The organism is Streptococcus infantarius subsp. infantarius ATCC BAA-102, assembly GCF_000154985.1.
Taxonomy (GTDB): domain Bacteria; phylum Bacillota; class Bacilli; order Lactobacillales; family Streptococcaceae; genus Streptococcus; species Streptococcus infantarius.
The window spans coordinates 345,190-402,860 of record NZ_DS572694.1 but is presented as its reverse complement, the minus strand read 5'-3'; the positions used below and the strand labels follow the sequence as shown (position 1 = coordinate 402,860).

The 57,671-nt window shown below is 37.6% G+C and carries 57 protein-coding genes, 2 pseudogenes and 1 riboswitch (2 of these 60 only partly in view); of the genes and pseudogenes, 50 read left to right on the top strand and 9 right to left on the bottom strand.

The features are described 5' to 3' along the window. From STRINF_RS09615 to STRINF_RS09565, 11 genes and pseudogenes are all read left to right on the top strand, one after another. Positions 1 to 352, top strand: the 3' end of a protein-coding gene (locus STRINF_RS09615; protein WP_006532941.1) for a GIY-YIG nuclease family protein. The gene continues 512 nt to the left of window position 1, outside the view; 352 of the gene's 864 nt are visible here — the last part of the coding sequence; the start codon falls outside the window, past its left edge; it ends in the stop codon at positions 350 to 352. A 96-nt stretch (positions 353 to 448) separates the two neighbouring features. Next, a complete protein-coding gene (locus STRINF_RS09610) occupies positions 449 to 1,543 on the top strand; it encodes a nucleotidyltransferase (protein ID WP_006532940.1) in 1,095 nt (364 codons plus the stop codon). Positions 1,544 to 1,627: 84 nt separating this feature from the next. Beyond that, the gene (locus STRINF_RS09605) at positions 1,628 to 2,347 is read left to right on the top strand and encodes a MerR family transcriptional regulator (RefSeq protein ID WP_006532939.1); all 720 of its coding nucleotides are present in this window, start codon (positions 1,628 to 1,630) and stop codon (positions 2,345 to 2,347) included. A gap of 266 nt (positions 2,348 to 2,613) precedes the next feature. Beyond that, positions 2,614 to 3,330: a YebC/PmpR family DNA-binding transcriptional regulator gene (locus STRINF_RS09600; RefSeq protein WP_006532938.1), complete on the top strand. Its 717-nt coding sequence runs from the start codon at positions 2,614 to 2,616 to the stop codon at positions 3,328 to 3,330. Between the two features lie 224 nt (positions 3,331 to 3,554). Further along, complete coding sequence (locus STRINF_RS09595) at positions 3,555 to 4,241, top strand: gamma-glutamyl-gamma-aminobutyrate hydrolase family protein (RefSeq protein ID WP_006532937.1); 687 nt, start codon at positions 3,555 to 3,557, stop codon at positions 4,239 to 4,241. 53 nt (positions 4,242 to 4,294) lie between these two features. Continuing rightward, positions 4,295 to 5,065, top strand: a complete 771-nt coding sequence (locus STRINF_RS09590) for an amino acid ABC transporter substrate-binding protein (protein WP_043878460.1) — start codon at positions 4,295 to 4,297, stop codon at positions 5,063 to 5,065. Next, complete coding sequence (locus STRINF_RS09585; protein ID WP_006532935.1) at positions 5,062 to 6,210, top strand: amidohydrolase; 1,149 nt, start codon at positions 5,062 to 5,064, stop codon at positions 6,208 to 6,210. Before STRINF_RS09590 ends, STRINF_RS09585 begins: the two co-directional genes overlap by 4 nt. 104 nt (positions 6,211 to 6,314) lie before the next feature. Continuing rightward, complete coding sequence (locus tag STRINF_RS09580; protein WP_006532934.1) at positions 6,315 to 7,154, top strand: amino acid ABC transporter substrate-binding protein; 840 nt, start codon at positions 6,315 to 6,317, stop codon at positions 7,152 to 7,154. Between the two features lie 107 nt (positions 7,155 to 7,261). Further along, the gene (locus STRINF_RS09575; RefSeq protein WP_006532933.1) at positions 7,262 to 8,143 is read left to right on the top strand and encodes a MetQ/NlpA family ABC transporter substrate-binding protein; all 882 of its coding nucleotides are present in this window, start codon (positions 7,262 to 7,264) and stop codon (positions 8,141 to 8,143) included. Between the two features lie 170 nt (positions 8,144 to 8,313). Continuing rightward, a complete protein-coding gene (locus tag STRINF_RS09570) occupies positions 8,314 to 9,378 on the top strand; it encodes a methionine ABC transporter ATP-binding protein (RefSeq protein WP_006532932.1) in 1,065 nt (354 codons plus the stop codon). After that, positions 9,379 to 10,070, top strand: a pseudogene (locus STRINF_RS09565) (methionine ABC transporter permease). A gap of 52 nt (positions 10,071 to 10,122) precedes the next feature. On the opposite strand, the gene brnQ reads toward STRINF_RS09565, so the two are convergent. Next, positions 10,123 to 11,496, bottom strand: coding sequence for a branched-chain amino acid transport system II carrier protein (gene brnQ / locus STRINF_RS09560; RefSeq protein WP_006532929.1), 1,374 nt, complete (start codon positions 11,494 to 11,496; stop codon positions 10,123 to 10,125). Positions 11,497 to 11,814: 318 nt separating this feature from the next. Between brnQ and sstT the strand changes: the two genes are divergently transcribed. From sstT to STRINF_RS09535, 4 genes are all read left to right on the top strand, one after another. After that, entirely contained in the window at positions 11,815 to 13,035 is a 1,221-nt protein-coding gene (sstT, locus tag STRINF_RS09550) for a serine/threonine transporter SstT (protein ID WP_006532927.1), read from the top strand. 181 nt (positions 13,036 to 13,216) lie between these two features. Continuing rightward, positions 13,217 to 13,765 (top strand): ECF-type riboflavin transporter substrate-binding protein, encoded by a 549-nt coding sequence (locus STRINF_RS09545; protein ID WP_006532926.1) that lies wholly within the window; start codon positions 13,217 to 13,219, stop codon positions 13,763 to 13,765. A 142-nt stretch (positions 13,766 to 13,907) separates the two neighbouring features. Beyond that, the gene (locus tag STRINF_RS09540) at positions 13,908 to 15,587 is read left to right on the top strand and encodes an ABC transporter ATP-binding protein (protein WP_006532925.1); all 1,680 of its coding nucleotides are present in this window, start codon (positions 13,908 to 13,910) and stop codon (positions 15,585 to 15,587) included. Beyond that, complete coding sequence (locus STRINF_RS09535; protein WP_006532924.1) at positions 15,580 to 16,410, top strand: energy-coupling factor transporter transmembrane component T family protein; 831 nt, start codon at positions 15,580 to 15,582, stop codon at positions 16,408 to 16,410. The genes STRINF_RS09540 and STRINF_RS09535 overlap by 8 nt, the downstream gene beginning before the upstream one ends. 43 nt (positions 16,411 to 16,453) lie before the next feature. Here the strand turns inward: STRINF_RS09535 and ktrA are convergent, their stop codons facing one another. From ktrA to rsmG, 3 genes are all read right to left on the bottom strand, one after another. Then, entirely contained in the window at positions 16,454 to 17,125 is a 672-nt protein-coding gene (gene ktrA / locus STRINF_RS09530) for a potassium uptake transporter gating subunit KtrA (protein WP_006532923.1), read from the bottom strand. Positions 17,126 to 17,137: 12 nt separating this feature from the next. Then, on the bottom strand, positions 17,138 to 18,511 hold the full coding sequence (locus tag STRINF_RS09525) for a TrkH family potassium uptake protein (RefSeq protein WP_043878458.1): 1,374 nt from the start codon (positions 18,509 to 18,511) through the stop codon (positions 17,138 to 17,140). 64 nt (positions 18,512 to 18,575) lie between these two features. Continuing rightward, the gene (rsmG, locus tag STRINF_RS09520) at positions 18,576 to 19,289 is read right to left on the bottom strand and encodes a 16S rRNA (guanine(527)-N(7))-methyltransferase RsmG (protein WP_006532921.1); all 714 of its coding nucleotides are present in this window, start codon (positions 19,287 to 19,289) and stop codon (positions 18,576 to 18,578) included. A 289-nt stretch (positions 19,290 to 19,578) separates the two neighbouring features. Here rsmG and STRINF_RS09515 point away from each other — a divergent pair, with 289 nt between their 5' ends. From STRINF_RS09515 to greA, 15 genes are all read left to right on the top strand, one after another. Then, positions 19,579 to 20,130, top strand: coding sequence for a LemA family protein (locus tag STRINF_RS09515; protein ID WP_014335211.1), 552 nt, complete (start codon positions 19,579 to 19,581; stop codon positions 20,128 to 20,130). 112 nt (positions 20,131 to 20,242) lie between these two features. Then, the gene (gene htpX / locus STRINF_RS09510; protein ID WP_006532919.1) at positions 20,243 to 21,142 is read left to right on the top strand and encodes a zinc metalloprotease HtpX; all 900 of its coding nucleotides are present in this window, start codon (positions 20,243 to 20,245) and stop codon (positions 21,140 to 21,142) included. A gap of 141 nt (positions 21,143 to 21,283) precedes the next feature. Beyond that, positions 21,284 to 21,820, top strand: coding sequence for a YceD family protein (locus STRINF_RS09505; RefSeq protein WP_043878457.1), 537 nt, complete (start codon positions 21,284 to 21,286; stop codon positions 21,818 to 21,820). Between the two features lie 240 nt (positions 21,821 to 22,060). Then, entirely contained in the window at positions 22,061 to 22,753 is a 693-nt protein-coding gene (locus tag STRINF_RS09500; protein WP_006532917.1) for a response regulator transcription factor, read from the top strand. Then, entirely contained in the window at positions 22,753 to 24,222 is a 1,470-nt protein-coding gene (locus STRINF_RS09495) for a sensor histidine kinase (protein ID WP_006532916.1), read from the top strand. Before STRINF_RS09500 ends, STRINF_RS09495 begins: the two co-directional genes overlap by 1 nt. A gap of 181 nt (positions 24,223 to 24,403) precedes the next feature. Further along, positions 24,404 to 24,898 carry a transcriptional regulator NrdR gene (nrdR, locus tag STRINF_RS09490; protein WP_006532915.1) on the top strand — a complete coding sequence of 165 codons (495 nt, stop codon included), beginning with the start codon at positions 24,404 to 24,406 and terminating at the stop codon, positions 24,896 to 24,898. Beyond that, positions 24,885 to 26,036 (top strand): DnaD domain protein, encoded by a 1,152-nt coding sequence (locus STRINF_RS09485; RefSeq protein ID WP_006532914.1) that lies wholly within the window; start codon positions 24,885 to 24,887, stop codon positions 26,034 to 26,036. Before nrdR ends, STRINF_RS09485 begins: the two co-directional genes overlap by 14 nt. A gap of 10 nt (positions 26,037 to 26,046) precedes the next feature. Further along, on the top strand, positions 26,047 to 26,949 hold the full coding sequence (gene dnaI, locus STRINF_RS09480; protein WP_006532913.1) for a primosomal protein DnaI: 903 nt from the start codon (positions 26,047 to 26,049) through the stop codon (positions 26,947 to 26,949). A gap of 137 nt (positions 26,950 to 27,086) precedes the next feature. Beyond that, positions 27,087 to 28,400: a ribosome biogenesis GTPase Der gene (der, locus tag STRINF_RS09475; RefSeq protein WP_006532912.1), complete on the top strand. Its 1,314-nt coding sequence runs from the start codon at positions 27,087 to 27,089 to the stop codon at positions 28,398 to 28,400. 145 nt (positions 28,401 to 28,545) lie between these two features. Further along, positions 28,546 to 31,638, top strand: coding sequence for a DEAD/DEAH box helicase (locus STRINF_RS09470; protein WP_043878456.1), 3,093 nt, complete (start codon positions 28,546 to 28,548; stop codon positions 31,636 to 31,638). Positions 31,639 to 31,960: 322 nt separating this feature from the next. Continuing rightward, a complete protein-coding gene (locus tag STRINF_RS09465; RefSeq protein WP_014335205.1) occupies positions 31,961 to 32,485 on the top strand; it encodes a hypothetical protein in 525 nt (174 codons plus the stop codon). A 32-nt stretch (positions 32,486 to 32,517) separates the two neighbouring features. Beyond that, complete coding sequence (gene murC, locus STRINF_RS09460) at positions 32,518 to 33,849, top strand: UDP-N-acetylmuramate--L-alanine ligase (protein ID WP_006532909.1); 1,332 nt, start codon at positions 32,518 to 32,520, stop codon at positions 33,847 to 33,849. 54 nt (positions 33,850 to 33,903) lie between these two features. Next, positions 33,904 to 34,398, top strand: coding sequence for a GNAT family N-acetyltransferase (locus STRINF_RS09455; RefSeq protein WP_006532908.1), 495 nt, complete (start codon positions 33,904 to 33,906; stop codon positions 34,396 to 34,398). 107 nt (positions 34,399 to 34,505) lie between these two features. Next, positions 34,506 to 36,197: an endolytic transglycosylase MltG gene (gene mltG, locus STRINF_RS09450; protein ID WP_006532907.1), complete on the top strand. Its 1,692-nt coding sequence runs from the start codon at positions 34,506 to 34,508 to the stop codon at positions 36,195 to 36,197. Positions 36,198 to 36,280: 83 nt separating this feature from the next. Beyond that, on the top strand, positions 36,281 to 36,763 hold the full coding sequence (greA, locus tag STRINF_RS09445) for a transcription elongation factor GreA (protein WP_006532906.1): 483 nt from the start codon (positions 36,281 to 36,283) through the stop codon (positions 36,761 to 36,763). Positions 36,764 to 36,858: 95 nt separating this feature from the next. Here the strand turns inward: greA and yidC are convergent, their stop codons facing one another. Both yidC and STRINF_RS09435 read right to left on the bottom strand, forming a co-directional pair. Then, positions 36,859 to 37,773 carry a membrane protein insertase YidC gene (gene yidC, locus STRINF_RS09440; RefSeq protein WP_043878455.1) on the bottom strand — a complete coding sequence of 305 codons (915 nt, stop codon included), beginning with the start codon at positions 37,771 to 37,773 and terminating at the stop codon, positions 36,859 to 36,861. 86 nt (positions 37,774 to 37,859) lie between these two features. Further along, a complete protein-coding gene (locus STRINF_RS09435; RefSeq protein ID WP_006532904.1) occupies positions 37,860 to 38,138 on the bottom strand; it encodes an acylphosphatase in 279 nt (92 codons plus the stop codon). Between the two features lie 35 nt (positions 38,139 to 38,173). On the opposite strand from STRINF_RS09435, the pseudogene STRINF_RS09430 reads away from it, so the two are divergent. The 14 genes and pseudogenes from STRINF_RS09430 to yidD all read left to right on the top strand — a co-directional run bounded on the left by STRINF_RS09430 (position 38,174) and on the right by yidD (position 48,087). Continuing rightward, positions 38,174 to 38,915 (top strand): annotated as a pseudogene (locus tag STRINF_RS09430) (TrmH family RNA methyltransferase). Positions 38,916 to 39,039: 124 nt separating this feature from the next. Beyond that, positions 39,040 to 39,513: an HDIG domain-containing metalloprotein gene (locus STRINF_RS09425; RefSeq protein ID WP_014335199.1), complete on the top strand. Its 474-nt coding sequence runs from the start codon at positions 39,040 to 39,042 to the stop codon at positions 39,511 to 39,513. A gap of 31 nt (positions 39,514 to 39,544) precedes the next feature. After that, positions 39,545 to 40,237 carry a Bax inhibitor-1/YccA family protein gene (locus tag STRINF_RS09420; RefSeq protein WP_006532901.1) on the top strand — a complete coding sequence of 231 codons (693 nt, stop codon included), beginning with the start codon at positions 39,545 to 39,547 and terminating at the stop codon, positions 40,235 to 40,237. Between the two features lie 122 nt (positions 40,238 to 40,359). Continuing rightward, positions 40,360 to 41,601, top strand: coding sequence for a diaminopimelate decarboxylase (locus STRINF_RS09415; RefSeq protein WP_006532900.1), 1,242 nt, complete (start codon positions 40,360 to 40,362; stop codon positions 41,599 to 41,601). 138 nt (positions 41,602 to 41,739) lie between these two features. Further along, a complete protein-coding gene (locus STRINF_RS09410) occupies positions 41,740 to 41,982 on the top strand; it encodes a YneF family protein (protein ID WP_006532899.1) in 243 nt (80 codons plus the stop codon). Positions 41,983 to 42,165: 183 nt separating this feature from the next. Next, complete coding sequence (racE, locus tag STRINF_RS09405; protein ID WP_006532898.1) at positions 42,166 to 42,975, top strand: glutamate racemase; 810 nt, start codon at positions 42,166 to 42,168, stop codon at positions 42,973 to 42,975. Between the two features lie 17 nt (positions 42,976 to 42,992). Next, positions 42,993 to 44,021, top strand: a complete 1,029-nt coding sequence (locus STRINF_RS09400) for a nucleoside-triphosphate diphosphatase (RefSeq protein ID WP_006532897.1) — start codon at positions 42,993 to 42,995, stop codon at positions 44,019 to 44,021. Then, positions 44,003 to 44,524 (top strand): metallophosphoesterase, encoded by a 522-nt coding sequence (locus tag STRINF_RS09395; protein WP_006532896.1) that lies wholly within the window; start codon positions 44,003 to 44,005, stop codon positions 44,522 to 44,524. Before STRINF_RS09400 ends, STRINF_RS09395 begins: the two co-directional genes overlap by 19 nt. Beyond that, positions 44,521 to 44,988: a cyclic-di-AMP-binding protein CbpB gene (cbpB, locus tag STRINF_RS09390; RefSeq protein ID WP_006532895.1), complete on the top strand. Its 468-nt coding sequence runs from the start codon at positions 44,521 to 44,523 to the stop codon at positions 44,986 to 44,988. Before STRINF_RS09395 ends, cbpB begins: the two co-directional genes overlap by 4 nt. Then, on the top strand, positions 44,981 to 45,721 hold the full coding sequence (xerD, locus tag STRINF_RS09385; protein ID WP_006532894.1) for a site-specific tyrosine recombinase XerD: 741 nt from the start codon (positions 44,981 to 44,983) through the stop codon (positions 45,719 to 45,721). Before cbpB ends, xerD begins: the two co-directional genes overlap by 8 nt. Beyond that, on the top strand, positions 45,721 to 46,425 hold the full coding sequence (locus STRINF_RS09380) for a segregation/condensation protein A (RefSeq protein WP_006532893.1): 705 nt from the start codon (positions 45,721 to 45,723) through the stop codon (positions 46,423 to 46,425). The genes xerD and STRINF_RS09380 overlap by 1 nt, the downstream gene beginning before the upstream one ends. Positions 46,426 to 46,473: 48 nt before the next feature. Further along, a complete protein-coding gene (gene scpB, locus STRINF_RS09375) occupies positions 46,474 to 47,070 on the top strand; it encodes an SMC-Scp complex subunit ScpB (protein WP_006532892.1) in 597 nt (198 codons plus the stop codon). A gap of 30 nt (positions 47,071 to 47,100) precedes the next feature. Then, entirely contained in the window at positions 47,101 to 47,826 is a 726-nt protein-coding gene (locus tag STRINF_RS09370) for a pseudouridine synthase (RefSeq protein WP_006532891.1), read from the top strand. After that, positions 47,827 to 48,087 (top strand): membrane protein insertion efficiency factor YidD, encoded by a 261-nt coding sequence (gene yidD, locus STRINF_RS10085; protein ID WP_081442297.1) that lies wholly within the window; start codon positions 47,827 to 47,829, stop codon positions 48,085 to 48,087. 20 nt (positions 48,088 to 48,107) lie between these two features. On the opposite strand, the gene STRINF_RS09365 is transcribed toward yidD, so the two are convergent. Both STRINF_RS09365 and trkA read right to left on the bottom strand, forming a co-directional pair. Continuing rightward, entirely contained in the window at positions 48,108 to 49,547 is a 1,440-nt protein-coding gene (locus tag STRINF_RS09365; protein WP_006532889.1) for a TrkH family potassium uptake protein, read from the bottom strand. A 3-nt stretch (positions 49,548 to 49,550) separates the two neighbouring features. Further along, positions 49,551 to 50,900 carry a Trk system potassium transporter TrkA gene (gene trkA / locus STRINF_RS09360; protein WP_006532888.1) on the bottom strand — a complete coding sequence of 450 codons (1,350 nt, stop codon included), beginning with the start codon at positions 50,898 to 50,900 and terminating at the stop codon, positions 49,551 to 49,553. Between the two features lie 203 nt (positions 50,901 to 51,103). On the opposite strand from trkA, the gene STRINF_RS09355 reads away from it, so the two are divergent. From STRINF_RS09355 to mnmM, 6 genes are all read left to right on the top strand, one after another. Beyond that, positions 51,104 to 52,951 carry an APC family permease gene (locus STRINF_RS09355; protein ID WP_006532887.1) on the top strand — a complete coding sequence of 616 codons (1,848 nt, stop codon included), beginning with the start codon at positions 51,104 to 51,106 and terminating at the stop codon, positions 52,949 to 52,951. 282 nt (positions 52,952 to 53,233) lie between these two features. Continuing rightward, complete coding sequence (locus STRINF_RS09350) at positions 53,234 to 53,779, top strand: tRNA (cytidine(34)-2'-O)-methyltransferase (protein WP_006532886.1); 546 nt, start codon at positions 53,234 to 53,236, stop codon at positions 53,777 to 53,779. Between the two features lie 125 nt (positions 53,780 to 53,904). Then, a riboswitch (FMN riboswitch) is annotated at positions 53,905 to 54,061 on the top strand. A gap of 78 nt (positions 54,062 to 54,139) precedes the next feature. After that, positions 54,140 to 54,706 carry an ECF transporter S component gene (locus tag STRINF_RS09345; RefSeq protein WP_006532885.1) on the top strand — a complete coding sequence of 189 codons (567 nt, stop codon included), beginning with the start codon at positions 54,140 to 54,142 and terminating at the stop codon, positions 54,704 to 54,706. Positions 54,707 to 54,880: 174 nt separating this feature from the next. Beyond that, entirely contained in the window at positions 54,881 to 55,537 is a 657-nt protein-coding gene (locus STRINF_RS09340; RefSeq protein ID WP_006532884.1) for a phosphatase PAP2 family protein, read from the top strand. Positions 55,538 to 55,619: 82 nt separating this feature from the next. Beyond that, entirely contained in the window at positions 55,620 to 56,555 is a 936-nt protein-coding gene (gene mnmL, locus STRINF_RS09335; RefSeq protein WP_006532883.1) for a tRNA modification radical SAM protein MnmL/YtqA, read from the top strand. Continuing rightward, positions 56,552 to 57,100, top strand: coding sequence for a tRNA 5-(aminomethyl)-2-thiouridylate-methyltransferase MnmM (mnmM, locus tag STRINF_RS09330; protein ID WP_006532882.1), 549 nt, complete (start codon positions 56,552 to 56,554; stop codon positions 57,098 to 57,100). Before mnmL ends, mnmM begins: the two co-directional genes overlap by 4 nt. Positions 57,101 to 57,139: 39 nt before the next feature. On the opposite strand, the gene STRINF_RS09325 is transcribed toward mnmM, so the two are convergent. Next, positions 57,140 to 57,671 carry the 3' portion of an ABC transporter ATP-binding protein gene (locus STRINF_RS09325; protein ID WP_006532881.1) on the bottom strand. The gene runs 254 nt beyond the window's last position, so only the last 532 of its 786 coding nucleotides appear in the window; its start codon lies off the right edge, out of view; the stop codon is at positions 57,140 to 57,142.

Sequence of the window (57,671 nt, the reverse complement as noted above, 5' to 3'; positions counted from 1 at the left end):
ATATATTTATGTTGTTAAGTATGCAGGAAAAGATGAACGTTTCTTAAAAATGGAAAATCTTTATAAGATTGGTTACGCAAAAGATATTACAAAGAGATTATCGAATACTGAAAATGAATCAACTTATTTATACTCACCTGTAAAATTAGTTACAAGTTATGAAATTCAGAATATAGATGCCAGAAAAGTTGAAACTTACCTGCATCATGCTCTGGCTGATAAGCGTTTAGAGCTTTCTCTTATATCAGCATCAGGAAAAGAAATTACAGTCAATGAATGGTTTGCTGTTAGTTTGGATGAAGTATCAAAATTGGTTCAAGAAATGGTTGTTAAGCTTCAAATGAATAGTTAGTAAATTGATATATTTAAGTATTTTACAAGTGTTTCTCATTATATCTAAGTATGTTATAATAGTAGGACTGTCAGAATCGTAATATAGGAGCACATCATGACTATCACTGGTATCGTTGCTGAGTTTAATCCTTTTCATAATGGGCATGAGTATTTGTTGTCACAGGCTGAAGGGGTCAAGATTGTTGCCATGTCTGGGAATTTTGTCCAACGTGGTGAGCCTGCGGTTGTGGACAAATGGACACGCGCGGAAATGGCTCTGCGAAATGGCGCTGATTTGGTGGTTGAATTGCCATTTTTGGTGGCTGTTCAGTCAGCGGATTACTTTGCACAAGGTGCGGTGGACATTTTAGAGAGCCTTGGTGTGGATAACTTGGTATTTGGGACAGAAGAAAATCTGGATTATCAACACTTTTCACAGATTTATGCGGATAATCAACAGAAAATGGTGGATTACTTGCAAAATTTACCAGATAATTTGTCTTATCCACAGAAAACGCAGAAAATGTGGGAGACATTTGCTGGTGTCAACTTCACAGGCAACACGCCAAATCATATTTTAGGGCTTTCTTATGCCAAAGCTTGCGCAGGAAAATCAATCAAGCTTAGTCCAATCATGCGTCAGGGAGCTGGTTATCACTCGCTTGAGACTGATGTCGCATTTGCTTCCGCGACAAATTTGCGTATCCACAGACAAGACAAAGCTTTTGTGGATAAATTTATGCCGCAAGCTGACCTTTTCCTAAGCGCCCCTCAAGTGACTTGGGAGAATTATTTCCAATTGCTCAAGTACCAAATCGTGACAAACCCTGATTTGACAGGAATTTTCCAGGTTAATGAAGAGTTAGCCAGCCGTATCCGCTCTGCTATTCGGAGCGTAGCGACTGTGGATGAATTGGTGGATAAAGTCGCCACAAAACGCTACACGAAGGCTCGAATTCGTCGCATTTTGACTTACATTTTGGTCGGAGCTGTGGAAAAACCATTGCCAGAAGCGGTTCACGTGCTTGGATTTACCGAAAAGGGGCAAAAGCACCTCAAAACGGTGAAAAAATCTGTGGATATCGTGGCTCGAATCGGTGCAAAACCGTGGGATGTGGTAACGCAACAAGCCGACCAAGTCTATGCGCTAGGAAATCCACAAATTCAAGAGCAAAACTGGGGAAAAGTTCCAGTGATAATAAAGAGGTAAGCGATTACAAGTAAAGGCTTCATTTTTTCTCTTGACCCTAACGTAACGTTATAGCCTATACTTATCACCGAGAGGAGCTAGTACATGAAAACAGTAAAAGAGATGAGTCAGATATCAGGCATTAGCGTGCGCACCTTGCATTATTATGACCAGATTGGTCTTTTAACTCCCTCTTTTATTGGGGAAAATGGCTATCGCTTTTATGATATGGACGCATTTGAACGCTTGCAAGAAATTCTTCTGTTTCGTGAGCTAGAATTTCCTCTTAAAAAAATAAAGGAAATCCTGTCGGACACAAGCTATGACAAAGAAGAAGCTTTATGCGAGCAGATAAAATGGCTCGAATTGAAAAAAGAGCATTTGGAAAAAGTTATTTGTCATGCCAAGTCCTTGCAGGAAAATGGAGGAAACATGATGACATTTACGGCTTACGACAAGTCAGAGTTGGAAGCTTTTCAAAGAGAAGCTAAAGAACGTTGGGGAACAAGGGAAGCTTATCAAGCATTTGAAAAAAATCCACAGACTGATTTTTCGGTCATTACGGAAGAAATGGCAGCGATAATGAGAGACTTTGCAAAGCTAAAAGAGCATTCTCTTTCTGATGGCAAGGTTCAAAAACAAGTTGAAACTTTACAAAGCTATATTAGTGAGCATTTTTACCCATGTGATATGGAGATTTTGTCAGGTCTGGGGCAAATGTATATTGCGGATAATCGTTTCACAGCTTTTATCGATAAAGCGGCAGGTCAAGGGACAGCTAGTTTTGTCAGTTCTGCCATTGCAGAATATGTTAAAAATAGATAATTTTAAAACCAAGCTTTGAGAAAATAAGCCAATTAGAATCGGAAAATAAGCGCTTACATAAATAGACTTAAAACTGGGCTTTTGTTGAGCTCAGTTTTCGCTTTTAATTTTTAGGAATATTTTACACAGCCTTGTCAAAGTGCTATAATAAAAAGGATTACGAATTTAGCTTTGCTAATTCAGTAGTTCAATGATTTGGCTATTTTATTGGTCAAATCACTTAATCATGCTAAAATAAATAAAAATCTTTACAAAGGAGACTACCCATGGGACGTAAGTGGGCCAATATTGTTGCCAAAAAAACTGCCAAAGATGGTGCTAACTCAAAAGTTTACGCTAAATTTGGTGTTGAAATCTATGTTGCTGCTAAAAAAGGTGAACCAGATCCAGAATCAAACTCAGCTTTGAAATTTGTACTTGAACGTGCAAAACAAGCGCAAGTACCAAAACACGTTATCGACCGCGCTATCGATAAAGCAAAAGGTAATACAGACGAAACTTTCGTTGAAGGTCGTTACGAAGGATTTGGACCAAACGGTTCAATGATTATCGTTGATACTTTGACAAGTAACGTTAACCGTACTGCTGCTAACCTGCGTACTGCATTTGGTAAAAACGGTGGTAACATGGGAGCATCTGGTTCAGTTTCTTACATGTTCGACAAAAAAGGGGTTATTGTCTTTGATGGTAACGATGCAGACAGTATTTTTGAACAATTGCTAGAAGCTGAAGTTGATGTTGAAGATGTTGAAGCAGAAGATGGTGTAGTAACTGTCTACACAGCTCCAACTGACCTTCACAAAGGTATCGAAGCTTTGCGTGCTAACGGCATCGAAGAATTCAAAGTTACTGAACTTGAAATGATTCCTCAATCAGAAGTAACTCTTGAAGGTGAAGACCTTGAAATGTTTGAAAAACTTATTGACACTCTTGAAGATGACGAAGACGTTCAAAAAGTTTACCACAACGTATCTGATTTCTAATCTGATAGTATAAAAGAAAGAGACATTCAGTCGAAAGGCTGGGTGTCTTTTTTGGTTATAGCTAAAGCCTATCTCTCTGATAAAAAATAACTATTGGTAATCTTTGGGGATTTGGTTTACAATATTTCTAACTTAGAAAGTGGCTTCTTATAATTGATAGAAAGTGGCTTCTTATAATTGATAGAAAGTGGCTTCTTATAATTGATAGAAAGTGGGGTACTTGTATGGAGAAAGTTGTTGTTGGCATTTCAGGAAATATCAAAGAACTTCCAGCACGCTCTGGTTTGCCATATGATGTGGTATCAAGAAGTTTATCTGACGGGGTCAAGGAAGCTGGGGGACTTCCGATTGTTATTCCTGTTGCTAGTCCAGACTTGGCTAAAGATTACATCGACATGATTGATAAACTAATCCTATCAGGCGGTCAAAACGTAACGCCTGAATTTTATGGTGAAAGAAAATTAATTGACAGTGATAATTATAGCTTGGAACGTGATAAATTTGAGCTGGCTTTGATTAAAGAAGCTTTGAAGCAAAAGAAACCAATTTTTGCAGTTTGCCGTGGTATGCAGCTGCTTAACGTTGCTTTGGGTGGAACCTTGAACCAAAAGGTTGAAAACCACTGGCAAAAAGAGTTTTCAGGGACATCACAAGAAGTAGAAATTTTGCCTAACAGCCGCGTTAGTGAGCTAGTTGCTAATGGTTCTTGGGTCAATTCATTCCACCAACAAAGTGTGAAAGAGTTGGCGCCGAGCTTGGTGGCGACAGCACGTGACCCACGTGACGGCACAATTGAAGCTTATGAAAGTAAGGATGGAGCCCCCATTTTAGGCTTCCAATGGCATCCAGAATTACTGTTAGAAAAAGCAGAAGGTCGGAAGATTTTTGAATATTTAGTACAGCAACTGTAGTTTTAGTAGAGTTTGAGGTATGAAAATAGAAAAAAAGTTTATTAGGATTAACTATTTTATTAAGTGCAGGACTGACAGTTCATGTTGAGGCAGCTGATCAGAAAGCTGTCGTTGCCACAGCAGGGGATATCAAACCTTTTTCTTATCAAAATACTAAAGGTCAACTGACTGGCTATGATATTCAAGTGATTAAATCAGCTAGTAGGTATATTGATGGCTATGATATTAGTTTTAAAAAGACTGCTTGGGATTCCATTTTTGTCGGGCTCGATAGTGAAATTTACCAAGTAGCTGCTAATAATATTTCTTATACCAAAGAACGTGCTAGTAAGTATTTGTACTCTGTTCCAATTGCTAAAAATCCTTTGGTTTTAGTTACTAAAAAAGACTCTAAGATTAAATCTTTAGATGATATTGGTGGTAAAAAGACACAAGATGACACTGGGACATCAACTGCAAAATTTGTTGATGATTGGAATAAGAAACACAGTGATTCGCCATCAACGATTGATTATTCAGGTGAGGACGTTGCAAAACGCTTATTAGACTTGGATAGTGGAGAGTTTGATTATTTAATTTTTGATAAGATATCCGTTAACACGATTATTAAACAAAAAGCTTTGGATTTAAAAGTGATTGATTTACAAACGGATGATAACCCGAATAATTATATTATTTTTTCAAGTGACAGTGGTAAATTACAAGGAGAATTTAATAAGGCGGTTAAAAAGCTTTATGATAATGGCACTTTAGAGAAGTTGAGTAATAAATATTTGGGTGGTAGTTACTTACCAGATAAGCAAGCGATAGAGGAGTCAAAATGACATCAGATTTTTATACTAAATTAGCTGCGGTTCGTCGTAGAATTCATGCACATCCAGAAATTTCGGAGAATGAATTTGAGACGACTGCTTTTTTGAAGGAGTATATTTCAAAGTTGGGCATTCGTATCCTTGAAACAGATTTACCAACGGGTTTTATTGCCGAAATTGGGCATGGTAAGCCCGTTATTGCTTTGCGTGCAGATATTGATGCTCTTCCTATCAAAGAGAAGAATACCTTTGATTATGCCAGCCAGAACAGCGCTATGCACGCTTGTGGGCATGATTTTCACCAGACTAGTCTTTTAGGCGCTGCTGAGATTTTAAAAGCAAAAGAAGAGCAGCTAAAAGGAACTGTGCGCTTGATTTTTCAGCCAGCTGAAGAAGTGTCAGTTGGTGCCTATCAAGTGATTGAAAATGGCGGTCTTAAGGATGTTTCAGCTATTATTGGTTATCATAATTATCCTCATTTGAAACCTGGAGAAATCGGGCTGCGCTCAAAAGCTATCATGGCAGCCGTCGATAAGTTCAAAGTGACCGTTAGTGGGGTGAGTGGGCATGCGGCTCGCCCTGATTTTGGTACAGATACGGTTCTTGCTATCACAACAATTGTTAATAATGCGCAAGCTATTATCAGCCGTACAGTCTCTCCTTTTGAGTCAGCTGTTTTGTCGGTAACACATATTGATGTGGGAAGTACTTGGAATGTTATGCCTGAATCAGGCTATTTTGAAGGAACAATGCGCTCATTTTCACCAGAAACTCGCCAGCACTTGCGTGATGCTTTCACTAGGGTTGTGGAAAATACAGCTGATCAATTTAATGCGTCAGTCGAGATTGAGTGGGGGAGAACCCCAACGGTGACCTTTAACGACGAAATTTTGACACCTCTTATTTTTGAGCATTCAAAACAATTTGCAAAAGTCGTAGAAGTGGAACCACTCACCATAGGGGAAGATTTTGCAGCTTATCAAGAGAAAATTCCAGGTGTTTTTGCCTTGATTGGAAGTAATGGTGATGCTGATGCGGCAGACCTTCATCATGATACATTTACGGTAAAAGATGAGGCTCTTCCAACGGCTGTTCAGTATTTTGTGGAAAATGCTCTTTATTTCTTAGATTATTTTGCAAAGACACAAAAGGCCTAGGGTGATAAGATTTCTTTATCGCGGTGATAGAATTTAAGTATTTGTTAAGAAGCTTATCTGATGTTAAGATGTAAACAACTCTAAAAAAGAAGGTAGGAAACGATATGACATTAGTTAAAAAAATGATAGGAATAACAGGACTAGCACTAGCATCAGCTGCTTTTTTAGCAGCTTGTTCATCGGATCCCTCTTCAAAGGCCTCTTCTGGTAAAGAAGCAGTGACCTTTGCGACAGTAGGGACAACGGCTCCATTTTCATACGAAGAATCTGGGAAATTGACTGGTTATGATATCGAGGTGGCAAAAGCTGTTTTCAAAGATTCTGATCAATATAAAGTGAATTTTAAGAAAACAGAATGGTCATCTATTTTCACAGGACTTGATTCTGGGAAATATCAGCTTGGCGGCAATAATATCAGTTATACCAAAGAACGTTCAGCTAAATACCTATATTCTTATCCTATTGGTTCAACCCCATCGGTTCTAGTGGTGCCAAAAGACTCTGATATCACGTCTTACGACGATATAGCAGGACATTCAACGCAAGTTGTTCAAGGGACAACAACAGCAGCGCAGCTTGAAAAATTCAATACAGAAAATGATAGCAAGCCTGTTGAACTTAACTACACTAATGAAAATATCACTCAAGTTTTGACAAACTTGAATGACGGTAAATTTGATTTCAAGATTTTTGATGCCCCAACGGTAAATACTATCATTAAAAATCAAAAATTAGATAATTTGAAAACCATCGAATTGAAATCTGATGAACAACCATTTATTTATTTCATTTTGGGACAAGATCAAAAAGACTTGCAAACATTCGTTAACAAGCGCTTGAAAACCTTGCAAAAAGATGGCACTTTGTCAGAATTAGCACAAAAATATCTTGGCGGAGATTATACACCAACTGCTAAAGACTTAAAAGTTCCATCGGAAAAATAATTTAGTTATAGTTTAAAATTATAACTAAACCTTGATTTTAACAATTTGAAACCTATAACTAATTAGGTTAGAATGATATCACGAGTTAAAGGAGAGAGGAAATAGATATGAAATTAAAAAAATTACTTGGATTAGCTAGTGTAGCTCTTGCATCAACTGTATTGTTGGCCGCTTGTGGTGGTTCTTCAAAATCTGCTTCAGATGATTCAAAACTTAAAGTTGGTATCATGACTTTGGATGATGCAACTGAACCACTTTGGGATAAAGTCAAAGAATTGGCTAAAGACAAAGGCGTGGAAATCGAATTGGTTGAGTTCACTGATTACAACCAACCAAATGAAGCTCTTCAAAATGGTGAAGTTGATGTCAATGCCTTCCAACACAAATATTTTTTGAACAACTGGAACTCTGAAAACAAAGGAACTTTGGTAGAAGTCGCTGACACACTTCTTAGCCCAATCCGTATCTTCTCAGGTACAGAAAATGGCAAAGCTAAATACACTGATATCAAAGACATTCCTAACAAAGCAACTATCTCAGTTCCAAATGATGCTTCAAACGAAAGCCGTGCCCTTTACCTTCTTCAATCAGCTGGTTTGATTAAATTGGATGTTGATGGCAAAGAATTGGCAACTATCAAAAACATTTCATCAAATCCAAAAGATTTAGATATCAAAGAAGTTGATGCTGCGCAAACGGCTTCAACATTGTCATCAGTTGATGCAGCTATTGTTAATAACTCATATGCTCAAGCAGCAAAAGTTGATTACAAAACAACACTTTACAAAGAAGCAGTTGACAAAAACTCAGATCAATGGGTCAACGTTATTGCAGCTCAAAAAGATTGGAAGAAATCTGACAAAGCTAAAGCTATCAAGACTTTGATTTCAGTTTACCAAACTGACGAAGTTGGTAAAGTCATCCAAGATGCTTCAAATAACGTTGATATCCCAGCATGGAAGGGTGCAAAAGTTTCTTCTAAAGACTGAAGGATTTTATTGAAGATTTAGAACTGGCGTGTGTGAAACACGCCATTCTCTATTTTTAAAAACAACAGAATATGGTAGAATATGATGTTGGAAAGTTTTGAAAATTGTTTTAAAATGATAGAATTGATAAAACAATAAGTGAGTAAATCTTGAGGAGTTGAGTAAGAGTTATGACAAAACCGATTATTAATTTGGAGCATATCGACATTACTTTTCATCAGAAAAGACGTACTGTAGAAGCAGTAAAAGATGTTTCGATTGCTATTAACAAAGGTGATATTTATGGGATTGTTGGTTATTCTGGGGCAGGAAAATCAACATTAGTACGTACGATTAATCTTTTGCAAGCCCCAACAGCAGGGAAAATCACAATTGGTGATGATGTTACTTTTGCCGATGGTAAAGTTCAACTAAAAGGAGCTGCCCTTCGTCAAAAACGTCAAAAAATTGGGATGATTTTCCAACATTTTAATTTAATGGTGCAAAAAACAGCGCGCCAAAATGTGGCTTTTGCGCTTCGCCATTCAAAATTATCAAAAGAAGAAAAAGACAAAAAAGTCACTGATTTGCTTGAATTAGTAGGCTTGTCAGATCGTGCTGAAAATTATCCGTCACAATTATCAGGTGGTCAAAAACAACGTGTGGCAATTGCGCGTGCGTTAGCGAATGACCCAGAAATTTTGATTTCTGATGAATCAACATCTGCACTTGACCCAAAAACAACAAAACAAATTTTGGCACTTTTGCAAGAATTGAACCAAAAACTTGGTTTGACAGTAGTTATGATTACTCACGAAATGCAAATCGTCAAAGATATCTGTCACCGTGTGGCCGTTATGCAAAATGGTCACTTGATTGAAGAAGGATCAGTTCTTGATATCTTCTCAAATCCTAAAGAACCATTGACGCAAGAGTTCATCAAAACAGCAACTGGTATTGAGGATGCCTTGGTTAAAATTGAGAAACAAGCTATTGTACAAAATCTTCCAAAAGATGATTTACTTGTTCAATTGAAATATGCTGGAACATCTACTGATGAACCAATTCTTAACCAAATCTACAAAGAATTTGAAGTAACTGCCAATATTCTTTACGGAAATATTGAAATTCTTGATGATACACCAGTTGGTGAGATGATTGTTGTCTTGTCTGGTGATGCTGATGCTCTTGCAGGTGCACAAGAAGCTATTCTTGCTGCGGGAATTGAATTAACAGTATTGAAACGAGGTGCCTAAATGATTGAATGGATTTCTACAAATATGCCTGATGTTTACCGCATTGGCTGGGAAGGGACAAATTCTTGGTCAGATGCCTTTTCAGCGACTATTTACATGACAGGTTGGTCTTTTGTCATTGGTGGTCTTTTAGGACTTGTTATGGGCTTGTTTTTGGTTCTAACAGGACCAAATGGCGTTTTGAACAATCGTTTTGGTTTTAAGTTTTGGATATTTTCACGTCAATTGTTCGTGCCATTCCATTTATCATCTTGCTTGCGATTTTAAAAGGTTTCACTTATGCTCTTGTTGGAACTAACCTTGGTAAAACAGCGGCTTTGATTCCACTGTCTGCGGCAACATTTGCCTTCTATGCTCGTCAAGTCCAAGTAGTCTTTTCTGAAATGGACAAGGGAGTTATCGAAGCGGCACAAGCTTCAGGTGCGACACTTTGGGATATTATCAAGATTTACCTTAGCGAAGGTTTGCCAGAATTGATTCGTGTGTCAACTGTGACTCTTATCTCACTCATCGGTGAAACAGCAATGGCTGGTGCCATCGGTGCTGGTGGTCTTGGTTATATTGCTATTTACTACGGATACAACCGTTCAGCAACGGATGTCACAATTATCGCGACACTATGTATCTTGGTTCTCGTCTTTATCATCCAATTTGTCGGTGATTTCTTAACCAAGAAACTAAGTCATAAATAATATTGGAAATAGAAAAAAGGAAGTTTCAATTGAAACTTCCTTTTTGGTCTTATTAAGCTTTTTTAGTCTTGTGTAGGATAAATCCAACAATGAACCCAATGATAGCAAAGCTAATCCATTCAAGTGAGAACTGTCCGAGTGGAACAAATCCATTGAAGAAATTCACAAGGCTTTCTGGTAGGCTGAAAAGTCCAGTCATTTTAGCAAGTGTTGAGATGGCATCGTAAAGAGCAGGAGTGGCTGCAAAGCCAATGGTAATTTGGTAAACGATGCGATCTTTCTTGAAGAATTTTGATAGCAAAGCCAAAAAGATAATAACAACTGTTAATGGATATAGCAAATATAGTACTGGAAGTGACCATTTAATTAATTCAGTAAGGCCACCAAAGTAGAAGAATAAGGCAATTAAAGTGAAAAGAGTTGCCCAAGTGACGTGAGAAACTTTTGGTTGCAATTTGTGGAAGTACTCTGCACAGGCAGTAATCAAACCAGTTGCTGTTGTTAAGCAAGCAAGGAAAATAGCTGCAGCAAGAATGATTTGCCCGATGCTTCCAAGATAGAAGTGAGCAGCTTGGCCTAAGATGTTACCTCCATCGATTGCTTCACCTTTAAACATAAAGTGTCCGTTAGAAAAATCAAAGAGATTTTGTGATGAAGCACCAATACGAGCCACAAAGATATAAATAAGAGCAAGTAGTACAGTAGCGATTAGTCCTGATTTGAAAGTAAGTGTAGCAACTTCAGCTTTTCCTTTTGCTCCGTGTGATTTGCTAGCGTCGATAACAATGATGGCAAAGGCTAGTGAAGCAAGGGCATCCATTGTTCCGTAACCCTGGATAAGTCCAGCAACGAATGGAACATCTTTAAAAGCGTTACTGATATCACTGGCAGCGTTATAAGCTGTTCCAATATCACCAGCCGGTTTTACAAATGAAGCTACGACTAAAATTGTGATGGTAATCAAAAGTGCAGGTGTTAGGTATTTCCCGATACGGTCTGCGATTTTATTTGGTTTAATCGCTAAGAAGTAAGAAATACCAAAGAAAACCAAACCGTAGACTACTTTAGCAATCAGATTGTCACCAAAAATAGGTTCAATACCGATTGAAAATGAAGTAGCACCCGTTCTTGGAATGGCAAAGAATGGCCCAATTGATAGATAAAGTGCGATTGAAAATAGTAAAGCATAGTGGCGAGAAACTGGACGTGCAAAATCTTCAATATCACTCGCACCTGAGTAGGCTACTGCGACTACCCCTAAAAGTGGTAGTGTCACACCAGTTAAACAGAAACCAAGAATGGCTAACACAAGGTTACTTCCGGAATATATTCCTAAAAAGGCTGGATAAATCAGATTACCTGCCCCAAAGAATAAAGCAAATAACATGAAACCGATGATAATATAGATATTTTTGACAGGTTTCATTAATGTCCTCCTAATAAACAAATAAGATGATATTTTGCTTAGTTAAACTCTCTCATTAAGCAAAATAATGTGCAGCTTATTATATCGAACTCCAATTCTAACGTCAATAGAAGAAAATTGCTATTTTTTTGCTAAAAAGCTGACATTCGTTGTTATATCAAGGAGGAGCCATGTTAGAAATAATCACAAAATTTTCAAAAAATTGAAAAAATCCGCAATAAAAGTGCTGTCATGGCATAAAAACTGCCATAATTCGTTTGACGAAGTGCTTGTTTTATATTATGATTAAAACCGTTAATATTTTTTTGAGGAGCTACCATGAAACGATTTATTAATGTTTGGAATAGAACTAGTCTCATCAAACGAATCATCATTGGTGTTATTCTTGGATTTATTTTAGGAATGACTCTTCCTAAGGTTTCAGCTATTGGTATCCTAGGTGATTTGTTCGTTGGTGGGCTTAAAGCGGTAGCGCCATTACTTGTCTTTGTTTTGGTTGCTAGCGCATTGTCACAAAATGAAAAGGGACAAAAGACCAATATGTCAACGATTATTGGACTTTATCTTGTTGGGACCTTAGCAGCTGCCCTAGTAGCAGTTGTGGTGAACTACTTTTTCCCAATCACTCTGACCTTGGATACTGCCACGCAACCAAAATTGTCATCTCCTGAAGGAGTTGGGCAGGTTTTCCACAGTCTTCTACTACAAATGGTTGATAACCCAATTAATGCATTGGGAACAGCTAACTATATCGGTGTATTGACTTGGGCTGTTATTTTTGGTCTTGCTTTTAGAAATTCAAATAAAGAAACGAAAGAGCTTTTACAAACTATCGCTGATGTTACGTCACAAGTGGTTCGTTGGATTATTAATTTAGTACCATTTGGTATTTTAGGCCTTGTCTTTAAAACAATTTCAGATAACGGGGTTAAGATTTTAGCAAACTATGGTTTCTTGATTTTAGCTCTTGTGGGAACAATGCTTTTTGTAGCTTTAGTTATTAATCCATTTATTGCTTTTCTCTTCATGCGCAAAAATCCATATCCATTGGTTTTCCGTTGCTTGAAAGATTCTGGATTGACAGCCTTCTTCACACGTAGTTCTGCAGCTAACATTCCCGTTAATATGAAACTTTGTGAAGAGTTAGGCTTGAACAAAGATACTTACAAGGTATCTATCCCACTTGGTGCTACAATCAATATGGGTGGTGCTGCCATCACAATTAATGTTTTGACACTTGCTGCGGTTAATACGCTAGGCATTCACGTCGATTTTCCAACAGCTTTATTGCTTAGTATTTTATCTGCTGTGTCTGCTTGTGGAGCATCAGGAGTTACTGGAGGCTCACTTCTTCTAGTACCAGTTGCATGTAGCTTGTTTGGTATTTCAAACGACCTTGCAATGCAAGTAGTTGGTATCGGATTTATTGTTGGGGTTGTTCAAGACTCATGTGAAACAGCCCTAAACTCTTCAACAGATGTTCTCTTTACAGCAGTTGCTGAAAAATCTGTTTGGGGTAAAAAGAAAAAAGTTAATTAATACTAGATAGCTGGGCGAAAGCTCGGCTATTTTTTATATAAAGCTCTTTTATGACTAGTTCAAACAAATAAGCGTCTTTAAAATGTCCTTTATTTGTGGTAAAATAAAACGGCGTTAAATAAGGTTTCTAAAGCATTATACTTAGAAAAATAGATAAGTTTATTATAAAGGAGAATAAGTCATGAAAAATAATTCAATCAAGACTGTTGTGGCTACAGGGATTGGTGCTGCACTGTTTATTATCATCGGAACATTGGTTAATATTCCAACACCAATTCCAAATACAAATCTTCAATTGCAATACGCAGTGGTTGCTCTATTTGCTGTTGTTTATGGTCCAACTGTTGGATTCTTTTCTGGCTTTATCGGACATGCTTTGAAAGACGCTCTTCAATATGGTTCACCATGGTGGACATGGGTCCTTGTGAGTGGTTTGATTGGTCTAGCTATCGGACTTGTGGCTAAAAAAATCAAGATTGAAAAAGGTCAATTAACTGAAAAAGATTTGGTATGGTTTAACAGTGCACAAATCCTAGCTAATGTTATTGGTTGGGGCATCATTGCACCGTATGGTGACATTTTGATTTATAGTGAACCAGCAAGTAAAGTCTTTACTCAAGGTATTCTATCAGCTGCTATTAATAGCTTGACGATTGCTATTGGCGGGTCATTGCTTTTAGCCGTCTACTCAAAAACACGTACACAATCAGGTAGTCTAACAAAAGATTAATTTTTTTGAAAAGTAGGGCTAGGAGTTCTGTTTTGGCTATCACATAGCATTCTAGTATTATGCGGGCTCGCATGCGAGCCGTTTTTAACGGGGTAGGATGATAAGGTTATCCTACTCTTAATCATTTTTTAGGAGAAAATTCATGGAGCCCCTTATTCAGTTTAAGGATTTCACTTTTAAATATGATGCTCAAGCAGAGCCGACCTTAAAATACCTTAATCTATCTATTGAGAAAGGACAGAAGATCTTGATTGTTGGACCGTCGGGATCAGGAAAATCAACCATTGGACAGTGTTTAAATGGGATTATTCCAAACATTAATCATGGTGAAAAAAGAGGTCAATTGACCATTGCAGGCAAGGATGCTTTTGATTTGTCGATTTATGACAAATCGCATCTTGTGTCTACGGTCTTGCAAGACCCAGATGGCCAGTTTATTGGCCTAACAGTGGCAGAGGATTTAGCATTTGCGCTTGAAAATGACTGTCTTCCGTTGGATCAAATGACTGACAAGATCAATTATTGGGCTAATAAGCTCGATTTAACGGCATTCCTAGATAGCCGTCCACAGGATTTATCGGGTGGTCAGAAGCAGCGCGTGAGCTTAGCAGGTGTTTTGATTGATGAAAGTCCAATTTTACTTTTTGATGAACCACTATCTAATTTAGATCCTAAATCTGGGCAAGAAACGATTGAACTGATTGATCGTATTCACCAAGAAGGGCAAACGACAACGATTATTATTGAACACCGTCTTGAGGATGTGCTTTATCGTCAGGTGGATAAAGTTATTTTGATTAATGATGGTCAGATATTATTTGATGGGCATCCAGATGATCTTCTAAAGACTAACTTGTTGGTTGAAAATGGAATTCGTGAGCCTCTTTATGTGACAGCTTTGAAAGATTTAAATGTCGATGTGACCAAAGCAGAGCATTTGTCAGATTTAAGTCAGTTAGATTTATCGGATATTACCGTGGCTGGTTTAAGTCAATCAGCAAATACAGTGCCAAAAGACCCTATTTTAGAAGTGAAGCAGCTAAAGTTTAGTTATCAGGAAAATCAACCGATTTTAAAAGATATTAGCTTTGCTATTCATAAAGGTGAACGTATTGCCATCGTTGGGAAAAATGGTGCAGGAAAATCAACCTTAGCCAAAGCTCTTTGCCAATTCATCAAACCAACAGCAGGTGATATTTGCTATCAAGGACAATCAATCATGGAAGATTCTATTAAAGAACGCGCTGAGAAAATCGGCTACGTCCTTCAAAATCCAAATCAGATGATTAGTCAAACTATGATTTTTGATGAGGTTGCATTAGGTCTTCGCTTACGTGGGGTGAATGAGCAAGAAGTTGAAAAACGTGTTCTTGAGACCTTAAAAGTTTGTGGTTTGTATGAATTTAGAAAATGGCCGATTTCAGCTTTATCATTTGGACAGAAGAAACGTGTGACCATTGCTTCTGTTTTGGTTATGAATCCAGAGATTATTTTATTGGATGAGCCAACAGCTGGGCAAGATAAACGCCATTACACTGAAATCATGACCTTCCTCAATCAGCTAAACAAAGCTGGACACACTATTATCATGATTACGCATGATATGCAGCTGATGTTAGAGTATTCAGACCGTAGTATTGTGGTGAGCGATGGGAAAATCATTGCAGATTGTTCCCCAGTTGCCCTTTTTTGTCAAGCCGAAGTATTGGAAAAAGCTAATCTGAAAAAAACAAGTCTTTTTGACTTGGCTGAAAAAATCGGTATTAACCCGATTGATTTGACGCGTTATTATATTAAACAGCAAGGAGGATGCAATGGCTAATCATTTTATTGGTTATCAAAGTGGTCAAAGCTTCCTATACCACTTATCTGGAGCTAGTAAATTAATCTTCTTCATCTTGGTATCAGTAGCTTGCATGACAACTTATGACACACGCTTGATTGCACTTGTTGCTGTGACTTCACTTTTGTTATTTAAATTGGCAAATATTCGCTGGAAACAAGTATCATTTGTGATTAAGTTCATTGGCTTCTTTGCGCTTTTGAATGTGATAATGGTCTATTTATTTGAACCAAGTTATGGTGAGAGTATATACGGTGCTAAAACGGTCTTATGGCAAGGTTACGGTCGTTTCTATCTAACTAGTCAGGAATTATTTTATCTCTTTAATTTGGCCTTAAAATACTTCTGTACAGTACCTTTAGCAGTTCTATTTTTGATGACAACGCACCCTAGTCAATTTGCTTCAAGCCTTAATCAAATTGGTGTTCCTTATAAGGTGGCTTATGCCGTTAGTTTAACACTACGCTACATTCCAGATGTTCAGGAAGAATTTTACATGATTCGAATGTCTCAAGAAGCGCGAGGACTTGAATTATCTTCAAAAGAGAAATTGATGAAACGTATTAAAGGAAATTTACAAATTGTGATTCCTTTGATTTTCAGTTCTCTTGAACGTATTGACACGGTTTCAACAGCGATGGAGTTGCGCCGTTTCGGGAAAAATAAAAAGCGTACTTGGTACACTTATACAAATTTCACTTCAGCAGATATTATGACAATTGTTTTAGCTGTTTTGATTGTGGCAGTGACATTGTTACTTTTTAAATGGAATCATGGTAGATTTTACAATCCATGGCAATAAAATAGAAAAGCGTAATGCTCTTTAGAGCATTACGCTTTTCTGTTTATTTTAAGTAACCAAGGTAATCGAATTTTTCAAAGGTATCATCACTGGCGATTGCAATGACTTCTGTATCAGCTTCAAATGCTTTGTTGGGATCGATGTGAGTATCGATAGCTGATGATGTTGTTTGACGAGTGCCAATGATATTGATTTCGTATTTGTTTCGAATATCTAGTTGAATTAGATTTTTACCAACCCAAGAATCTGGAACAGAAAATTCTACCATGGCTAATTTTTCTTCCAAGTGAACAATGTTTTCGATGTGGTGGCGAAGCATATTGGCAGCGACACGTTTACCTGAGTCACGTTCTGGCATGATGACTTTGCTAGCCCCGATACCGTAAAGAACTTCTTCATACGTTTTGGTTTTAGCTTTAGCAATGATATTTTTCACACCAAGTTTCTTACAGTGCATTACCGCTAGAACAGATGATTCGAGGTTATTACCAGTAGCGACCACGACAGTGTCACATTGGTTAATCCCAAGAGCTTTCAAAAAGTCAATGTCAGTAATGTCTCCAACGGCAGCTTTTTTGACCACGTCAGAAACATTTTGAACAAAGCTTGGGTTGACGTCGATTGCGATAACGTCTTGTTCAAATTTACTAAGTTCTTTGGCGACATTTCGTCCGAAAATCCCAAGGCCAAGAACACCAAATATTTTTTTTCGCATAAATTTCCCTTTCTAACCGACGGTAATATTTGTCTGTGCGTATTGAATATCTTTTTCTTTCTTTTGAAGTAGGCTAAGAAGAACGGTAAGCGGACCGACACGTCCGATAAACATCATAGCCATGATAATAAGTCTTCCACCAGTTGATAATTGTGGTGTTAAATCCATGGAAACCCCGACCGTAGCAATGGCAGAGACAGCTTCGAATAGCAGTGCCAAAGGGTCGTGATGTGGTTCTAGTTGAAGAAGAAGCACATAGCCAACAATTAAGACTGAGAAGAAGAAAATCAGAACTGTCAACGTTTGTTTGATGACACGATTTGGAATAATGCGGTGGCGGAAAGTTACTTCTGTTTGACCAGCTAATTCTGATTTAAAGAGTAAGAAAGTAATGGCTACCGTTGTCACTTTCACCCCACCAGCAGTACCGCCTGGAGCACCACCGATAATCATCTGAATTATGTAGAGGATGTTAGTGGCGGGATGAGTGTCCAGATAAGAAATGGTTGCAAAGCCAGCGGTCCTCATTGTGACCGCTTGAAATAAGCTAACCATAAATTGCTGGAGTAGATTGTATTGCCCAATGGTTTTAGGGTTATTAGCCTCGATAAGCCAAGTTAGCACTGTTCCTAGAAGTAAGAGAACAGCTGTAGTGGTAAGCACCAAGCGTGTTTGATTGCTTAGTTGGCGTGTAAAAGTTTTGAAGCGATATGGTCTATCCGCAAAGAAGTGCTTGATAGCTCTTTTGATATCAACCCAAACAGCAAAACCAATCCCCCCAGAAATAATCAAAGCCATAAAGAGTAGATTAAGCAGTGGATTGAGAACAAAAGGTTTTAAACTATCTCCACCAAGGTTATCAAAACCAGCATTACAAAAAGCAGAAACTGCAAGGAAGATAGCATTGAAAATTCCGTGTCCCAGTCCGAATCTCGGAATAAAATCGATGAGAAATAGCGCTGCAATCAAGCTTTCAATAATAAAGGTAATCTTATAAACGTTGAACAAATAACGTTTAAGGTGACCACTATTGTCATAACTAAGGGCGGATTGTAAGATATGTTGTTCAGATAAGTTCATCCTTTTTCTAAGGATATAGGTACTAACGGCAAGCAAGGTTACCAATCCAAGACCACCAATTTGCATCAAAATGACAGCAATGACTTGTCCAAGACCGTTGTAAACATCAGCCACAGGAAAGACCGATAAACCAGTCACACAAACCATCGAAACCACTGTAAATAAGTGGTCAAGATATCCTGTTGCTGGGGCGTTTTGGTAGTGGGTAATAGGAAGTGATAACAAGATGCTTCCTATCAAGATGACAATCAAAAAACTAAAGGTTAACCGTTGAGTGCCAGATAGCCGTTTTAAAAATCTAGTCAATTGAAATATCCCTTTCTATAAAGATAGCAATTAAGTGGCTATTATAGCAAGCCACATCGTCCCATTAAAGAGGTTTTTTATTTGGCATACCCGCTTTTCGTGGGTATTTGTTTGGTGTTTCTTTTTTCTTTTCAAGAATAGTGATTTGACGACTATCACCATTTGGTAATTCATAGTGATAGTTTTCAATAAGTTTTGAAAAGAGGACGGACATAGCATTTTTAGCATCAGCTAATTCTTCTTCGGCAGCAGAAGCTTTAAGTGCAATCAATTGACCGCCGACTTTCAAGAAAGGAATAGTTAATTCTGTTAGAACTTGAAGACGGGCAACAGCGCGTGCTGTTACGATATCATAGCTAGCGCGAAAAGCCTTATCTTGTCCATAATCTTCAGCGCGTCCATGGTAGAAGTGAACACCGTCTAAACCAAGTTCATCAGCCAAACGATTAAGGAAATTGATGCGTTTGTTTAGTGAATCGATGATTGTCACATCAATAGCTGGGCACAAGATTTTGATAGGAATACTTGGAAAACCAGCTCCAGCTCCAATATCCAAGAGGCGAACATCTTGGTTAGTGATTTTGCCTTGCAAAACAGGTGCAATAGAATCGTAAAAGTGTTTAAGATAAACGCCTTCTTTGTCAGTGATGGCTGTCAAATTGATTTTTTGATTCCATTCAACCAAAAGCTCGAAGTAGCGTTCAAATTGTTTCTTTTGAGTATCAGTCAAGTCAAATCCTTGCTGACGAAGTTTGTCATAAAATTCTTCAGGTGTCATATTGTTTGTTTAAAGAAAGTGATTTAAACTCCTTTTCTTTAATTGTCCTTTCCATTTCAATCTATATCACCTTATTTTACCATAAAAAGTTTTGGAGTGATATCTATGACCTGTTTTGGATACGGTCAATTTTAGCAGACTTTAGCTAATTTCTTTTAGATTGTGATGAAAATTGATATAATGGTTTTGAAAAGATTTAAATCGTTTTCGTGGGAAGCTTTTTACCTAGAGCCTTGGGGTTAGAAAGCTTAATTCAGTTAGAATGGGTGTCATACCCGAGGAGGAATTTATGATTTTTATTATTATTGCTATCATTGCCGTCCTAGTACTCTGGGGAGTTACTGCTTATAATGGACTTGTGAAAAGCCGCATGCAAACCAAAGAATCTTGGAGTCAAATCGATGTTCAATTGAAACGTCGTAATGACCTGATTCCAAACTTAATTGAAACAGTTAAAGGTTATGCTGCTTATGAAGAAAAAACATTTGCTAAAATTACAGAATTGCGTAGCCAAGTAGCACAAGCACAAAGCCCTGCAGAAGCAATGCATGCTTCAAACGCTCTTACAAAACAATTGTCAGGCTTGATTGCTGTTGCTGAAAATTATCCTGAACTTAAAGCAAATAATAGCTTTATTAAATTGCAAGACGAATTGACAAATACTGAAAATAAAATTTCTTATTCACGTCAATTGTTCAACACAACTACAGCAAACTACAACGTGAAGTTGGAAACATTCCCAACTAATATTATTGCAGGTCTTTTCGGATTTAAACCAAGCCAATTTTTGGAAACACCTGAAGATGAAAAAGAAACACCAAAAGTATCATTTGATTTTTAATCAATTCAAAAAATAACTTTTAAGACAAGTTATCTTAAACGAAAGGAATATAAAGAGTCTCTTTAGGTGGTTCAATGAGCTTAGAGAGACTCTTTCATTATAAGAGAAAATTATGTTATATGATCAAATTGCCAGCAATAAGCGCAAGACAGTTGTTTTGCTCTTTGTCTTCTTCTTGATTTTAGCAGCTATCGGTGCAGCAGTTGGATACCTTTGGTTAGATAGTTTAAGTTTTGGTGTTGTCATTGCTCTGATTATCGGTGGTATTTATGCAGTGAGCATGATTCTTCAATCCACTAATGTCGTCATGGCAATGAATAATGCGCGTGAAGTGACTGAAGAAGAGGCACCACAACTTTATCATATCGTTGAAGATATGGCTATGGTTGCACAAATTCCAATGCCACGTGTCTTTATTGTTGAGGATGAGTCGCTTAATGCTTTTGCCACAGGGTCAAGCCCTGAAAATGCTGCCGTGGCAGCAACAACAGGTTTGTTAGCTTTGATGGATCGTGAAGAACTTGAAGGAGTTATCGGACACGAAGTTAGCCACATTCGAAATTATGATATTCGTATCTCAACAATTGCTGTCGCTCTTGCTAGTGCTGTGACAATGATTGCAAGCTTTGGAAGTCGTATGATGTGGTTCGGTGGAAGTAATCGCCGCCGCTCTAATGATCGTGACGAAGGAGCTATGGGGATTATTGTGCTCATCTTGTCTTTGATTTCGCTTTTCTTGGCACCACTTGCTGCTACCTTAGTTCAGCTTGCCATCTCACGTCAACGTGAATTTCTTGCCGATGCTAGTTCTGTGGAATTAACACGAAATCCAGAAGGCATGATTAAGGCTCTTCAAAAACTTGAAGACTCATCACCAATGCATCATCCGGTGGACCAGGCTAGTGCTGCCTTGTATATTAATGACCCACTTAAAAAAGGTGAACGATTTAGTTCACTCTTTAACACCCATCCATCTATTGCCGATCGAATCGATCGTCTTCGTCATATGTAAATGGTAAAAGCTCACAAGTTATTGTGAGCTTTTATCCATTATTCATAAGAATTCTAATATAATGAATTTGACATCAATATCATAAAGACAAGAGCTAAAAAAGCTGGTATAATGGTAAGGAAATTTAAAAGAGGTAAAATAATGATGATAGCTATTTCAGAAATAAAGAAAAATACTGAGGGGATTGCTTTTAATGAATCTTTGAATATTAAAGAAAAATTAATGCAACGCTCAAGCGAAGTTTTAGATGTCAAAGCAGTTTCTGTAAACGGAATTGTTTCATACGATGATGGATTGTACCTATTGAATTATCGATTGGATTATACAATTACTTTACCATCAAGTCGTTCAATGCAACCTGTCGATGTTCATCAAGTTGAAGACGTTTCAGAGGTCTTTGTTGAGTCAGCTGACCTTCACGCCAAAGAAGACTTGGTCAAAGAAAATCTTGCTTTAGTATTAGAAGAGGATGTTATTGATTTAGAAGAAAGTGCGATTGATAATATTCTTTTAACAATTCCTATGCAAGTCCTGAGTGATGAAGAACGTCAATCAGATGACATGCCATCAGGACAAAATTGGTCTGTCATGACAGAAGAACAATACGAAGCATTACAAGATGAAAAGAAAAAAGAAAACAACCAATTTTCTGCTTTAAATGGCTTGTTTGAGGATTAATATAATTTTTATTAAAAAGATAAAATTTTCTTGAATTATCGTTTATACTTTGATATACTTTTAGGGCAATATAGTATACTTGGCTGAGTAGGTCATTTTTGAGAATTGTATTAAAAAGGGATAGAGTGATGGATGGATTCTTTCTCATAAATTGATCGAAAATTAAAACGGTAACGATAGCTGTGTACTAGGCAATTATTAGATTTTATAATCTTTACATTAAATAAAAGGTTGGTGACAATGAGTAAAAAGATTTTAATTATTGAGGATGAAAAAAATCTTGCACGCTTTGTGTCTTTAGAATTACAACATGAGGGGTATTCAGTAGTTGTTGAGACAAATGGACGTTTAGGGCTTCAAACTGCATTGGATGATGATTTTGATTTGATCCTATTGGATTTGATGTTACCTGATATGGACGGATTCGAAATTACACGTCGTCTTCGTTTGGAAAAAGACACATCAATTATCATGATGACTGCTCGTGATTCTATTATGGATATTGTTGCTGGTCTCGACCGTGGCGCAGATGATTATATTGTAAAACCATTTGCTATTGAAGAATTACTTGCTCGTGTTCGTGCAGTATTCCGTCGTCAAGATGCTAATTCTAAACAAGACAAAGAAGGTCAAGCAAAAGAAGGTCTCTTAGGTCTTCGTTTGAACCCACAAAATCGTTCTGCAGTTCGTGGTGATGATGAAATTTCATTAACAAAACGTGAATACGATTTGTTGAGCGTGCTTCTTTCAAATGTTAATCGCGTAATGACACGTGAAGAACTTTTGGCAAGTGTTTGGCGTTATGATACAGACATCGAAACAAATGTCGTGGATGTTTACATCCGTTACCTACGTGGTAAAATTGATATTCCTGGTAAAGAATCATATATCCAAACAGTTCGTGGAATGGGTTATATTATTCGAGAAAAATAATGATAAAGTACTTTAAAAAGTCATTATCTAAAAAGATTTCCTTAACGTCTCTTCAGTGGGTTTTGGTTATTTTATCGGTCTTCAACTTGCTTATTTATTTTGGGGTAACTCAGATATTTCTTGAACGAGACCGTTACAATACCGAACAAGCCACTGAAGTTGTTAGGGAGTTTTTGTCTAAAGAAACTTCTTTAACAGAAGAAAAATTATTAGACTTGTTGGAACAGTACAATGCTACAGGTTCACTTGTCGAAGAAGGTAATAAAACTTATATCTTTGATAAGCAGGGTGGCATTGATGACTTGGTTTTTGATAATCAAGATGTTTCCATTTTTAATAAAAATAAACAATTAGTTTTGACAACCAATAAAGTCTTATCAACAATAAAAATTGGAAAAGTTGGTGAAACGATTAAACATCGTTCATCAGCTTTTAATGGTTTTTATCAAAGTGAAAAAGTTTATTTCAAAGATAGCCGTGAAGTTATCGGCTATGTAACGGTTTACCAAGACCCTACGACCTATTATATGGCGCGTCATGTTTTGGTTGTGATTTTGTTGGTTTCTGAACTGATTGAAGCTTGTTTGATTTTTAAAATGTTACTGGTGGTTTCTCATCGTTCCCTAAAGCCTTTAAGAGAGTTTCAAGCGTTTATAGATGAACTTTCTGAAAATCCAAGTGATTTGGCTTTAAGGTCAGATATTAAATCTGGTGATGATATTGAGAGATTATCAACGACTTTTGATAATATGTTAGAGCAAATCGAAGGTTATGCAAGACGTCAGACGCGCTTTGTTAGTGATGTGAGTCATGAATTGCGAACACCGATTGCTGTTATTAAAGGGCATCTAGGTTTGCTTCAACGTTGGGGAAAAGACGACCCTGAAACATTGTGCGAAAGTCTTGATGCTGCTTACCATGAAGCTGATCGAATGTCGATTTTGGTAAATGATATGCTTGATATGGTTCGTGTTCAAGGAAGTTTTGACCTTCATAAAGGTGAAATTACTGATTTGAAACAATCTATTGACCTTGTGTTAGGGAATTTCCGAATCTTGTATCCTGATTTTCGTTTCTCTTTGACATCGACGATTGATGATTGTATCTATGCTGAAATTTACAAACATCATTTTGAACAAGCTATTTTGATTTTAATTGATAATGGTGTTAAATATTCTTCAGGTAGTAGAAATATTCATGTGACTTTGGATGTTTTAGGAGAGAATGCGATTGTAAAAGTTCGTGATGAAGGTGAGGGAATTTCACAAGATGACCTTAACCATATCTTTGAACGTTTCTATCGCACAGATAAGTCACGTAATCGTGTTTCGACACAAGGTGGGCTTGGAATTGGCTTAGCCATTCTTAAGCAAATCGTAGATGCTTATAACCTCAAAGTTAGTGTTAGCAGTGTGGTTGACGAGGGAACTGAGTTTACTTTAGTTATCCCTAGGGTTATGGCAAAATAACATTAAAAGACAGACTGAGCTCTCTTCTCGGTCTGTTCGTTTTTCTAATGAAGTATGTCATGATATTTTGTTAGAAAAGGGAAAGCGACAACTGAACCGGCTTGGACTGGTATTACTTTCATAATGAGTGAATTTATGTTAGAATTAAGTATTAGAATAATTGGTAGAATGGGGTGTTTGTATGCGTTGTCCAAAATGTAATTATAATAAATCGAGTGTCATCGATAGCCGTCAAGCAGAGGATGGTAATACGATTCGACGACGCCGAGAATGTGAAAATTGTCATGCACGTTTTACAACCTTTGAACGCGTTGAAGAACTACCCTTGTTAGTCATTAAAAAAGACGGAACGCGTGAACAATTTTCTCGAGAAAAAATCCTAAATGGTATTTTTCAAAGTGCACAAAAACGTCCAGTATCAAGTGATGATATTGAACAAGTGGTATCTCGTATCGAACAAAAAGTTCGTAGTGAATACGAAAGTGAAGTTCCGAGTACTGTGATTGGTAATCTGGTTATGGATGAGTTGGCAGAACTTGATGAAATTACTTATGTTCGCTTTGCCTCAGTTTATAAATCATTTAAAGATGTTGATGAGATTGAGGAACTTTTGCAGCAAATTACGAATCGTGTGCGTAGCAAAAAGAAAAGAAGTAAGCTAAATGAGACCGATTGATGAATTTTCTTATGTCAAAAACAATAAGGTTTTGTTGGATTCTGATAGTCTAAGTCAGCTATATCATCCTGTTATCGGGAACCATGCTGTGCTTTTGTATGAGTATCTGCTTGCTTTCTTTGATGATGGTATCAAACGTCACAAGTTTAGTGAGATTTTGAATCACTTACAGTTGAGCATGCAAGAAGTCGAGGAAGCTCTGGCTATCTTAACCGCAGTAGACTTACTGGTTTTATACCAAACACGAGATGCTTATGTTTTGAAATTACAACCAGCTTTAAATCGTGAAACGTTCTTAGCTAATGCAATTTACCGTCGTTTATTAGAACAACGGATTGGCGATGTTGCGGTGGCTGAGTTGGATGTGGTTCTGCCTGATGGTGCGCGTGATGTTTCTAAGAAGTTCTCTGATATTTTTTCAGTAGATGAAAATCCAAAAGTGCCTAAGACAGTGTCAAAAAACCATTTTGATTTGGACAGTTTTGAGCGTTTAATGTTACGTGATGGTTTGCAATTCAAAGATGAAAAAGCTGATGTAGTTAAGATTTATAGCCTAGCTGATAAATACATCATGAATTGGTTTGACATTTATCAATTGGCAAAAAGTACGGCTATTAATGGCAAAATTTCGCCACAACGAATGACGGTACAGCTTGAGCAGAAAAAAACAGCTAATAACCAAACCAAAGAGCAATTTGATGCTAAAGAACAAGTGATCATCAGAGAAGCTAAACAAGCTTCTGCCAAGGAATTTCTTGAAAAAATCAAAGCACCCCGTCGTGCTGTGGTTACTGAAAGTGAGCGAAAAGTTTTAGAAGAACTGGCTAATATGGATTTCCTAGATGAAGTCATTAATGTGATGGTTCTTTACACTTTGAATAAAACGCAGTCAGCCAATATCAACAAACCTTATATCATGAAGGTGGCAAATGATTTTGCTTACCAAAAAATTACGACAGCAGAAGCGGCTGTTCTTAAGATGCGTAGTTTCACGCAACGAAATAAAGAACGCAAAGCTAAAGCAAAAGTGACTAAAACTAATGTTCCAGAATGGACAGCAAAAGAATACAAACATGTTGCTACAGTTGAAGAAAAGGCAAAACTTGAAGAGCTTAGACGTAGCATGTTAGAAGATTAAGGAGTGAGTGATGGAAAAAATCGGACAAACCTTGGCTAAACAGCTTCGCCAAAGTCGAACTGATCTTAATGAATTGACTCAAGCTATTTTAGCGGATAAGGAAATTGCTGATTTTATCACGTCAAATGGCTTGACTCAAGAGCAGATTAATCGTAGCCTCCCTAAGTTTAACCAATTTATGGTTGAACGCGAGAAGTTTCAAAATCAAGATGTTTCATATGTGGCAAAAGGTTATAAGCCAGCTCTTAGCATGAATGAAGGATATGCTGATGTCATTTATTTAGAGACTCGCGAGTTGGTAGAAGCTAAAAAACGTCAAGATATTAAAAAACGTGTGACCTTGATTGGTTTGCCAACAAGTCTGAAGCATATTTCAACTGATGATATTGACCTTGGGGATCCTAATCGTATTGAGATTTATAATTATTTGAATGATTATATTAAAAATCTTGAGGACAAACCACAAAAAGGACTCTATGTCTTTGGAACTTTTGGTGTCGGGAAATCTTACTTGATGGCTTACTTAGCAAATCGCCTGTCAGCTAAGTATGGTAAGTCAACAACTCTCTTGCATTTTCCAACTTTTTGTGTTGACATTAAGAATGCCATTAATACTGGTACTGTGAAAGAGCAGATTGACCAGATTAAGCAGTCTGAGATTCTGGTACTGGATGATATTGGTGCTGAGCAACAAAGTTCTTGGATTCGTGATGATGTGTTCCAAGTGATTCTTCAGTATCGCATGCAAGAAAATCTTCTAACGTTCTTCACTTCTAACCTTGATTTTAAAGGACTTGAAGAACACTTCTCAATCTCACGTTCTGGTGATGAAACTTGGCAAGCCAAACGTGTTATGGAACGTATCCGTTATTTAGCTCGAGAAATTCATCTTCAAGGTGAAAATCGACGTTAATTGTACAAATCATTAATAGTGATAATAGATAAAAGAATGTGAAAGGAATTTCGGCGAAGACATCCAAGATGTTTTCGTGTGGCAAGTAGTCACTTAAAGTAGCGCTGAGCTGTTTTAACGAACAGGTATTAAGAATTATGGCTTTACCTACAGTTGCTATTGTCGGACGTCCAAACGTCGGCAAATCGACTTTGTTTAACCGTATCGCAGGTGAGCGTATTTCAATTGTTGAAGATGTCGAGGGTGTTACTCGTGACCGTATCTATACAACAGGTGAATGGCTTAACCGCAAGTTTTCATTGATTGATACAGGTGGTATCGATGATGTTGATGCTCCATTTATGGAACAAATCAAACACCAAGCTGATATTGCGATGACAGAAGCAGATGTTATCGTCTTTGTGGTATCAGGAAAAGAAGGTGTTACAGATGCTGATGAGTACGTTTCAAAAATCTTGTACCGTACCAATAAACCAGTTATCTTAGTTGTCAATAAAGTAGATAATCCAGAAATGCGTAATGATATCTACGACTTCTACTCACTTGGTCTTGGTGATCCATACCCAGTTTCATCTGTTCACGGGATTGGTACAGGGGATGTTTTGGATGCTATCGTTGAAAATCTTCCAGTCGAAGAAGAAGAAGACGAAAATCCAGATATCATTAAATTCAGTTTGATTGGTCGTCCAAACGTTGGTAAATCAAGCTTGATTAATGCGATTCTTGGTGAAGAACGTGTTATCGCAAGTCCAATTGCTGGTACAACACGTGATGCCATTGATACTAACTTTACTGACAGCGAAGGTCAAGAATACACAATGATTGACACCGCTGGTATGCGTAAATCTGGTAAAGTTTATGAGAACACTGAAAAATACTCAGTAATGCGTTCAATGCGTGCCATTGACCGTTCAGACATTGTTCTTATGGTTATTAACGCTGAAGAAGGTATTCGTGAGTATGATAAACGTATTGCTGGTTTTGCTCATGAAGCTGGTAAAGGGATTATTATTGTTGTAAACAAATGGGATACTATTGAAAAAGATAATCATACAGTTGCTAAATGGGAAGAAGATATTCGTGATCAATTCCAATTCTTGTCATATGCACCAATTATCTTCGTATCTGCTGCAACAAAACAACGTTTGAACAAATTGCCTGAAATGATTAAGAAAATCAGCGAAAGCCAAAACAAACGTATCCCATCAGCTGTTCTTAACGACGTTATCATGGATGCGATTGCGATTAATCCAACGCCAACTGATAAAGGTAAACGTTTGAAAATCTTCTACGGCACGCAAGTTTCCGTTAAACCACCAACGTTTGTTATCTTTGTTAACGAAGAAGAGCTTATGCATTTCTCATATATGCGTTTCTTGGAAAATCAAATCCGTGCAGCTTTCGGTTTTGAAGGTACACCAATCAATTTGATTGCCCGCAAACGTAAATAATAAAATTTAAAAGCACCCTAATGGGCGCTTTTTTGATGTATTTTGATAAATTTCACTAAAAATAAAATCAAAAAGTCATTTTTTCAAGCTAAAGAGGCTTGAATTTGATATAATTAAAGGATAAGGAAAAAGGTGGTGGCTTAGATTGGGTAGAATGATTCCAGGTCGAATTCGCAATCAAGGTATAGAACTTTACGAACAAGGTTTGGTTGAAATTATCAGTAAGCGAGAAGATTTAATTCAGGCAAAGGTTGGCGAACATCATCTTCAATACTCATTAGAAGATGAACAAGTGAGATGTGATTGTGACTTTTTTGCCAAGAAAAAATATTGTGAGCATTTAGCAGCCGTAGAATATTATCTTAAAAATAATTCAGAAGGAAAAGTGTTGTCAGATGAACTGAGCTCACATCAAGAAACACAACAAGAAACCAAGAAGAATACTTCGTTTGGTAGTGTTTTTTTGGATGGTTTGGTTATTAATGATGACGATACCACAAAATATCGTCTAGCAGCTCATGGTAGTCAAAGTCCCTATTCATCCGATTATTGGTGGACTCTAAAAATTAACCGATTACCAGATGAGCGTTCTTATGTCGTTCGTGACATAAAAGCTTTTTTGACCGTTGTTAAAAATGAAGGGTACTATCAAATTGGGAAAAATTATTTTGAGCCTTTGTCATTGATCCAATTTGACGAGCCTAGTCAAGAATTAATCCAATTTTTGTGGCGAATCTTGCCAGATGGTGACCATCTTGATATTGATTATATTTTGCCAAATCATGGCCGAAATCTATCATTAACAAGTGGAACTTTTGAAAAAGGTATCAACCTCTTTAATGACCTTTATGATTTTTCATTTGAACACAATCATCAAACGTATGGGCAGCTGATTTTTAGACCACTAAGTGGTTCAGAAGACTTAATTCAATTTAAAGTGGTGGTTCATCGTCAATCAATTGAATTAATCATTAGTGAAAAAGAATATCAACCGCTCTTTAATAATACCTTTTTGTTCACAAATGGATTTATTTTCAGTTTGAATTTGAAGCAACAAAAGATTTTAACGGCTATTCGTAGTTTGCCAATTGAGGCTGATTTGGCAAAACATTTGTTCTTTGATTTAGACGACCAAGCAAAATTAGCTGCTAGTCTTTTAGATTTTAAAGAACTGGGTAAGGTTGAAGCGCCGAAGAGTTTTGATATTCGTGATTTCAAAGTAACTTTTTACTTAGAACTCAATGAATACCGAGAAGTTGCATTGCACGTCTCTTTTGATTATGGCAATGTCACTGTTCATAGTAAACGTGAGCTTGAAGAATTACCGTTTGCCAGTCATTTTAAACATGAAGAAAAAGTCTTTAGGACCTTGGAAGCTAATGGTTTTTCAGCTTCATTCTTGTCTTACCATGCGCCGCTAGCTGATAAGGATTTGTACGATTTCTTCACACGAACTTTGGAACAATTAGCACGACTAGGCCAGGTCACTTTGTCTGATGAGCTTGAAGAAATGCGTCAATTTGAAGAACCACAGGTTTCTGTTCATACTAAAGGTGGTCTGCTAGATATCACATTTGATTTTTCAACGGTTTTTGAAAATGATATTGATAATGCCTTAGAAGCACTCTTTAAAAATCAACCTTATTTTGTCAATGGAGCTGGTAAGTTAGTTGTCTTTGATGAAGAAACTCAGCGTGTTAGTAGCACTCTTCAAAACTTACGTGCCAAACAACTGGATAATGGGCATTTGCAGTTAGATGCTATTTCAGCTTTCCAAATTTCAGATTTGTTCCAAGGAAATGATCGCATTTCCTTCTCAAAAGAATTTGAACAATTAGCACATGATTTAACACATCCAGAAGAATTCGAGGTCACTTTGCCACCTCTACAAACACAATTGCGTGATTACCAAATGACTGGTGTTCGTTGGATGTCCATGCTTGACCACTACGGCTTTGGTGGTATTCTAGCCGATGACATGGGACTGGGTAAAACCCTTCAAACCATTGCTTTTCTAGTTTCGCACTTAAAAGAAGAAACGCGTATTTTAATCTTATCACCGTCAAGTTTGATTTATAACTGGAAAGACGAATTCACTCGCTTTGCGCCTGAGATTGACGTGGCTGTTTCTTATGGTTTAAAAGCTGTGCGTGATGAAATTATCACTGAAAATCATCAGGTGGTGATTACAAGCTATTCTTCTTTCCGCCAAGATTTTGCAGAATACAATCAGTTGAATTTTGATTATTTGATTTTGGATGAAGCACAGGTGATGAAAAACACCCAAACGAAGATTGCGCATTACTTGCGTCAATTTAAAGTTAAAAATTGCTTCGCCCTTTCAGGAACGCCAATTGAAAATAAACTCCTTGAAATTTGGTCAATTTTCCAAATCGTATTGCCAGGTTTATTACCAGATAAAAAACGCTTTTTGAAAATGGATGCCAAACAAGTCGCACGATTTATCAAGCCATTTATTATGCGTCGTCGCAAAGAAGAAGTTCTGCCAGAGTTGCCAGATTTGATTGAAATCAATTATCCAAATGAGCTTGACCGCAAGCAAAAAGCCATTTATCTTGCGCAGCTCCGTCAAATGCAAGAAACCATTGCTGGAGCTTCAGATGCGGATATTAATCGTCGTAAAATCGAGATTTTATCAGGAATCACACGCCTGCGTCAAATCTGTGATACCCCAGCGCTCTTTATGGATTATCAAGGAGAAAGTGGAAAACTTGATAGTCTTCGTGATTTGTTAACGCAAATCAAAGAAAATGGTCACCGAGCACTTATCTTCTCACAATTCCGTGGCATGCTAGACATTGCTGAAAAAGAGATTGAAGAAATAGGTTTAACTTCTTATAAGATTACTGGTTCGACCCCAGCTAATGCTCGTCAAGAAATGACTCGTGCCTTTAACAATGGTTCAAAAGATACCTTCTTGATTTCTTTGAAAGCAGGAGGAGTTGGCTTGAATCTAACAGGGGCTGATACAGTTATTTTGATTGACCTTTGGTGGAACCCAGCGGTGGAAATGCAAGCCATCAGCCGTGCTCACCGTATTGGTCAAAAAGAAAATGTTGAAGTCTATCGTTTGATTACGCGCGGGACTATTGAAGAAAAAATCCTTGAGATGCAAGAAAGCAAGAAAAATCTTGTCACGACAGTTCTTGATGGTAATGAAACAAGAGCAAGCATGACCATCGAAGAAATCAAGGAAATCCTTGGATTAGAGCATTAAGTTTTAAGTCAGTCTAACCTTTAAGGGAGACTGACTTTCTTTTTATGAAAACTTTGAAAAATGTAATGAATTAGTTTATAATAAAAATGCTACAAAGTTGGAGCTACGTTTAAAAAGTTAGGGGCTTAGGCCTAGTTTTTAAGCGCTAGCACTTAGTTACTAGGACGAGGGGTTGTCAAGGATAAGTTCCCCATATTTCTTAGTGAGTGATGATAATTAATAAACATAATACGTTAAGAGAGGATGTGACGCTGTGATTAGAAATCAAAGACGCTTTCCGTTTGTTGCAGACGGGGAGCCAGTAAGCAATCCACCCAAAGTAATGGCTTTATATGAAAATGAAGATTTGATTACCAATATTCACGGAGCTTATCAAGATAAAAACTATGATGATGTTACTAGAGACTATAATTTTGTTGGCAAAGATGAACAAGATGCCAGCCGCATAGAATCGGTGACTCAAGGTAAATCTTATGCTGAGTTAGCGCGTGAAGAAGCAAGACGTGATATTCGAAGAAAACGTCAAGCTTATCTTTCAAAAGAAGTTAAAGCGCCTTCTAAGGCAGCTTTACAGCAACAGCTTAAGGCAACATTGCCTAAGAAAACAGCAAAGCCTACAAGCAGTCTGAGTCATTTAACCGAAAGGTTGCATCAAGATGATTATATCTTGGCAGAAATTCCCGTAACTTATAAAAAGCCAGATAATTCATCAACAACTAAACCTAAGAAAAATAATTATGACTTCTTAAAAGAAAGTCAAATTTATAATAAGGAAGTCTTGCAAAGTCAAAGAGAACACAAAGTGGCTCAAGAATTGAATTTAACACGCTTTGACGATGCAAAATAAACTGCACTGCAGTTGTATATAGAGGAGAAAACATGTCTAAAACCTATCATTTTATCGGAATTAAAGGATCTGGTATGAGTGCTCTTGCTTTGATGTTGCACCAAATGGGACACAAAGTTCAAGGAAGTGACGTTAGTAAATACTATTTCACACAACGTGGTTTAGAACAAGCAGGAATTGAAATTCTTCCATTTTCTGAAGACAACATCACATCAGATGTTGAATTAATTGCCGGTAATGCTTTCCGTGAAGATAACAATGTCGAAATTGCCTATGCTGTCAAAAATGGTTTCAAATTCAAACGTTACCATGAATTCCTCGGTGATTTCATGCGCCAATTCACAAGTTTTGGTGTAGCAGGTGCACACGGAAAAACATCAACAACAGGTTTGATGGCACATGTTCTTAAAAATATTACAGATACATCATACTTAATTGGTGATGGTACTGGACGTGGTTCAGCTAACAGCAATTACTTTGTCTTTGAATCTGACGAATACCAACGTCACTTCATGCCTTACCACCCAGAATACTCAATCATCACAAACATCGACTTTGACCACCCTGATTATTTCAAGAGCATTGATGATGTTTTCGATGCTTTCAATGATTACGCAAAACAAGTTCAAAAAGCTTTGTTCTTGTTCGGTGATGATCCATATCTTCGTAAAATCACATCTGATGCAGATATTTACTACTATGGATTTAAAGATAGCGATGATTTTATGGCTTATGATGTTGTTCGTACAACAAATGGATCTGCTTTCAAAGTAAAACATGGTGAAGAAGAACTTGGTTCATTCCACCTTCCAGCTTTTGGTCGCCACAATATCTTGAATGCCACTGCTGTTATCGCTAACCTTTACGTAGCTGGCATTGATATTGAATTGGTAGCAGAACACATGAAGACATTTGGTGGTGTTAAACGTCGTTTCACTGAAAAAGTGATTAACAACACAACTATCATTGATGACTTTGCACACCATCCAACTGAAATCATTGCAACACTTGATGCGGCACGTCAAAAATACCCAAGTAAAGAAATCGTGGCTGTTTTCCAACCACACACATTCACACGTACAATTGCACTTTTAGATGAATTTGCAAATGCTTTGAATCAAGCTGATTCAGTTTACTTGGCACCAATCTATGGTTCAGCACGTGAAGTTGATCATGGTGATGTTAAAGTAGAAGATTTAGTTGTTAAAATTAATAAATCAGCTAAAGTTATCATTCTTGAAAATGTATCACCATTGCTTGACCATGATAATGCTGTTTATGTCTTCATGGGTGCTGGTGATATCCAAATGTATGAACGTTCATTTGAAGAATTGTTGGCAAGCTTGGCTAACAACACACAATAATAACCAATTATCTTGAAAAGGAGCGAAAGCTCTTTTTCTTTTGTGGGGGATTTTATGATTATCAGAAATGTACGCCTTGAGGATTTAGAGGCTATCGTAGCTATTGAGCGTGAGAATTTTTCTGCGCAAGAAGCAGCAAGTCAAGAGGATATGAAAGAGCGCATTTTGACCATTCCAGATACTTTCTTGGTAGCTGAGCTTGATGGAGAGATTTGTGGTTACATTGAAGGACCGGTGATTGGACAACGTTACTTAACAGATGATTTATTCCATCACGTTGTTAAAAATCCTGACCACGGAGGTTTTATTGCTATTACGAGTCTTTCGATTGCTCCTGATTTTCAAAATCAAGGTTTCGGGATGGCTTTGCTTGCTACGATGAAAGATTTAGCTGTTGCTAGAAAGTGCATAGGTCTCACCTTGACCTGTCATGAGCAGCTTATCCCTTACTATGAGAGAAATGGTTTTATCGATGAAGGAGAGGCAGACTCAGCACACGGTGGAACCACTTGGTTTAATATGGTTTGGGAGTCTCCAGCGGTAGCATAAGAAGTGACAGAGTGATTGTTAAAAATAGATAACAAAGACTGCTGCGAGTTGATTTTCGCTATATTTTAGGATATAATGGCGATTGTTTAAGAGTAGGAGGATAAGCTTTGACCGAATTTAACGACGATAAGCCAAAAACTCAAAAAGAAAAAAGTTTTAAGGAGCAAATTTTAGCTGAACTTGAAGAAGCTAATCGCTTACGCAAGCAACATGATTTAGAACTTCGCCAAAAGGAAAAAGAAACAGAAGAATTTGCGCGTCGAACGGCTGAACTAACGGCTGAATATGAAGCAGAAGATCGAAGAGAGCGTCAAGAGGCTAAGATTCGAGAAGAAAAACGTCGCCTTGAAGAGAAAGCGAAAACTGCTTTCGCTGAGAATCAGATTGAAACCAAAATAGATAATCAAAAAATTAAAGACGTACTGAGAAATATCGATCAGACCTTTAACCCTGATGGAGCAGAGTCAGCTAAGGCTGATGATGAACAAGAAAGTTATCTTGTGAGAGCAACAGATGGTGTAGGTTATGATGGTAATCCAGATATTTCTGATATCCCTTCAGGTGAGTCTGAATCAGAAGATAATCTTCAATTTGAGCAAGATTCTGACCAATCAGATGAAACAGAGACAGACTTGGAGAATAAAGTGGGAACAAAACGCAGAAGAAAACGTCAAAAGACAAATAGTTTAGCAGGAAAAATTGCTTTATTTTTAATTTCAGCAATTATCATTGCCTTAATCGCAACAGGTTTCTTTGTATACCGCTATGTTGACAGTTCTATTAAGCCACTTAATAGTTCATCAAAGAAATACATTACGGTTGATATTCCAGAAGGATCTGGGAACAAATACATCGGGCAAATCCTTGAAAAATCTGGTGTGATTAAGAGTGCAACTGTCTTTAATTACTACACAAAATTTAAAAATTACAGCAATTTCCAAAGTGGATACTATAATTTGCAACCAAGCATGGATTTGGATGAGATTTGTAAACAACTTAAAGAAGGTGGAACACCTCAACCAGAAAAACCATCACTTGGTAAAATCTTGGTAACTGAAGGTTATACGATCAAGCAAATTTCTGAAGCTGTGACTAAAAATTCAGCTAAGAAACATGCTTCAACGCCATATACGGCTGATGATTTCTTGAAAGTCGTTCAAGATGATGCCTTTATTTCAAAAATGGCAGCTAAGTATCCAAAACTTTTAGGTAGTCTTCCTGAGGCTGATAAAGTAACTTATCGACTAGAAGGGTACCTTTTCCCAGCAACGTACAGCTACTATGAAAAGACAAGTATGGAAGATATTGTTGAGGACATGATTTCAACAATGGATTCTTACATGTTTCAGTACTACGATACTATTGCTGCAAGTGGAAAATCAGTTAATGATGTTTTAACACTTGCATCATTAGTTGAAAAAGAAGGTTCAACTGATGATGATCGCAGAAATATTGCTAGTGTCTTCTATAATCGCATGAATAATAACATGCCACTCCAAAGTAATATTGCTATTTTGTATGCAATGGGTAAACTTGGTGAAGAGACGAGTCTAGCGGCTGATGCAAGTATTGACACATCGATTGATTCACCGTATAATGTTTATACCAACACTGGTTTGATGCCTGGTCCGGTAGACGCTCCTAGCCTATCAGCTATCGAAGCAACCGTTAACCCTGCTTCAACGAATTACTATTACTTCGTTGCAGATGTTAAGACAGGTAAAATCTACTACTCAGAAAACTTTGATGACCACAAAGCTAATGTTGAAAAATATGTTAATAGTCAAATAAATGAATAATTGATGACAAACATGGTGTGACTAACATCATGTTTGTATTTGTAGATTATCCAAAAAATAAATTTTTAGAAAAGAGATAGAAAATGGCAGAAAAAACTTATCCAATGACCCTTGCTGAAAAAGAACAACTTGAACAAGAATTAGAAGAACTAAAATTAGTTCGTCGCCCAGAAGTTGTTGAACGTATTAAAATCGCTCGTTCATACGGTGACCTTTCAGAAAACTCTGAGTATGATGCAGCAAAAGACGAACAAGCATTCGTTGAAGGTCAAATCCAAAACATTGAAACTAAAATCCGTTATGCTGAAATCATTGATAGCGATGCTGTAGCAAAAGATGAAGTTGCTATCGGTAAAACAGTTACTGTTCAAGAAGTTGGAACAACTGATAAAGATGTTTACCACATCGTTGGTGCTGCTGGTGCTGATATCTTCTCAGGTCGTATCTCTAACGAAAGCCCAATCGCTCAAGCTTTGATTGGTAAAAAAACAGGTGACATCGTGACGATCGAATCACCTGCTGGAAGCTACGATGTTGAAATCATTAGCGTTGAAAAAACTGCTTAATCATAAAAAAAGGCTGTTAAGCCTTTTTTGTTTGTTCTGTTATTAAAAGGAAACTAAAACACCAGAAATAATTTTCTGGTGTTCTGGTTTATGAATTATTTACGGTGACATTGTTTACCAGCGTTACGGTTACTTTTCTTAGGTTTATTAAGTTGAGTTGTTGCAGCAGGTGTAACGTCTTTACGTTTAGTTGATTTGTAAGTTTTTGGAGGGTTCTTTTCAAATTCTTCAGCGATTTGTTTACGAAGTTTTGGTTTAATGATAAACATTGTAATCAATTGTTGAATGATTGAGAAGAAACCACCGACTAACCAGTAAAGGAGAACGCTTGCTGGCATGCTCATACCAAAGAAGACCATCATGAGCGGCATAACATACATTGTTCCCTTCATGGCTGCACGTTGTTCTTCAGCGACAGCTTGCATTGATAACCATGATTGGAAGAAGTAGAGGATAGCGATAACGGCTGTTAGTGGCATACTACGGCTTCCAAGGTCAATGCCTAGGAAAGTACTTCCAGAAACACCTTGTGTGTATTGAGCTGCGAAGTACATAGCTGAGAAGAATGGCATTTGAACAAGAAGTGGAAGACATCCCATACCGCCAAGCATGTTAATTCCATTTTCTTTTTGAGCAGCCATCAATTCTGTTTGAGCAGCCAATTTTTCTTCTTGAGTAGTTGCATTACGCATGCGTTCGTTGATTGGTGCAAAGATTGGTTTTAAATAAGCCATCTTTTCTGATTGGTAGCTTGCTTTCCATGATTGGTAAAGTCCAAGCGGAAGAATGATACAACGAACAATGATTGTTACTAAGATAATGGCTAAGCCAAATCCAAGGTCCATGTTGTTGGCAAAGTATTGGATAAGTTTTGCCGTTGGTTCACCGAGCAAGTGCCAAATAGTTCCTGTTGGGTTACCATGTGAATCTCGGCTGACACAACCACTTAGTAAGAACAATAACGATAAGCTTAGTCCTGAGAAGAGGACGCGATTTAGTTTCTTTTTCAATTGATTGTTTCCTTTTATTATAATATCCTACTATTTTACTGTTTTTTCTGCATTTTCTCAATACGTCTGTAGTCTTATTTATAGAATTAGTTGGCAATTTGGAAATCAGTGTAATCTTTAAAATTTGCCATTTTGACGTCGACGTAGGTTACTTTTGCCCATTTAGATGGTCCTTTGCGAATTTTTTGAATAAATTTTGCCATTTTAGCGGAATCGTCGGACTGGGCGAGGATTTCAACGGTACCATCATCATTATTCCAGACGCGACCGTAAATATCACCTAGACTTTGAGCAAGGGCGAAAGTCGAATAACGAAACCCCACTCCTTGAACTCGGCCTGAGACGATTAGACGAACTTTTTTCATCTCAAATTCCTCCTATTATATGCTATAATCTTCTTATGACTATTATAACTTCTAAATCAAATAATCTCATTAAAAAGACTAAAAAATTAATTGAAAAAAAAATACCGCGAACATTCTTACTTGATTGAAGGGTGGCACTTGTTTGAGGAAGCGCAAAAAGCTGATGCAGAATTTTTGAACATTTTTGTTCTTGAAGAGTTTTCAGACCGCGTTGAGGGCTTATCTCATGTAACTTATGTGACGCCTGAGGTTTTAAAAGAATTAACAGACTCTAAGACACCACAGGGCATTATTGCAGAAGTGGTGATGCCAAGCTTACCGCTAGCTGACTTGAAAGCTGATCGTTACTTGGTATTAGAAGATGTTCAAGACCCTGGGAATGTCGGAACCATGATTCGTACGGCTGATGCTGCTGGTTTGGATGGGGTATTGATTTCTGAGAAAACGGCAGATATTTACAATCAAAAAACTCTTCGTTCAATGCAAGGTAGTCATTTTCATTTGCCAGTTTGGTGTACCAATGTTTATGAAGCTTGCCAAAAATTGCAAAGTCTTGGTGTGCCGTTAGTTGCTACGACGCTTTCAAAAGATTCTGTTGACTACAAGACTGTTGAGCATAAAGGTGAGTTTGCTCTTGTCATGGGAAATGAAGGAAATGGCATTTCAGAGCAAATGACAAAACAAGCTGACATTTTGGCCCACATCATTATGCCTGGACAAGCAGAAAGTTTGAACGTTGCTGTGGCAACAGGGATTGTTCTCTTTAGTTTAATTTAATCTTAAACGTTTTCATATTTTGAATTTTTTAGTTCATCGTTTCAGTCTATTTTAAGCTGATATGCTATAATTAGGGTGAAAGAAGGTGATTCTAATAGGTGCATATAAAAAAGATAAAGAGTTCATGGAACTCGTTGGTCATCTCATCAAACACCCCCGTTTTCAGAAGCTAGATAATATTCCGCAGCATCATTATTCAACCCGTATGGAACATTCAATTAATGTGGCTTATACGAGTTATAAGATTGCTAAAAAACTAGGTTGGGATGAAAAAGCCACTGCGCGTGGAGGTCTTTTGCATGATTTCTTTTATTATGATTGGCGAGAAACCAAGTTTAATAAGGGGCATGCGTGGGTACATCCAAGAATTGCTGTTCGAAACGCTAGAAAATTAACGACTTTAAATAAGCGTGAAGAAGATATCATTTTAAAACACATGTGGGGGGCAACGATTGCTCCGCCGCGTTATAAAGAAGGTTACATTGTGACGATGGTCGATAAGTATTGGGCTGTCAAAGAAGCCATTACACCATTTCGCAATCGTTTTGGTAAGAAAAGACGCTACAGCCGTAAGATTTTACCAAGTAACCATCGTTAATGGATAGAATTTATCAGGAAGGGAGATTCTTTTGAATCAGAACGATATTATTTACACACAGACCGATAGTGGGTTGAATCGCTTTTTTGCTAAAATTTATGGATTAGTTGGTATGGGAATAGGCTTGTCAGCCTTTGTCTCATTCTTGATGCTTTATGTCTTTACTGACAATATGATTAACATCATGACTAATCACCCATTTATTTATTATGGTGCAGTTTTCTTAGAGTTGGCTTTGGTTTTCTTAGCTAGCGGTGCTGCTCGTAAAAATACACCATCTGCTTTGCCTTTGTTTTTATTTTATTCAGCTCTGAATGGCTTTACCTTAAGTTTCATCATTGTTGCTTACACACAAACAACGGTTTTACAAGCCTTTGTCTCATCTGCCTTAGTCTTTGGTGTGATGTCAGTTCTTGGTTTTGTCATTAAAAAAGATTTGTCTGGCTTTGCAAAAGCAGCCTTGGCAGCTTTGATTGGTATCATCATTGCAAGCTTTGTCAATATTTTTATTGGCTCAGGGATGATGAGCTTTGTTATCAGTATTATTTCAGTATTGATTTTCTCAGGGCTTATCGCTTATGACAATCAAATGATTAAGCGTGTTTATGAAGCAACAGGTGGTCAAGTTGGTGATGGTTGGGCTATTTCAATGGCACTTAGTCTTTACCTTGACTTTATCAACTTATTCTTGAATTTACTTCGCTTGTTCGGAAGCGATGATTAATGAATTAACTAGTGCAACTTTGTTTGCACTAGTTTTTTTCGTTTTTCAGACCAAGGTCATTGGTCATTTCTTGTCTTTATGTTATAATGGTCCTAATATTTTGAAAATTCGAGGAATTAATTATGAAAACACCATTTATTTCAGCCAAAGAGCTTCAAAACATTACGAATGAATTTCCAACGCCATTTCACCTTTACGATGAAAAAGGGATTCGTGAAAAGGCTCGCGCTTTGAACAAGGCCTTTGCTTGGAATAAAGGGTTTAAGGAATATTTTGCCGTAAAAGCTACCCCAACACCAGCTATCTTGAAGATTCTACAAGAGGAAAATTGCGGGGTGGATTGTGCGACAGAAGTGGAACTTTTGATGAGCCACAAGCTAGGCTTTACTGATATCATGTTCTCATCAAATAATACGCCAGCGCGTGAATTCAAGTACGCTAGAGAAATCGGTGCAACCATCAACCTTGATGCTTACGAACATATCGCCTTTTTAAAAGAGGTGGCAGGCTTACCAGATACTGTGTCACTTCGATACAATCCAGGTGGTGTTTTCTCGCTTGGAACAGATATTATGGACAATCCAGAAGAATCAAAATTTGGAATGACCAAAGATCAGCTGATTCAAGGTTTTAAAGATTTGAAAGCAGAAGGTGTCAAAAACTTTGGGATTCATTCATTCCTTGCTTCAAACACAGTGACCAATGATTATTACCCAGAGTTAGCCCGTCAGTTGTTTGAATTAGCTGTTGAGGTGAAGGAAAAAACTGGTGTTATGATTAACTTTATCAATTTATCTGGTGGAGTTGGAGTTAATTACCGTCCAGAGCAAAAAGCTAATGATATTGCGGTGATTGGTGAAGGGGTCCACCGTGTCTTTGATGAGGTGTTGGTTCCTGGTGGGCTTGGTGATGTGAAAATCTTTACTGAACTTGGTCGCTTCATGCTGGCGCCACATGGTTTGCTTGTAACCAAAGTTCGTCACCGCAAACAAACGTATCGCACATACATTGGTGTTGACGCCTCAGCTGTTAACTTGTTGCGCCCAGCCATGTATGATGCTTATCATCACATCACAAACATGACAAATTCCAATGGAAAACTTGAGGTGGTCGATGTGGTTGGTTCCCTTTGTGAAAACAACGATAAATTTGCTAAACAGCGTGAATTACCTGAAGCGCGCATCGGTGATACCTTGGTCATTCATGATACAGGAGCACACGGTTTTTCAATGGGTTATCAATACAATGGTCGCTTACGTTCAGCTGAGATTCTTTATCAAGAAGATGGCAGTGCACGTTTAATCCGCCGTGCCGAAACACCAGAAGATTATTTTGCAACCATTAAAGGATTTGATTTTGAATAAGTTATAAGAGCAGTTAGCTAAGGACTACAGATGGCCTTTAGTTAGCTGTTTTTTTATTAAGAAAAAGCTTTCAAGAATTTGTAAACTCTTTCCATTTTTGCTATAATAAATTATGTAAAAACTTAGGAGAAAATATTCATGACAACATTTCTTTGGATTTTGTTAGTTTTGGTTGCTTTGTTTGGTGGCCTTGTTGGTGGCGTTTTTATCGCTCGTAAACAGTTTGAAAAGGAAATCGGTGAACACCCACGCTTGACGCCTGATGCGATCCGTGAAATGATGAGCCAAATGGGTCAAAAACCTAGTGAAGCTAAAATTCAACAAACGTACCGTAACATTATCAAACAATCAAAAGCAGCTGCAGCAAAAGCTAAAAAATAATCTTTACGCTTTGGTTTGAAAAATGCTAAAGGCGGATGACTTATTGTTTGATAGTTTTTGACCTTACATACAAGTCAGTCTTTAACAAACGTTTTCGAGCACAGAGCTCAGAAATGAATGACTCAGTTGGCTCACCAACTGGGTTTTTTCTAAGTCTAATTCCCTTATTAGAAAGAAGATTCTATGGATAATAGACCAATTGGTTTTTTAGATTCTGGAGTTGGTGGTTTAACAGTTGTGCGTGAATTGATGCGTCAACTACCACATGAAGAAATTGTATATATTGGAGACTCAGCAAGAGCTCCTTACGGTCCTAGACCTGCTGAGCAAATTAGAGAATACACTTGGGAATTGGTAAATTTCTTGTTAACTAAAAATGTTAAGATGATTGTCTTTGCTTGTAATACAGCGACAGCAGTTGCTTGGAAAGAAGTTAAAGAGAAACTTGATATTCCTGTTCTTGGTGTTATTTTACCAGGTTCTAGTGCCGCGATTAAATCGACGCGTAACGGTAAAATTGGGATTATCGGAACTCCGATGACCATTAATTCAGAAGTTTACCCTGAAAAGATAAAATCATTATCACCCAAAATGGAAGTTAGCGGTCTAGCTTGTTCCAAGTTTGTTCCAATCGTTGAGTCAAATGAAATGGGGTCAAGTGTTGCTAAAAAAGTCGTTTACGAAAGTTTAGCGCCGCTTGTTGGCAAAGTTGACACATTGGTTCTTGGATGTACGCATTACCCACTACTTCGTCCAATCATTCAAAATGTGATGGGACCTAATGTTAAATTAATCGATAGTGGTGCTGAATGTATTCGAGATGTGTCAGTGTTATTAAATTACTTTGAAATTAATCATAGTCGCACTGAAAATGCTGTAGATCACCATTTCTACACAACAGCAAGTAGTCAGCGTTTTAAAGAAATTGCGGTGAACTGGCTAGGAACTGACATTGATGTGCAACATGTTGATTTGGAAAAGTTGAACAAATAGAAATGAGATGGTAATAAATGGCTGATAAAATTTATGAGTATAAAGATAAAGAAAATTGGTTCCTTGGCGAGTGGGGTGGCTTCAATGCTATTTCAGGTCTTGGAAATGTCTGTGGTGACGATCTTTATGAATTGAGCCAACAAGTCGCAAAACTTGTTGCAAGTAAATGCTGTGGCAAATGTCACGGACACGGTGAAGGCGGCTGCCATAAAGACGAATTTAATGGCTACAACGTCACTGTTGTTAAAAAATCATCTGATTTTCAATTGATTCGCTTTGTTGTTGGCATGATTAACGAAGAAACTAATCGTCATTTAGAAGTGCAACAACGTGCGGGTGCGGTTGTGGTTACTGAGGATGACCAATTGTTATTTGTGCATCTACCAGAAGACGGTGTTGCTGCGTCAGCCTTTTTTGGAAAATCATCTGAAAATGCATTTGGTGATACCATCTTAATTGCTACACGCAATGAAGGTAAAACCAAAGAATTTCGTAAAATGTTTGATCAACTAGGCATCAAAGTTGAAAACCTAAATAACCACCCAGAATTGCCTGAAGTGGAAGAAACTGGAATGACCTTTGAAGAAAATGCACGCTTGAAAGCAGAAACGATTTCAAAATTAACTGGAAAAATGGTTCTGGCTGATGATTCTGGCTTGAAAGTTGATGTCCTTGGTGGTCTTCCTGGTGTATGGTCAGCTCGTTTCTCTGGCCCAGACGCTACAGATGAATCAAACAATGCTAAATTGCTTCATGAATTAGCAATGGTATTTGATATGAAAGACCGTTCAGCGCAATTCCACACAACACTTGTGGTTGCTGCACCAGATAAGGAAAGTTTGGTTGTTGAAGCAGATTGGCCTGGCTACATTGCTATGGAAGCAAAAGGCGACAACGGCTTTGGTTATGACCCACTATTCTTAGTTGGTGAAACTGGACGTCACGCTGCTGAATTGACAGCAGATGAAAAAAATGAAATCTCACATCGCGGGTTGGCTGTTAAGAAATTAATGGAGGCATTCCCAGTATGGAAAGCAGAACAATAATTGTAATGAGTGATTCTCACGGTGACCGTGAGATTATTAGCAATATTAAACAACGTTATCAAGGCGAAGTTGATGCCATTTTCCATAATGGAGATTCTGAGCTACCAAGTTCAGATCCCATTTGGGATGGTATCAAAGTGGTTCGTGGTAATTGTGATTACGATAATGGTTATCCTGAAAGATTGACAACTTATCTTGACGATATTGTCATAGCACAAACTCACGGGCACCTTTATAACATTAATTTTACATGGGATAGATTGGATTTATTTGCTCAAGAAGAAGATGCAGATATCTGCCTTTATGGGCACTTGCACCGAGCAGCAGCTTGGCGTAATGGTAAAACTATTTTTATCAATCCAGGTAGTGTTCTTCAACCTCGTGGTGATGTCAAAGAAAAGCTTTATGCTAAAGTAATTATCACTAAAGACAAGATTAAGGTTGATTTTTACACACGTGACCACAAACTCTATCCGGCACTTTCAAAGGAATTTGACAGATGATAGCAAAAGAATTTGAAGAATTTCTTCTTAGCCATTTGGATCACTACTTGATTCCGGCAGAAGATTTGGCGATTTTTATTGATACGCATAATTCAGACCACGCTATGTTACTTTTAGCTAATAATGGTTATTCACGTGTTCCTGTTATCACCAAAGATAAAGAATACGTTGGAACTATCAGCATTGCTGACATTATGTCTTATCAAGCTAAAAATCAATTGACCGATTGGGAATTGGCTCAGACTGATATTGGTAAGATGGTTAATACCAAATTACAAACCATTAGTGATACTTCAAGCTTAACGGATATTATGCATTTGTTAGTGGACTATCCTTTCTTGCCAGTCTTAGATAAAAATAACCACTTCCTAGGCATTATTACACGTAAATCGATTCTAAAGGCTGTTAATAGTCTCTTACACGATTTCACTGATTATTATACGATTACCCCGAAAGATGATTGATTTTATCCAAGAATTTATTGACAGTAAGTCTCTCTCAGAGAATTCTAGAAATGCTTATTTTTATGATTTGCAGCAGTTTGTTGAGGCTGTTGATGGCAAAGTCAGCAAAGAAAAGCTGGCGCTTTATGAGCATTCATTGGCACCTCTAAAAATCTCAGCCAAAAAGCGTAAGATTTCAGCGGTAAATCAGTTTTTGTATTTTTTGTATGATACTGAGCGCTTAGATCGTTTTTATAAATTAAGCAATAAAGAAAAATTGGCCACAAAACCGGTTAGTAAGGAGTTGCTGGATTATTCGGCTTTTTATCAAGAAAGTTCGTATCAAGCTGGTCAGTTGATTGCGCTTTTGATGATTGAAATGGGCCTGTCGTCTAGTGACCTTCAAGGCTTAAAAGTTGCTGATTTGGATAGGACTTTTGCTGTTTTGCGCGTGCAAAAAGCTGGTTTGGTCAGAGTGCTAGAAGTTCCTGCAAAATTGCTTGATTACATGACTGCCAATTTGTCTGAAGAACAGATTTATCTTTTTGATAATCAAGGTAAATCTTATTCAAGACAATGGTTCTTCAATCAATTAAAAGCATTTTCGGCTTCTTTAGGTCTGGAAGACTTATCAGCGCAGGACATGCGCCATCAATATGTTTTACATCAAAAAGCAGCAGGAAAATCTTTATTAGAAGTTAGTCGCAATTTAGGGCTTAAGAGTCCAGTGACTTTAGAGAAATTTTATAACTAATGGATATTAAATTAAAAGATTTTGAAGGGCCTCTGGATTTGCTTTTGCACTTGGTCTCTAAATATCAGATGGATATTTACGATGTTCCAATCGTGGAAGTTATCGAGCAGTATTTGACTTATATCTCAACTTTACAAGCCATGAAATTAGAAGTGGCAGGTGAATATATGGTTATGGCCAGTCAGCTCATGCTGATTAAAAGCCGTAAGCTACTTCCAAAAATTGTTGAAACAGAGCCAGAAGAAGATGATCCTGAACAAGAATTGTTGGCACAAATCGAAGAATATCGTCGCTTCAAGGCGATTAGTGAGGAAATGTCAGCACAGCACGATGAACGTGCTAAATTTTACTCAAAACCAAAACAAGAATTAATTTTTGAAGATGCGGTTTTAGCTCATGACAAGACGATTATGGATCTTTTCTTGTCATTTTCACATGTTATGGCTGAAAAGCGAAGAGAATTGAAAAATAGTCATACGGTTGTTGAGCGTGATGATTATCGTATTGAAGACATGATGACGGTTATTTCAGAACGTCTCAGTCAGTCTAAAAAACTTGTTTTGAACAAGGTTTTCAAAGAATGTCAATCTATTCCAGAAATGATTACCTTATTTTTGGCGACTTTAGAATTGATTAAAGTCCATGAGGTGGAAGTAGAACAAAAGGAAAACTTTGGAGATATCGTTTTACGAAGTGTTAGTTGAGTGAAAAAACGATAACCCTTGGTAAACAAAATTAAGAAAGGAAGTTATATGAACTATTTAGCTCAGATTGAAGCCCTTCTTTTTGTAGCAGGTGAAGAAGGCTTGAGCTTACGTCATTTGGCTAGTATAGTTAATTTAACACCAACGGCGCTCCAACAACAACTGGAAAAATTAGCACAGAAATACAAAGCTGACGACTCATCAAGTCTTTGTTTGATTGAGACAGCAGGTTGTTATAAAATTGTGACTAAAGAAATTTTTGCTGATTTGCTTCGTGATTTTGCAAAAGCTCCAGTCAATCAAAGTTTATCACGTGCCAGTTTGGAAGTTTTATCCATTATTGCTTACAAACAACCGATAACACGTATTGAAGTTGATGATATTCGTGGTGTTAATTCTAGCAGTGCTATCAGTAAATTAATGGCTCTAGGTTTAATTTGCGAAGCTGGTAAAAAAGAAGTAATTGGTCGACCAAATATTTATGCGACAACGGATTATTTCCTAGATTTTATGGGAATCAATGACCTAAGTGAGCTGATTGACGTGTCAAATATCGAAGTGGTTAATGAAGAAATGCCCCTTTTTGAAGAGCCAGAATTAGCCCAGGAAGAAACAGAACTCGCTAAAACTGACGAAATGATGTAAAATAGCTAAAAAGCAGTTAAAGGAAAGAATATGAGAATTAATAAATACATTGCCCATGCGGGAATTGCCAGCCGTCGTAAAGCTGAAGATTTGATTAAAAGAGGTTTGGTAACCATCAACGGTAAAGTTGTCACAGAACTAGCTACAACGGTTAAAGCTGGTGATGTTGTTGAAGTTGAAGGGACACCAATCTATAACGAAGAAAAAGTTTATTACCTTCTTAATAAACCTCGTGGTGTGATTTCAAGTGTATCAGATGACAAAGGCCGTAAAACGGTTGTTGACTTGCTACCAAATGTTACAGAACGTATCTACCCTGTTGGACGTTTGGACTGGGATACTACTGGACTTTTGATTTTGACAAATGATGGTGATTTCACAGATGAAATGATTCACCCACGTAACGAAATTGACAAAGTCTACTTAGCTCGTGTTAAAGGACTTGCGACAAAAGAAAATCTTCGTCCATTAACACGTGGTGTTGTTATCGATGGCAAAAAGACAAAACCAGCTCGTTACAACATCATCAAAGTAGATCCTGAAAAAAATCGTTCAGTGGTTGAATTGACTATTCATGAAGGACGTAACCACCAAGTTAAGAAAATGTTCGAATTAGTTGGACTTTTGGTAGATAAATTGTCTCGTACGAACTTTGGGACTTTGGATCTATCAGGTCTTCGCCCAGGTGAATCACGTCGTTTGAGCAAAAAAGAAATCAGCCAGTTACATAATTTAGCTGTTAACAAACAAAAATGAATAAAAAAACTGCTTATTGCGCTTGTTAAATGGTATCAAAAACGGATTTCCCCCATGACCCCTCCATCCTGTCGCTATCGACCAAGCTGTTCGAATTACATGATTATGGCGATTGAAAAGCATGGGCTAAAGGGTGTTCTTATGGGAATTGCACGTATTTTACGTTGCCATCCATTTGTAGAGGGTGGTGATGATCCGGTCCCAGATTATTTTACACTTCGACGCAATAAAGATTTTCGAAGAAAAAAAGAGGAAAGCTAAGGCTTTCCTCTTTTCGATTTTTAATATTTTGACCATGTTTTTGGAATGAAAAGTAGTAACATTGGGTAGATTTCCAAACGTCCTGCAATCATAGCAAATGACATGAGTAGTTTTGAAAACGGACTAAAGATTGCAAAGGTTTGACTTGTTCCAAGCATTGGTCCAATATTGTTAAAGGTTGAAGTAGCTGCACTGACCACAACCATAAAATTATTATTATCTAGTGATAGCATTAAGGTTAGTCCTAAAAGTAAGAAAACATATAATGTCAAATACTTAAGGACACCGTGTTGAATTTCCTTATCAAGTGGCTGTTCGTTGATATGGATAGTCATGATACGGTTTGGATAAAGGGTTGAGAGCACTTGATTTCTTGCGATTTTCGTTAGAATCAGTGCACGCATGACCTTAATACCACCTGCAGTTGATCCAGCAGATCCTCCGACAAACATGAGAAAGAGCAGAATAACCTGAGCAAACAAAGGCCAAACGGTCAAATCAGTTACTCCAAATCCTGTTGTTGTCATGACGTTAGCCACTTCAAATAATGAATTTTTCAAAGCCTTACCAGCGCTTGGGTAAAGGCCACTGACATTCAACCAGATTAGAGCTGTTGCAATCACAACAATCCCAATATAAGTTCTTAGTTCTTCGTCTTTAAAGAATGCTTTAAACTTACGAAGTAATAAGAAATAGTACAAGTTAAAGTTAATCCCAAAAAGGAGTACAGCAATTGAGACAATATTTGTGATTAGTGAACTGTTGTAATGAGCAATAGAATCATTATAGACTCCAAAACCACCAGTACCAGCACAACCCATTGCAGTGATAATACTGTCAAAGGCAGGCATGCCAGCTACCATCAAAATAACCATTAAAATGGCAAACATACTGAGGTAAATGACATAAAGAATTTGCGCTGTTTCTTTCAGTTTAGAAACCACTTTACCAAAGACAGGACCAGGCACTTCAGCACGCATGACTTCCAAGTGGCTATTTTTACTATTTTCCATAATGGCTAGCGCAAACACCAGCACTCCCATACCACCGATAAGGTGGGCGAAACTTCGCCAGAAGACTAGCGAGTGTGATAGCACCGCAACATCAGGTAAAATAGTAGCACCAGTCGTGGTAAATCCAGAAACCATTTCAAAGAAAGCGTCAATGATACTTGGAATTTGTCCTGAAAGTACAAATGGTAGTGCTCCAAAGAAAGACCAAAGTATCCAACACAGAGCAACGATTATGAGTCCCTCTTTGGTGTAAACATGGTAATTTTTGGGCTTGAAAGCCACTCCGAGAAGTCCGATGATAACGAGAATACCAATTGTAATAACAAGGCTATTAATCACTCGCATATTTTCATGGTAGATAAAAGCCACAATCACAGGAACCAGCATCAAAGAAGCTTCAATCAATAGGAGTTTTGCTAGGAGATAACGAACCATACTTTTATTCATAACTTACCTCGCTAACAAATCGTAGATGCGCGTGATGTTTTTCAAGAATGTGACAACGACAATCTTATCGCCAACTTCAAAGATATCCTCACCCGTTGGATAGATAGTTTTACCATTGCGGATGATTGCGGCAATCAGAATATTTTCCTTGAATTTTAGTGATGACAGACTCTTACCTGCCATTTTATTGTTTTCACGAATTTCAAATTGTAAGGTCTCGATACGACCATTAGCGACGTGGTGCATGGCATCGAGGTTTGAGTCTTGGGCGTTCACACGACCACGGATAAAGTGCATCATTGAATCCACGGCAATACTTTTTGGTGTGACAATACTTGAAAATTGGCTAGTGTCAATAATTTCAAGCAAGCTTGTACGGTTAACTTTAGTGATATTTTTTCGTACACCAAGTGTTTCAAGGAACATAGAAGTGATGATGTTTTCTTCATCCACCCCTGTTAGTGTTGCGACTGCATCAAAGTTTTCCACACATTCTTCCAAAAGCACACTTTTAGCCGTACCGTCACCTTGGACGACATGGACGTTTGGAAATTCTTGGCTGAACATCTGAGCTTGCTCAGGATTATTTTCAATGACCTTAAGATTCACCCTAGTGTTCTTAAGAATGTTGAGCAAGTAGTATGCAATTCGTCCAGCACCAATAATCATCATGTTCTTGATAGATTTGGTTTTTACAGAATTGTGGAAAAGAATCATGTCAATACGACTTCCTGTAACGAAAATCTTATCAGCAGTTTGTAGTGTTGCATCACCATCAGGAATGATTAATTTTCCGCGACGTTCGATAGCACAGATAACTATGTTGCCGAATTTTTTACGGAACTGGCTTAAACTCATGTGGCAAAGTTTGCTGCCATCAGAAATCACAAATTCCATCAGCATGACACGTCCATTGACAAAGTGCTCAACAGAAAGGGCATTTGGAAAGTCAACAGTATTAGCAATATAACGTGCAGTTAACAATTCTGGATTGACCACTAAAGAAAAGCCAAGGAAATTTTTATCTTTGAAATAAGCGTTTGAGTATTCTGGATTACGAACACGGACAACCGTTTCTTTGGCACCCATTTGTTTGGCAAGAACGGCTGAAATCATATTAACTTCGTCTTTATCAGTCAGAGCAATGAAGATATCGCAGTTAGCAACATCAGCTTGCTCAAGAATTTTAAAGTTAGCACCATTACCAACGATTCCCATGATATCGTGACGTTTGGTAATATTTTTTAAAACAGCTTCTTTTTCTTCAATTAAGACGACATTGTGTTTTTCTTCAACAAGAGAGCGACAAAGTGCGGTAGCAACCTTACCTCCGCCGACAACAATTATTTTCATTTTAACCTCCGAAATGTATCGTATCTATATTACTCTATTTTTCCTAAAAATACTAGCCATTCCAACTGTTAACAAGGGATTAAGCTTGATTTATCCAAGCTAACAATGATTGTTAAAATTAGGTTACAAATCATCAAAACGCTTGCGAAATGTCAGTGAGAGAATTATAATGAGTCGTTATCTAATTTTAGGGAGAAATTTCAATGCTTGAAAAGTTACGAAATGTTTTTATTGGTAATCCCCTGGAATCAGCTGGCGAGACTGACGAGGATCATCTGCTATCCAAATCACAAGCCTTGGCTATGTTGTCCAGCGATGCCCTTTCATCTATTGCTTATGGTCCAGAACAAGTTATCTTAATTTTGACAACTATTTCTGCGGCGGCAATTTGGTGGTCTTTACCAATTGGACTTTTGGTTTTGGTATTGTTAGCAAGCCTAACGATTTCTTACCAACAAGTTATCCATGCTTACCCTAAAGGTGGTGGTGCCTACATGGTATCTACGGAAAATTTATCACCAAGTATGGGATTAATTGCAGGTGGTAGTTTGTTGGTTGACTATATGTTGACAGTAGCTGTTTCGGTGTCATCTGGTGCCGATGCGATTACATCAGCTTTTCCAGCCATTAAGGAATTTAATTTAGAAATTTCGATTGTTCTGGTTTTGACTTTGATGTTTATGAATTTGCGTGGTTTGCGCGAATCGGCAAAATCTTTGATGATTCCAGTTTATTTGTTCATTGTAAGTATCTTATTCTTGATTGCATATGGTGCTTTTCAAATTCTGACTGGGCATTTGGATTATACGGCAACAGCACACATTGGTAAAGTGGTTCCAGGAGTGTCTATCATTCTTTTGCTGAGAGCTTTTACCAGCGGTTCAGCTTCACTTACTGGTGTTGAAGCTATTTCAAATGCGGTGCCATTTTTCAAGAAACCAAAAGAAAAAAACGCAGCTGGCACCCTTGCCATCATGTCACTAATTCTTGGGATTATGTTCGCAGGGATTACTTTCCTAAACTATTGGTTGGGAATTACACCATCAGCTCATGTAACTATTTTGGCTCAAATTGCGCAACGTATCTTTGGTGATTCAACAATCGGAAATGCTTTGTTCTATATTTTCCAATTATCAACAGCCTCAATCTTGGCGGTTGCTGCAAATACTGGCTTTTCTGCCTTTCCAATGTTATCTTTCAACATGGCTAAGAACAAATACATGCCTCACCTCTTTATGGAAAAAGGGGCACGTCTTGGATATTCAAATGGTATCATTACCCTAGCAGTTGGGGCAATTGCGCTTCTTTGTATCTTTAATGGTTCAACTGAGCGTCTTATTCCGCTTTATACCATTGGGGTATTTGTCCCATTTGCCCTTTCACAAACGGGGATGGTCATTCACTGGAAACGCAAATTTGGTCAAGGCTATTTGAAACATTCTGTGGCTAATATCTTGGGAGCAATTATTTGTTACCTCATCATTTTGATTTTATTGATTTTTAGAATTGGTGAAATCTGGCCATTCTTCCCAATCATCTTTGTCTTGATGTTCTTGTTCCATTCTATTAAGAATCACTACAAGAATGTTGCTATGCAACTTCGTTTGACAGATGATGTTAAGAATATCCATTATGATGGTAATACGGTTTTGATTTTGGTCGGCAATATGACACAAGCAAGTATTCGTGCTATCAACTATGCTAAAAGCATTGGACAAACGGTTGTTGCCATGCACGTATCAACCTTGGAAACACGTGAAAAAGACTTAGAAGTTGAAGAAGAATTCAAACACTATTTCCCAGATGTTACATTTGTCAATATTGAATCAAACTACCGTGATATTGTGAAACCAACTATGATGTTTGTTCAAAAAATGAATCATGAAGCTAAGAAAAATAATCACACTATGACGGTTATTATTCCAAAATTCATTCCAAAACACAGTTGGCAAAACATACTTCACAACCAAATGAGCCTACGTCTCCGTGCGCGTTTACGTTGGTATGAAGACATTATCATTGCAACTTATTCATATCATTTGAAGAAATAATAAATGTTTAAGAAGCCTTTCATATCAAGGCTTCTTTTAATTTTGTAAAAGAAAAGGCTTACATTAAAAAAGCTTTGAAAAAAGCCGTAAAAACATGACATTTTCGCGTCAAATACGTTGACTTTGCATGTTAAAGTGTTATAATAATTTATAAGAATTCGTTAGTTTAAATCAAACCTGTTATGATTTAAGTTAATAAATTGCCGCCAACCACGCTGTTTGCTGAGCTTGACTCCGGGCAGTGTGGTTTATTTTTATGTCAAAAAACGGAGAGGAATAGTTATGAATATCGAAGAACTTGATTACCAAGAAAAAGCTACTAAGGCTGTCAATCATGTCGTTCTTTTTCAACCACAAATTCCACAAAATACAGGAAATATTGCTAGAACTTGTGCTGCAACCAATACACCACTACACATCATTCGTCCAATGGGATTCCCAATTGATGACCGTAAAATGAAACGCGCAGGGCTTGATTATTGGGACAAACTTGATGTGATATTCTATGATAGCATTGAAAAATTTATGGAAAAATGTGATGGGAAAGTTCACTTGATTAGTAAATTTGCTGAAAAAGTTTATTCTGACGAAAACTACAATGATGGCAACCATCATTATTTCCTTTTCGGTCGTGAAGATAAAGGTCTTCCTGAAGACTTCATGCGAGCAAATCCTGAAAAAGCGCTTCGTATTCCGATGAATGATGAACACGTGCGCAGCTTGAATTTGTCAAATACCGTCTGCATGATTGTTTATGAAGCTCTTCGCCAACAAGCATTTCCAAATTTGGAACTCAGCCACACTTACGAGCATGATAAACTAAAATAAAAGAAAAGTAGTCCTTTAGGACTGCTTTTTGACGTATAAAAATCCAAAAAGTGAGGAGAATCGGCATAAAATCAAGCTTTTTCAGCCAAAAACATTGCAGAGCTTGATTTTTTTTGATATTCTAAGGGTGTCTTCAGGGCAGGGTGAGATTCCCGACCGGCGGTGTTGCCTCTCGTTGTTTGCTAAGAGAACGAGAGCAATGTAAAAGTCCGCGAGCTGCTTGGCAGTTGATCTGGTGAGATTCCAGAACCGACAGTAAAGTCTGGATGGGAGAAGACCAAGAGTTTGCTTAGGCTTTTTGGCTACAGCAATATACTCGAACGCCTTCTTTCAATTTGAGAAAATTGGAGGAACTTTTTTATGCCTGAAACTATGACTAACACACGTAAATTGGCACATATTGCCATTTTATCGACGCTTTCGTTCTTGTTGATGTATTTGCAATTTCCGCTGATTCCATCAGCTAGCTTCTTGCAATTTGATTTTTCAATCTTACCAGTCTTAGTTGGTCTTGTGATGATTGACTTGCAAAGCGCGCTTGGAATTTTGATTTTGCGAACACTTCTAAAACTCATGTTAAATAATGGTGGTGTTACCACCTTGATTGGTATGCCAATGAATATGGTCGCTTTAGGAGTTTTCTTGTTAGCGATGGCTTTCATTTGGAATCGAAAACCAAGTTTGAAAACTTTTGTTTTGGCTTCAGTTGTGGGAATGATTGGTTTGACCGTGGCTATGTTGGTATTAAACTATATCTACGCGGTGCCACTTTATGCCCAATTTGCAAACTTTGATATTTCAGCTATTCTAGGTTTAGGAAATTACCTTTTTGCAATGGTTGTCCCATTTAACTTGATTGAAGGAGTGATTTTCTCTATTTCCTTCTTTATCTTATGGACATGCCTAAAACCGATTTTAACAAAATAAATACATGACAGGTCTGGGACATAGTCCTAGGCTTTTTAGTTAATCTGCTAATGAACTTAACATTTGTTTAAACTGCCACAGTTTTGCCACAGAATTTAGAGGCTTTGGCTAGGCTTAAAAAATGAACTGCGTTATAATAATACTGTTGCACTAAATTCTGTGAAAGGTATTAACATGAAACATAAACAAACCTATTTTACACTTGGCTCAACCTTTCTCGTAATTTTTATGATGTTGGGCTATGTTGTAAAATTTTATCCTGAAGCTGTAACAGGACTTGATTCAAGTATTCAATTAAGCGTTCGTGGAGATTTACCAGCTCATCTGACTGCTTTCTTTAAAGTCATCACAAATTTTGGTCATGAAGCGCTTGTCTTTGTCTATACATTTGCCATTGCAGCCTTTTTCTATTTCCGAAAAAATTGGAAAACGGAAGGCCTTCTTTTAGCTGGCAATTTGGTTTTAATGGGGGCTTTTTCAACAGTCTTTAAGTATCTTTATAATCGTCCAAGACCAAGTTTGGAATTCTTGGTTAAACGACCAATGGGGCCATCGTTCCCAAGTTGGCATGCAGCATCCAGTATGATTGTGGCTATTAGTTTGATGATTATTATCGAGCAACATTTGACAAAAACAGTGGCTAAGCATCTGCTACAAGTATTGGTTTTTGTACTTGCTCTTTTAACAGCTGTTTCTCGTATCTACTTAGGTGTCCATTACCCAACAGATATTTTGGGTGGCTGGTTGCTAGCTCTTGCTATCTCTCTAGCTGTATACCCAATTTATGATAAGAAGCGTTTTGAATGGCGTTTCCAAGGAAAACAAGATTAAGTATTAAAGAGGCGACCGATAGGTCGTCTTTTTAAGGTGACTTGAGTTTGTCTCGTGCTTAGAAAGTGTTATAATAAAAGCTATGAAAAAACGTTACAATACCCTAAATGATTATTATCGCGAGATTTTTGGAGAAAAGATTTTTAAAGTTCCCATTGATGCGGGATTTGACTGCCCAAACCGTGATGGAACGGTAGCGCATGGTGGCTGTACTTTCTGTACGGTATCAGGTTCTGGTGATGCTATCGTGGCTCCAGACGCTCCAATTCGTGACCAATTTTATAAAGAAATAGATTTCATGCACCGTAAATGGCCAGAAGTTAAGAAATACTTGGTTTATTTCCAAAACTTCACCAATACACACGACACGGTTGATGTGATTCGAGAACGCTATGAACAAGCGATTAACGAGCCTGGTGTTGTCGGGATTAATATCGGGACACGTCCCGACTGTCTGCCAGATGAAACCATTGCCTACATTACTGAGTTGTCTGAGCGTATGCATGTGACTGTTGAACTTGGGTTGCAGACCACTTATGATGAAACTTCTAAAATCATTAACCGTGCTCACACTTATGACCTTTACGTTAAAACGGTGAAACGTCTTCGTGAATTGGCTCCTAAGGTTGAGATTGTTTCTCACTTGATTAATGGTCTTCCAGGGGAAAACCACGAGATGATGGTTGAGAACGTTAGACGTTGTGTGACTGATAACGAGATTGACGGAATCAAACTTCATTTGCTTCACTTGATGACAAGTACCAAAATGCAACGTGATTACCATGAGGGGCGTTTGAAATTGCTCAGTATGGACGAATACGTCAATATTATCTGCGATCAGTTGGAAATTATTCCTAAAAATATTGTTATTCACCGCATTACTGGAGATGCTCCACGTGACATGTTAATTGGACCAATGTGGAGCCTCAAGAAATGGGAAGTTTTAAACGCCATTGACAAAGAAATGGAACGTCGAGGTTCTTATCAAGGATGTAAATTAGAGGAGGTTGAATCGTGATAAAACGTCCCTTACACTTATCACATGATTTTTTGGCTGAGGTGCTAGATGATGGTGCAGTAGCTGTTGATGCAACCATGGGAAATGGGAATGACACAGCTTTTCTCGCTCAGCATGCTAAAAAAGTTTACGCTTTTGATGTGCAAGAACAAGCACTAAAAAGCACACAAGAACGCCTAGAAAAACAAGCAATTTCAAATGCGCAGTTGATTTTAGATGGGCATCAAAATCTTGATAAATACGTCAGTGAGCCAATTCGCGCAGCTATTTTCAACCTTGGCTATTTACCAAGTGCCGATAAGACAGTCATTACAAAACCCGATACCACTTTAGTGGCTATTGAAAAAATCTTAGAACGTCTTGAAATCGGTGGTCGTCTAGCTATCATGATTTATTATGGTCACGAAGGTGGAGACATGGAAAAAGATGCTGTGCTTGATTACGTGTCAGCTCTTGACCAAAAAGAGTTTGCAACCATGCTTTACAAACCTCTTAACAAAATTCACCAACCACCTTTCTTGGTTATGATTGAAAAATTACGTTAATAATAAAACCTCTATGATTAAGGTCATAGAGGTTTTTCGTTATTTAAATTCAGGTTTGATGTAAATGCGGTCATCTCCAAGAGGGACAATTGATACGGTTTGATCATAAAAGTTAGATAAAATATCTTCTGTTAAGACTTGCTCTTTTGGACCTTGGGCAATGATATTCCCTTTTTTGAGAAGAAGGACATGGGTAAATGAGCGAGTAATTTCTTCTGCATGGTGTGTGACGTAGAGAATTGTTGGAGCTTTTGGAAGATTGGTGATTTGTTCAATTTGTCGAAGCAATTTTTCACGTGCAAAAAGGTCAAGTCCACTAGTTGCTTCATCGAGAATTAAGATTTCTGGACTTTCCATTAAGCTCCTTGCGATAAGAAGTAGTTGCTTTTCACCTTGTGAAAGACTGGCATAAATACGACCAAGAAGATGTTCACCGCCAATTGAGATGAGCATTTGTCTAGCTTCTTCAAGTTCTTTTTCACCGTATTCAGTATAAAGGATACTTGATTTGTATTTTCCGGTTAGGACGATTTTTTCAGCTAGCATGTGTGGGGATAATCGTTCGGCGATG

Bases quoted from the DNA above. Each gene is read 5' to 3' on its own strand.
- STRINF_RS09610 (WP_006532940.1), top strand. From the start codon at position 449: ATGACTATCACTGGTATCGTTGCTGAGTTTAATCCTTTTCATAATGGG.
- STRINF_RS09605 (WP_006532939.1), top strand. From the start codon at position 1,628: ATGAAAACAGTAAAAGAGATGAGTCAGATATCAGGCATTAGCGTGCGC.
- STRINF_RS09600 (WP_006532938.1), top strand. From the start codon at position 2,614: ATGGGACGTAAGTGGGCCAATATTGTTGCCAAAAAAACTGCCAAAGAT.
- STRINF_RS09595 (WP_006532937.1), top strand. From the start codon at position 3,555: ATGGAGAAAGTTGTTGTTGGCATTTCAGGAAATATCAAAGAACTTCCA.
- STRINF_RS09585 (WP_006532935.1), top strand. From the start codon at position 5,062: ATGACATCAGATTTTTATACTAAATTAGCTGCGGTTCGTCGTAGAATT.
- STRINF_RS09580 (WP_006532934.1), top strand. From the start codon at position 6,315: ATGACATTAGTTAAAAAAATGATAGGAATAACAGGACTAGCACTAGCA.
- STRINF_RS09575 (WP_006532933.1), top strand. From the start codon at position 7,262: ATGAAATTAAAAAAATTACTTGGATTAGCTAGTGTAGCTCTTGCATCA.
- STRINF_RS09570 (WP_006532932.1), top strand. From the start codon at position 8,314: ATGACAAAACCGATTATTAATTTGGAGCATATCGACATTACTTTTCAT.
- brnQ (WP_006532929.1), bottom strand. From the start codon at position 11,496: ATGAAACCTGTCAAAAATATCTATATTATCATCGGTTTCATGTTATTT.
- sstT (WP_006532927.1), top strand. From the start codon at position 11,815: ATGAAACGATTTATTAATGTTTGGAATAGAACTAGTCTCATCAAACGA.
- STRINF_RS09545 (WP_006532926.1), top strand. From the start codon at position 13,217: ATGAAAAATAATTCAATCAAGACTGTTGTGGCTACAGGGATTGGTGCT.
- STRINF_RS09540 (WP_006532925.1), top strand. From the start codon at position 13,908: ATGGAGCCCCTTATTCAGTTTAAGGATTTCACTTTTAAATATGATGCT.
- STRINF_RS09535 (WP_006532924.1), top strand. From the start codon at position 15,580: ATGGCTAATCATTTTATTGGTTATCAAAGTGGTCAAAGCTTCCTATAC.
- ktrA (WP_006532923.1), bottom strand. From the start codon at position 17,125: ATGCGAAAAAAAATATTTGGTGTTCTTGGCCTTGGGATTTTCGGACGA.
- rsmG (WP_006532921.1), bottom strand. From the start codon at position 19,289: ATGACACCTGAAGAATTTTATGACAAACTTCGTCAGCAAGGATTTGAC.
- STRINF_RS09515 (WP_014335211.1), top strand. From the start codon at position 19,579: ATGATTTTTATTATTATTGCTATCATTGCCGTCCTAGTACTCTGGGGA.
- htpX (WP_006532919.1), top strand. From the start codon at position 20,243: ATGTTATATGATCAAATTGCCAGCAATAAGCGCAAGACAGTTGTTTTG.
- STRINF_RS09505 (WP_043878457.1), top strand. From the start codon at position 21,284: ATGATGATAGCTATTTCAGAAATAAAGAAAAATACTGAGGGGATTGCT.
- STRINF_RS09500 (WP_006532917.1), top strand. From the start codon at position 22,061: ATGAGTAAAAAGATTTTAATTATTGAGGATGAAAAAAATCTTGCACGC.
- STRINF_RS09495 (WP_006532916.1), top strand. From the start codon at position 22,753: ATGATAAAGTACTTTAAAAAGTCATTATCTAAAAAGATTTCCTTAACG.
- nrdR (WP_006532915.1), top strand. From the start codon at position 24,404: ATGCGTTGTCCAAAATGTAATTATAATAAATCGAGTGTCATCGATAGC.
- STRINF_RS09485 (WP_006532914.1), top strand. From the start codon at position 24,885: ATGAGACCGATTGATGAATTTTCTTATGTCAAAAACAATAAGGTTTTG.
- dnaI (WP_006532913.1), top strand. From the start codon at position 26,047: ATGGAAAAAATCGGACAAACCTTGGCTAAACAGCTTCGCCAAAGTCGA.
- der (WP_006532912.1), top strand. From the start codon at position 27,087: ATGGCTTTACCTACAGTTGCTATTGTCGGACGTCCAAACGTCGGCAAA.
- STRINF_RS09465 (WP_014335205.1), top strand. From the start codon at position 31,961: ATGGCTTTATATGAAAATGAAGATTTGATTACCAATATTCACGGAGCT.
- murC (WP_006532909.1), top strand. From the start codon at position 32,518: ATGTCTAAAACCTATCATTTTATCGGAATTAAAGGATCTGGTATGAGT.
- STRINF_RS09455 (WP_006532908.1), top strand. From the start codon at position 33,904: ATGATTATCAGAAATGTACGCCTTGAGGATTTAGAGGCTATCGTAGCT.
- greA (WP_006532906.1), top strand. From the start codon at position 36,281: ATGGCAGAAAAAACTTATCCAATGACCCTTGCTGAAAAAGAACAACTT.
- STRINF_RS09435 (WP_006532904.1), bottom strand. From the start codon at position 38,138: ATGAAAAAAGTTCGTCTAATCGTCTCAGGCCGAGTTCAAGGAGTGGGG.
- STRINF_RS09425 (WP_014335199.1), top strand. From the start codon at position 39,040: ATGGAACTCGTTGGTCATCTCATCAAACACCCCCGTTTTCAGAAGCTA.
- STRINF_RS09415 (WP_006532900.1), top strand. From the start codon at position 40,360: ATGAAAACACCATTTATTTCAGCCAAAGAGCTTCAAAACATTACGAAT.
- STRINF_RS09410 (WP_006532899.1), top strand. From the start codon at position 41,740: ATGACAACATTTCTTTGGATTTTGTTAGTTTTGGTTGCTTTGTTTGGT.
- racE (WP_006532898.1), top strand. From the start codon at position 42,166: ATGGATAATAGACCAATTGGTTTTTTAGATTCTGGAGTTGGTGGTTTA.
- STRINF_RS09400 (WP_006532897.1), top strand. From the start codon at position 42,993: ATGGCTGATAAAATTTATGAGTATAAAGATAAAGAAAATTGGTTCCTT.
- STRINF_RS09395 (WP_006532896.1), top strand. From the start codon at position 44,003: ATGGAAAGCAGAACAATAATTGTAATGAGTGATTCTCACGGTGACCGT.
- cbpB (WP_006532895.1), top strand. From the start codon at position 44,521: ATGATAGCAAAAGAATTTGAAGAATTTCTTCTTAGCCATTTGGATCAC.
- xerD (WP_006532894.1), top strand. From the start codon at position 44,981: ATGATTGATTTTATCCAAGAATTTATTGACAGTAAGTCTCTCTCAGAG.
- STRINF_RS09380 (WP_006532893.1), top strand. From the start codon at position 45,721: ATGGATATTAAATTAAAAGATTTTGAAGGGCCTCTGGATTTGCTTTTG.
- scpB (WP_006532892.1), top strand. From the start codon at position 46,474: ATGAACTATTTAGCTCAGATTGAAGCCCTTCTTTTTGTAGCAGGTGAA.
- STRINF_RS09370 (WP_006532891.1), top strand. From the start codon at position 47,101: ATGAGAATTAATAAATACATTGCCCATGCGGGAATTGCCAGCCGTCGT.
- STRINF_RS09365 (WP_006532889.1), bottom strand. From the start codon at position 49,547: ATGAATAAAAGTATGGTTCGTTATCTCCTAGCAAAACTCCTATTGATT.
- trkA (WP_006532888.1), bottom strand. From the start codon at position 50,900: ATGAAAATAATTGTTGTCGGCGGAGGTAAGGTTGCTACCGCACTTTGT.
- STRINF_RS09355 (WP_006532887.1), top strand. From the start codon at position 51,104: ATGCTTGAAAAGTTACGAAATGTTTTTATTGGTAATCCCCTGGAATCA.
- STRINF_RS09350 (WP_006532886.1), top strand. From the start codon at position 53,234: ATGAATATCGAAGAACTTGATTACCAAGAAAAAGCTACTAAGGCTGTC.
- STRINF_RS09345 (WP_006532885.1), top strand. From the start codon at position 54,140: ATGCCTGAAACTATGACTAACACACGTAAATTGGCACATATTGCCATT.
- STRINF_RS09340 (WP_006532884.1), top strand. From the start codon at position 54,881: ATGAAACATAAACAAACCTATTTTACACTTGGCTCAACCTTTCTCGTA.
- mnmL (WP_006532883.1), top strand. From the start codon at position 55,620: ATGAAAAAACGTTACAATACCCTAAATGATTATTATCGCGAGATTTTT.